Annotated in this window: 56 protein-coding genes and 2 pseudogenes; 32 read left to right on the top strand and 26 right to left on the bottom strand. The window is 59.4% G+C overall.

Annotation, left to right across the window (positions count from 1 at the left end):
* Positions 1–24: 24 nt before the first annotated feature.
* The gene (gene cobT / locus R6X40_RS04640; protein ID WP_318411427.1) at positions 25–1041 is read right to left on the bottom strand and encodes a nicotinate-nucleotide--dimethylbenzimidazole phosphoribosyltransferase; all 1017 of its coding nucleotides are present in this window, start codon (positions 1039–1041) and stop codon (positions 25–27) included.
* A 233-nt stretch (positions 1042–1274) separates the two neighbouring features.
* Between cobT and R6X40_RS04635 the strand changes: the two genes are divergently transcribed.
* The 4 genes from R6X40_RS04635 to R6X40_RS04620 are packed head-to-tail and all read left to right on the top strand — an operon-like array spanning position 1275 to position 3494.
* Entirely contained in the window at positions 1275–2063 is a 789-nt protein-coding gene (locus R6X40_RS04635; protein ID WP_318411425.1) for an adenosylcobinamide-GDP ribazoletransferase, read from the top strand.
* Between the two features lie 48 nt (positions 2064–2111).
* Positions 2112–2336, top strand: a complete 225-nt coding sequence (locus R6X40_RS04630) for a DUF1289 domain-containing protein (protein WP_318411423.1) — start codon at positions 2112–2114, stop codon at positions 2334–2336.
* The gene (locus R6X40_RS04625; RefSeq protein ID WP_318411421.1) at positions 2333–3034 is read left to right on the top strand and encodes a TIGR02281 family clan AA aspartic protease; all 702 of its coding nucleotides are present in this window, start codon (positions 2333–2335) and stop codon (positions 3032–3034) included. The genes R6X40_RS04630 and R6X40_RS04625 overlap by 4 nt, the downstream gene beginning before the upstream one ends.
* A 22-nt stretch (positions 3035–3056) precedes the next feature.
* The gene (locus R6X40_RS04620) at positions 3057–3494 is read left to right on the top strand and encodes a hypothetical protein (protein ID WP_318411419.1); all 438 of its coding nucleotides are present in this window, start codon (positions 3057–3059) and stop codon (positions 3492–3494) included.
* Positions 3495–3507: 13 nt separating this feature from the next.
* Here the strand turns inward: R6X40_RS04620 and R6X40_RS04615 are convergent, their stop codons facing one another.
* Both R6X40_RS04615 and R6X40_RS04610 read right to left on the bottom strand, forming a co-directional pair.
* Positions 3508–4269, bottom strand: a complete 762-nt coding sequence (locus R6X40_RS04615; protein WP_318411417.1) for an ABC transporter permease — start codon at positions 4267–4269, stop codon at positions 3508–3510.
* Positions 4266–5192, bottom strand: coding sequence for an ABC transporter ATP-binding protein (locus tag R6X40_RS04610; protein WP_318411415.1), 927 nt, complete (start codon positions 5190–5192; stop codon positions 4266–4268). Before R6X40_RS04610 ends, R6X40_RS04615 begins: the two co-directional genes overlap by 4 nt.
* Before the next feature lie 211 nt (positions 5193–5403).
* Between R6X40_RS04610 and R6X40_RS04605 the strand changes: the two genes are divergently transcribed.
* On the top strand, positions 5404–6471 hold the full coding sequence (locus tag R6X40_RS04605; protein WP_318411413.1) for a cyclic nucleotide-gated ion channel: 1068 nt from the start codon (positions 5404–5406) through the stop codon (positions 6469–6471).
* A gap of 208 nt (positions 6472–6679) precedes the next feature.
* On the opposite strand, the gene R6X40_RS04600 is transcribed toward R6X40_RS04605, so the two are convergent.
* The 4 genes from R6X40_RS04600 to R6X40_RS04585 form a co-directional block, all read right to left on the bottom strand.
* Positions 6680–7066 (bottom strand): GFA family protein, encoded by a 387-nt coding sequence (locus tag R6X40_RS04600; protein ID WP_318411411.1) that lies wholly within the window; start codon positions 7064–7066, stop codon positions 6680–6682.
* Between the two features lie 94 nt (positions 7067–7160).
* Complete coding sequence (locus tag R6X40_RS04595; RefSeq protein WP_318411409.1) at positions 7161–8453, bottom strand: extensin family protein; 1293 nt, start codon at positions 8451–8453, stop codon at positions 7161–7163.
* 210 nt (positions 8454–8663) lie between these two features.
* Positions 8664–9107 carry a DUF488 domain-containing protein gene (locus tag R6X40_RS04590; protein ID WP_318411407.1) on the bottom strand — a complete coding sequence of 148 codons (444 nt, stop codon included), beginning with the start codon at positions 9105–9107 and terminating at the stop codon, positions 8664–8666.
* Positions 9108–9144: 37 nt separating this feature from the next.
* A complete protein-coding gene (locus tag R6X40_RS04585; protein WP_318411405.1) occupies positions 9145–9447 on the bottom strand; it encodes an antibiotic biosynthesis monooxygenase in 303 nt (100 codons plus the stop codon).
* A gap of 114 nt (positions 9448–9561) precedes the next feature.
* On the opposite strand from R6X40_RS04585, the gene R6X40_RS04580 reads away from it, so the two are divergent.
* Complete coding sequence (locus R6X40_RS04580) at positions 9562–10518, top strand: GlxA family transcriptional regulator (protein WP_318411403.1); 957 nt, start codon at positions 9562–9564, stop codon at positions 10516–10518.
* Positions 10519–10607: 89 nt separating this feature from the next.
* Here the strand turns inward: R6X40_RS04580 and R6X40_RS04575 are convergent, their stop codons facing one another.
* The 4 genes from R6X40_RS04575 to R6X40_RS04560 all read right to left on the bottom strand — a co-directional run bounded on the left by R6X40_RS04575 (position 10608) and on the right by R6X40_RS04560 (position 15105).
* Positions 10608–11015, bottom strand: a complete 408-nt coding sequence (locus R6X40_RS04575; protein WP_318411401.1) for a VOC family protein — start codon at positions 11013–11015, stop codon at positions 10608–10610.
* Between the two features lie 160 nt (positions 11016–11175).
* Complete coding sequence (locus R6X40_RS04570; RefSeq protein WP_318411400.1) at positions 11176–11985, bottom strand: endonuclease/exonuclease/phosphatase family protein; 810 nt, start codon at positions 11983–11985, stop codon at positions 11176–11178.
* A 388-nt stretch (positions 11986–12373) separates the two neighbouring features.
* A complete protein-coding gene (locus R6X40_RS04565; protein ID WP_318411399.1) occupies positions 12374–12967 on the bottom strand; it encodes a Kazal-type serine protease inhibitor domain-containing protein in 594 nt (197 codons plus the stop codon).
* Between the two features lie 323 nt (positions 12968–13290).
* The gene (locus R6X40_RS04560) at positions 13291–15105 is read right to left on the bottom strand and encodes a methyl-accepting chemotaxis protein (protein ID WP_318411398.1); all 1815 of its coding nucleotides are present in this window, start codon (positions 15103–15105) and stop codon (positions 13291–13293) included.
* 210 nt (positions 15106–15315) lie between these two features.
* On the opposite strand from R6X40_RS04560, the gene R6X40_RS04555 reads away from it, so the two are divergent.
* Both R6X40_RS04555 and R6X40_RS04550 read left to right on the top strand, forming a co-directional pair.
* Entirely contained in the window at positions 15316–15696 is a 381-nt protein-coding gene (locus R6X40_RS04555) for an acyl-CoA thioesterase (RefSeq protein WP_318411397.1), read from the top strand.
* A 35-nt stretch (positions 15697–15731) separates the two neighbouring features.
* Entirely contained in the window at positions 15732–16319 is a 588-nt protein-coding gene (locus R6X40_RS04550) for a hypothetical protein (RefSeq protein WP_318411396.1), read from the top strand.
* 27 nt (positions 16320–16346) lie between these two features.
* Here R6X40_RS04550 and R6X40_RS04545 read toward each other — a convergent pair whose 3' ends face one another.
* Together R6X40_RS04545 and R6X40_RS04540 are read right to left on the bottom strand one after the other, a co-directional pair.
* Complete coding sequence (locus R6X40_RS04545) at positions 16347–16844, bottom strand: hypothetical protein (protein ID WP_318411393.1); 498 nt, start codon at positions 16842–16844, stop codon at positions 16347–16349.
* A gap of 215 nt (positions 16845–17059) precedes the next feature.
* Positions 17060–17890: pseudogene (locus R6X40_RS04540) on the bottom strand (SDR family oxidoreductase).
* 89 nt (positions 17891–17979) lie between these two features.
* On the opposite strand from R6X40_RS04540, the gene R6X40_RS04535 reads away from it, so the two are divergent.
* The 4 genes and pseudogenes from R6X40_RS04535 (at position 17980) to R6X40_RS04520 (ending at position 21787) form a co-directional block, all read left to right on the top strand.
* Positions 17980–18891: an AraC family transcriptional regulator gene (locus R6X40_RS04535; RefSeq protein WP_318411391.1), complete on the top strand. Its 912-nt coding sequence runs from the start codon at positions 17980–17982 to the stop codon at positions 18889–18891.
* A 166-nt stretch (positions 18892–19057) separates the two neighbouring features.
* Positions 19058–20025: pseudogene (locus R6X40_RS04530) on the top strand (sulfonate ABC transporter substrate-binding protein).
* A gap of 83 nt (positions 20026–20108) precedes the next feature.
* On the top strand, positions 20109–20888 hold the full coding sequence (locus R6X40_RS04525; protein ID WP_318411389.1) for an ABC transporter permease subunit: 780 nt from the start codon (positions 20109–20111) through the stop codon (positions 20886–20888).
* Positions 20889–20920: 32 nt separating this feature from the next.
* On the top strand, positions 20921–21787 hold the full coding sequence (locus R6X40_RS04520; protein ID WP_318411387.1) for an ATP-binding cassette domain-containing protein: 867 nt from the start codon (positions 20921–20923) through the stop codon (positions 21785–21787).
* A 3-nt stretch (positions 21788–21790) separates the two neighbouring features.
* Here the strand turns inward: R6X40_RS04520 and R6X40_RS04515 are convergent, their stop codons facing one another.
* Positions 21791–22561, bottom strand: coding sequence for a hypothetical protein (locus R6X40_RS04515; RefSeq protein WP_318411385.1), 771 nt, complete (start codon positions 22559–22561; stop codon positions 21791–21793).
* 237 nt (positions 22562–22798) lie between these two features.
* On the opposite strand from R6X40_RS04515, the gene R6X40_RS04510 reads away from it, so the two are divergent.
* The gene (locus tag R6X40_RS04510) at positions 22799–23665 is read left to right on the top strand and encodes an RDD family protein (protein WP_318411384.1); all 867 of its coding nucleotides are present in this window, start codon (positions 22799–22801) and stop codon (positions 23663–23665) included.
* A 31-nt stretch (positions 23666–23696) separates the two neighbouring features.
* On the opposite strand, the gene R6X40_RS04505 is transcribed toward R6X40_RS04510, so the two are convergent.
* Positions 23697–24050 carry a DMT family protein gene (locus R6X40_RS04505; RefSeq protein ID WP_318411382.1) on the bottom strand — a complete coding sequence of 118 codons (354 nt, stop codon included), beginning with the start codon at positions 24048–24050 and terminating at the stop codon, positions 23697–23699.
* A 215-nt stretch (positions 24051–24265) separates the two neighbouring features.
* Between R6X40_RS04505 and uvrB the strand changes: the two genes are divergently transcribed.
* The 5 genes from uvrB to R6X40_RS04480 all read left to right on the top strand — a co-directional run bounded on the left by uvrB (position 24266) and on the right by R6X40_RS04480 (position 32190).
* On the top strand, positions 24266–27379 hold the full coding sequence (uvrB, locus tag R6X40_RS04500) for an excinuclease ABC subunit UvrB (RefSeq protein WP_318411380.1): 3114 nt from the start codon (positions 24266–24268) through the stop codon (positions 27377–27379).
* Positions 27380–27927: 548 nt separating this feature from the next.
* The gene (locus tag R6X40_RS04495; protein WP_318412347.1) at positions 27928–28389 is read left to right on the top strand and encodes a DUF3828 domain-containing protein; all 462 of its coding nucleotides are present in this window, start codon (positions 27928–27930) and stop codon (positions 28387–28389) included.
* Between the two features lie 267 nt (positions 28390–28656).
* Positions 28657–29073: a nucleotide-binding protein gene (locus R6X40_RS04490; RefSeq protein ID WP_318411378.1), complete on the top strand. Its 417-nt coding sequence runs from the start codon at positions 28657–28659 to the stop codon at positions 29071–29073.
* 52 nt (positions 29074–29125) lie between these two features.
* Positions 29126–30595 (top strand): hypothetical protein, encoded by a 1470-nt coding sequence (locus R6X40_RS04485; RefSeq protein ID WP_318411377.1) that lies wholly within the window; start codon positions 29126–29128, stop codon positions 30593–30595.
* A 1202-nt stretch (positions 30596–31797) separates the two neighbouring features.
* A complete protein-coding gene (locus R6X40_RS04480) occupies positions 31798–32190 on the top strand; it encodes a hypothetical protein (protein ID WP_318411375.1) in 393 nt (130 codons plus the stop codon).
* Between the two features lie 280 nt (positions 32191–32470).
* On the opposite strand, the gene R6X40_RS04475 is transcribed toward R6X40_RS04480, so the two are convergent.
* Positions 32471–33055 (bottom strand): J domain-containing protein, encoded by a 585-nt coding sequence (locus R6X40_RS04475; RefSeq protein WP_318411373.1) that lies wholly within the window; start codon positions 33053–33055, stop codon positions 32471–32473.
* A gap of 495 nt (positions 33056–33550) precedes the next feature.
* Here R6X40_RS04475 and R6X40_RS04470 point away from each other — a divergent pair, with 495 nt between their 5' ends.
* Entirely contained in the window at positions 33551–33763 is a 213-nt protein-coding gene (locus R6X40_RS04470; protein WP_037095903.1) for a cold-shock protein, read from the top strand.
* A 140-nt stretch (positions 33764–33903) separates the two neighbouring features.
* Here R6X40_RS04470 and dusA read toward each other — a convergent pair whose 3' ends face one another.
* From dusA to R6X40_RS04455, 3 genes are all read right to left on the bottom strand, one after another.
* Entirely contained in the window at positions 33904–35010 is a 1107-nt protein-coding gene (dusA, locus tag R6X40_RS04465) for a tRNA dihydrouridine(20/20a) synthase DusA (RefSeq protein WP_318411368.1), read from the bottom strand.
* 339 nt (positions 35011–35349) lie between these two features.
* Positions 35350–35592, bottom strand: coding sequence for a DUF982 domain-containing protein (locus R6X40_RS04460; protein ID WP_318411367.1), 243 nt, complete (start codon positions 35590–35592; stop codon positions 35350–35352).
* A 252-nt stretch (positions 35593–35844) separates the two neighbouring features.
* The gene (locus R6X40_RS04455; protein WP_318411365.1) at positions 35845–36093 is read right to left on the bottom strand and encodes a hypothetical protein; all 249 of its coding nucleotides are present in this window, start codon (positions 36091–36093) and stop codon (positions 35845–35847) included.
* A gap of 285 nt (positions 36094–36378) precedes the next feature.
* On the opposite strand from R6X40_RS04455, the gene R6X40_RS04450 reads away from it, so the two are divergent.
* The 3 genes from R6X40_RS04450 (at position 36379) to R6X40_RS04440 (ending at position 37874) form a co-directional block, all read left to right on the top strand.
* Positions 36379–36582 (top strand): hypothetical protein, encoded by a 204-nt coding sequence (locus R6X40_RS04450; protein WP_318411363.1) that lies wholly within the window; start codon positions 36379–36381, stop codon positions 36580–36582.
* Between the two features lie 67 nt (positions 36583–36649).
* Positions 36650–37333, top strand: coding sequence for a fumarylacetoacetate hydrolase family protein (locus R6X40_RS04445; protein WP_412178327.1), 684 nt, complete (start codon positions 36650–36652; stop codon positions 37331–37333).
* Between the two features lie 10 nt (positions 37334–37343).
* Positions 37344–37874, top strand: a complete 531-nt coding sequence (locus R6X40_RS04440; RefSeq protein ID WP_318411361.1) for a gamma carbonic anhydrase family protein — start codon at positions 37344–37346, stop codon at positions 37872–37874.
* A gap of 77 nt (positions 37875–37951) precedes the next feature.
* On the opposite strand, the gene R6X40_RS04435 is transcribed toward R6X40_RS04440, so the two are convergent.
* Genes R6X40_RS04435 through R6X40_RS04425 form a run of 3 tightly spaced genes read right to left on the bottom strand, consistent with a single transcriptional unit; the run spans position 37952 to position 40105 of the window.
* Positions 37952–38356: a Fur family transcriptional regulator gene (locus tag R6X40_RS04435; protein ID WP_318411359.1), complete on the bottom strand. Its 405-nt coding sequence runs from the start codon at positions 38354–38356 to the stop codon at positions 37952–37954.
* Entirely contained in the window at positions 38356–39189 is an 834-nt protein-coding gene (gene znuB, locus R6X40_RS04430; protein WP_318411358.1) for a zinc ABC transporter permease subunit ZnuB, read from the bottom strand. Before znuB ends, R6X40_RS04435 begins: the two co-directional genes overlap by 1 nt.
* Positions 39182–40105, bottom strand: a complete 924-nt coding sequence (locus tag R6X40_RS04425) for a metal ABC transporter ATP-binding protein (protein WP_318411356.1) — start codon at positions 40103–40105, stop codon at positions 39182–39184. Before R6X40_RS04425 ends, znuB begins: the two co-directional genes overlap by 8 nt.
* Positions 40106–40209: 104 nt before the next feature.
* Here R6X40_RS04425 and znuA point away from each other — a divergent pair, with 104 nt between their 5' ends.
* Positions 40210–41205, top strand: coding sequence for a zinc ABC transporter substrate-binding protein ZnuA (gene znuA, locus R6X40_RS04420; RefSeq protein ID WP_318411353.1), 996 nt, complete (start codon positions 40210–40212; stop codon positions 41203–41205).
* Positions 41206–41297: 92 nt separating this feature from the next.
* A complete protein-coding gene (zigA, locus tag R6X40_RS04415) occupies positions 41298–42503 on the top strand; it encodes a zinc metallochaperone GTPase ZigA (RefSeq protein ID WP_318411351.1) in 1206 nt (401 codons plus the stop codon).
* A gap of 85 nt (positions 42504–42588) precedes the next feature.
* Here zigA and R6X40_RS04410 read toward each other — a convergent pair whose 3' ends face one another.
* Positions 42589–42942 (bottom strand): RcnB family protein, encoded by a 354-nt coding sequence (locus R6X40_RS04410; protein ID WP_318411350.1) that lies wholly within the window; start codon positions 42940–42942, stop codon positions 42589–42591.
* A gap of 142 nt (positions 42943–43084) precedes the next feature.
* Positions 43085–44695 (bottom strand): glycoside hydrolase family 43 protein, encoded by a 1611-nt coding sequence (locus R6X40_RS04405; RefSeq protein WP_318412346.1) that lies wholly within the window; start codon positions 44693–44695, stop codon positions 43085–43087.
* Positions 44696–45053: 358 nt separating this feature from the next.
* On the opposite strand from R6X40_RS04405, the gene R6X40_RS04400 reads away from it, so the two are divergent.
* From R6X40_RS04400 to R6X40_RS04365, 8 genes are all read left to right on the top strand, one after another.
* Entirely contained in the window at positions 45054–45629 is a 576-nt protein-coding gene (locus tag R6X40_RS04400) for a TRAP transporter small permease subunit (RefSeq protein ID WP_318411348.1), read from the top strand.
* Positions 45626–47404: a TRAP transporter large permease subunit gene (locus tag R6X40_RS04395; protein ID WP_318411346.1), complete on the top strand. Its 1779-nt coding sequence runs from the start codon at positions 45626–45628 to the stop codon at positions 47402–47404. The genes R6X40_RS04400 and R6X40_RS04395 overlap by 4 nt, the downstream gene beginning before the upstream one ends.
* An 835-nt stretch (positions 47405–48239) precedes the next feature.
* Positions 48240–50207, top strand: a complete 1968-nt coding sequence (locus R6X40_RS04390) for a bifunctional DNA primase/polymerase (protein WP_318411345.1) — start codon at positions 48240–48242, stop codon at positions 50205–50207.
* Positions 50208–50397: 190 nt separating this feature from the next.
* On the top strand, positions 50398–50766 hold the full coding sequence (locus R6X40_RS04385; RefSeq protein WP_318411343.1) for a hypothetical protein: 369 nt from the start codon (positions 50398–50400) through the stop codon (positions 50764–50766).
* Positions 50763–51059: a hypothetical protein gene (locus tag R6X40_RS04380; RefSeq protein WP_318411341.1), complete on the top strand. Its 297-nt coding sequence runs from the start codon at positions 50763–50765 to the stop codon at positions 51057–51059. The genes R6X40_RS04385 and R6X40_RS04380 overlap by 4 nt, the downstream gene beginning before the upstream one ends.
* A gap of 438 nt (positions 51060–51497) precedes the next feature.
* Positions 51498–51995 (top strand): HK97-gp10 family putative phage morphogenesis protein, encoded by a 498-nt coding sequence (locus R6X40_RS04375; protein WP_318411340.1) that lies wholly within the window; start codon positions 51498–51500, stop codon positions 51993–51995.
* Positions 51996–52708: 713 nt separating this feature from the next.
* Positions 52709–53854 (top strand): phage major capsid protein, encoded by a 1146-nt coding sequence (locus R6X40_RS04370; RefSeq protein ID WP_318411338.1) that lies wholly within the window; start codon positions 52709–52711, stop codon positions 53852–53854.
* Between the two features lie 2 nt (positions 53855–53856).
* Positions 53857–54984: a hypothetical protein gene (locus R6X40_RS04365; protein WP_318411336.1), complete on the top strand. Its 1128-nt coding sequence runs from the start codon at positions 53857–53859 to the stop codon at positions 54982–54984.
* Positions 54985–55125: 141 nt separating this feature from the next.
* Here the strand turns inward: R6X40_RS04365 and R6X40_RS04360 are convergent, their stop codons facing one another.
* Together R6X40_RS04360 and R6X40_RS04355 are read right to left on the bottom strand one after the other, a co-directional pair.
* Positions 55126–55335: a helix-turn-helix transcriptional regulator gene (locus tag R6X40_RS04360; RefSeq protein ID WP_318411334.1), complete on the bottom strand. Its 210-nt coding sequence runs from the start codon at positions 55333–55335 to the stop codon at positions 55126–55128.
* The coding region (locus R6X40_RS04355; RefSeq protein WP_318411332.1) for a hypothetical protein at positions 55332–55795 on the bottom strand (464 nt) is incomplete at its 5' end. The genes R6X40_RS04360 and R6X40_RS04355, both read right to left, overlap by 4 nt.

Raw genomic sequence — 55795 nt, 5'->3', positions numbered from 1 at the left:
TTCGACGTTTCTAAAAGGCCGCCGTCAGCTCTTGTTGCTGACCCCGGCCTGCGCAAACGTCGCCATGCCCGAATGGCACGCAGCAGCGGCCTTGACGATGCCAGCGGCAAGGGCTGCCCCGGTGCCTTCACCAAGCCGCATGCCAAGCGCCAGAAGTGGCGTCTTGCCGAGCATCTCGATCGCCTTCATATGGCCGGGCTCTGCCGAGACATGGCCGATCAGGCAGTGATCGAGCGCTGCCGGATTGGCAGCCTTGAGGATTGCCGCTGCGGATGTCGCAACGTAACCGTCGATGATAACGGGGATCTTCTGCATGCGTGCGGCAAGGATCGCACCGGCCATCGCCGCGATCTCGCGGCCACCGAGGCGGCGCAGCACTTCGAACGGGTCAGACAGATGGTCGCTATGCAGCGTCACAGCCTTTTCGACCGCCGCAATCTTGCGGGCTAGAACGTCGCCCTGCGCGCCGGTACCGGGACCTACCCACTCTTCAGCAGTGCCGCCATAGAGCGCCAGATTGATCGCCGCTGCGATTGTCGTATTGCCGATTCCCATCTCGCCGATGCAGAGCAGATCAGTCCCACCGGCAACCGCTTCCATGCCGAAGGCCATGGTGGCAGCGCAATCGCGCTCGGAGAGGGCTGCCTCTTCGGTGATATCCCCGGTCGGATATTCCAGTGCCAGGTCGAACACCTTCAAGCCAAGATCGTGGCTGACACAGATCTGGTTGATGGCAGCGCCACCAGCCGCGAAATTCTCGACCATCTGTGCGGTGACCGATGGCGGAAACGGTGTGACGCCCTGCCGGGTCACGCCGTGGTTACCGGCAAAGATCGCCACCAGCGGCCGGTTGACCGCAGGCGCCCTGCCCGTCCATGCCGCCAGCCAGAAGGCGATTTCCTCAAGCCGTCCAAGCGCGCCCGGCGGCTTCGTCAACTGTGCATCGCGCTCGCGCGCCTTCACCAGCGCCGCACTGTCCGGGCCTGGAAGGTTACGCAGCAATTCACGGAAATCGTCGAATGGCAGGCCGCTGGCACTCATGATGCAAATCCTTGTATCGTCTCGTCGTCAGCGAAGCATCGCTCCGCTACTGCATGAAATGTTACAGCGACCTTGCGCGCCATGAAGGACATGCGGTGCTGCTGTAGGGTGCTCCCTCATAAAGCGCGGCGATGAATCCGGCAACGGCATTTGCGCCGGTTCGTGTCGCCGTCGCATGATCGGTTTGAAAACACCGATTCGCTGGGGGCGGATCGGCTTGGGGGAAATCTTTCATGTTCGATATCCGCGACTTTATGGACGACGTGGCGCGCTCGGTGGCGTTCCTTAGCCGTATCCACATGCCGCAGCGTCATTTCGTCAATTTCGATGGCCGCCTCAGCCGCGCCGTGCGGGCCTTTCCACTCGCTGGGCTGCTGATCGTTCTGCCGGCGGCCGCCATCGTTTCGGTCTTCAGCGCCCTGCAAGTCTCGCCGCTGTTTACTGCCTTTGTCGCGGTAGCTGTCCAGGCCATGATCACCGGCGCCCTTCATGAAGATGGCCTCTGCGATACGGCCGATGGCCTTGGTGGCGGCAAAACCAAGGAAAAGGCGCTTGTCATCATGAAGGACAGCCGCATCGGCTCCTATGGCGCCGTTGCGCTCATCCTGTCGTTTGGACTCAGAGTTTCGGCGCTGGCTGCGGTCATGCCGCTGGTATCGCCGACAGGCGCAGGATTGCTGGTGCTTGCGGTGGCCGCGCTCAGCCGTACCGCCATGGTCTGGCACTGGTCGAAATTGCCGCCTGCTCGCCAGGATGGCGTTGCTGCTTCGGCAGGCGAGCCGCAGGCTTCAGCCGTCACCTTTGCGCTGATTTTCGGTATCGTGTCGGCGGCGGTGTTGCTGCTTGTGTCCGGCGCTTCGCTGCTGGCTGCGGTCCTGGCAATAGGAGCCTTTGCCGCCACGGTTCCTGCCTTCAGCGAAATCGTCAACGGCAAGATCGGTGGCCATACCGGCGACACAATCGGTGCCACACAACAATTGACCGAAATCGCTGTTTTCGCTGCTCTTGCGCTGGCAATTTGAAACGACGATATAAGCCTGAAGCATTTTTATCCGGATAGTCGCGCCCTTATGGAAACACCCTGTATTCTCATGTGTTCGATCGATATGAAAACCGGATTTTGCTTCGGTTGCGGCCGCACGCGCGACGAGGTTGGCGCCTGGTCGCTGTATACACCTGAGGAACGCCGCGACATCATGGACAGCCTGGCGGCCAGACTGAAAACGATGGAACGCAAGCCGCGCCGCGAAACACGCCGCACCCGCATGGCCCGCGAAAACGTGAGCGGCGAATGACCAGACTGACCATTCTTCTGGGCATCCTTGCCGTCGGCCTTGTCTTTCTGATCCTCAACCATGACAGCGGCCGCACCTTCGGCATCATGAACGACGATTTCGGCCGCCTGGTCACGCTCGGAGCCATCGCTGCGATGTTCGCCGCCGGCATCGTGCAAAGCCGCCGCCACATCGGCCAGAGCCTGCGCCAGTTCGGCATCTGGGTGCTGATCATCCTCATTCTTGTTTCAGGCTATCTCTACCGCAACGATCTGGAGTCTTTCGGCAACCGGCTGGTCGCGGGCCTCATTCCCGGCCGCGCAGCCGTGTTCACCGACAATGAAGGCATTCAGGAAGTCGTGTTGCACAAGGTGCTGAACGGCCATTTCGAAACGCCGGTCACCATCAACGGTGCCACCGTCCAGATGCTGGTCGATACCGGTGCCAGCCGCGTGGCGTTGTCTTATGAGGACGCCGAAACGCTAGGCCTTGACCCCGCCAATCTCGCCTATACCCAGACGGTATCGACCGCCAATGGCGAAGCCCATGCAGCACCCGTGACGCTCAAGGAAGTGGCGATCGGTCCGATTGTTCGCAATGATATCAAGGCCATGGTCACGGAGAAAGGGAAACTCGACCAGAGCTTGCTCGGCATGAGCTTCCTGTCGACACTGGATTTCCTGCAGATGCAGACAGATGAACTACGGTTGAGGGACTAACGAAACCGGCGGGAGGCCATGCATGAACCGGCTGTTGAAATCATTTCTTGTCGTTGTTGCCCTGCTGCTGCCATCTCCCGCCGCCTTCGCGGACGAACACGTTTTCTCCGGACAATGGCAACAGGTGAGTTCAAATGCAGGCCATTGCGGATCCTGTACAATCACCATCATGCGCCACGGATCAGTTCTGACCGTTACGGCAAACAATGGCTGGACCGCTGCCGTGCAGACTGACATGCCGGGCAATGCCCTGTGGGCAGTCGGGAGCGGCCGTTGGAAAAAAGGAAAAGGCAGCGTTTACGCCAACACCGCCTTCGACATTGTCATCGCACTGAGAGATGAGCAGTTGCAGATGTTGATGCTGACCAAGACCGGCAACAGCCGCGGCGGTACGATCAAGGCTGTTTTCAAAAAACAATCGGCAGAGGCCCCCCCTGACGAAGATGTAGCGCTCAGCTAAATCCGAAATCCCGTCAGTTCCTCAACCGGTAACCCGTCTTGAAGATCCACGTCAGCAATCCCATCAGCACCGCCAGAAATCCGACGATGATGGCAAAGCTGACCACCGGGTTGACATCGGCGATCTCGAAGAAGCTCCAGCGGAAACCGCTGATCAGGTAGAGCACCGGGTTGAAATGGCTGACCGCCTGCCAGAACGGCGGCAGCATGTTGACCGAGTAGAAGCTACCGCCAAGAAAGACCAGCGGCGGGATGACCAGCATCGGTATCAGGTTCAACTGCTCGAAATCCTTGGCCCAGATGCCGATGATGAAACCGAACAGGCTGAAGGTAACGGCCGTCAAGACGAAGAACAGCAGCATCACGAAGGGATGGGCGATCGAGAGATCGACGAACAGCGAGGCTGTCCCCAATATGATGATGCCGATCATCATCCCCTTGGTCGCCGCCGCACCAACATAGCCGAGCACGATTTCCGTCATCGACACTGGCGAGGACAGAAGCTCATAGATCGTGCCGGTGAATTTCGGAAAGTAGATGCCGAAGGAACCGTTGCCGATACACTGCGTCAGAAGCGTCAGCATGATCAGCCCAGGCGTGATGAAGGCGCCGTAGGAAATCCCGTCGATCTCCTGGATGCGCGATCCGACGGCAGCGCCGAAAACGATGAAATAGAGCGAGGTGGAGATAACTGGCGAGACGACGCTCTGCAAAAGCGTGCGGCGCGTGCGCGCCATCTCGAAGAAATAGATCGATTTGACCGCTTCGAGGTTCATGCCTTTGCTCCCACCAGTTCGACGAAAATGTCCTCGAGCGAACTCTGCCGCGTCGAGATGTCCTTGAGCCTGACACCCGCTTCCGCAAGCGCGGTCAGCAGCGTCGTGATACCGGTACGCTCGCCGGATGTATCATAGTCATAGATCAGGCTCTGACCGCCGTCCTCGATCTTGAGGTCGTAGGACGCGAGCGCCTCTGGGATAGCCGAGAGCGGCTCCTGCAGATCGACCCGCAACTGCTTGCGGCCGAGCGTCTTCATCAGGTCTTTTTTTTGTTCGATCAACAGGATCTTGCCGCCATTGATCACGCCGACGCGGTCGGCGATTTCCTCGGCTTCTTCAATATAGTGGGTGGTCAGGATGATCGTAACGCCGGTTTCCCGCAGTTTCTCGACCACCTTCCACATATCCTTGCGCAGGTTGACGTCGACACCCGCCGTCGGCTCGTCGAGGAAGAGCACGCGGGGCTCATGGGAAAGCGCCTTGGCGATCAGCACCCGGCGCTTCATGCCGCCGGAAAGCTCCCGCAGCATGTTGTCCTTCTTGTCGTAGAGCGACAGGTCCTTCAGCACCTTCTCGATATGCGCGGGGTTCGGCTTCTTGCCGTGCAGCCCGCGCGAAAAAGACACCGTGTTCCACACCGTTTCGAACTGGTCGGTCGTCAACTCCTGCGGCACCAGCCCGATGATCGAGCGGGTAGCGCGAAAATCCTTGACGACATCGTGTCCACCGACCAGCACCGTGCCACTGGTCGGATTGACGATACCGCAGATGATCGAGATCAGCGTCGTCTTGCCGGCGCCGTTCGGCCCGAGTAGCGCAAGAATTTCGCCTTCCTCAATATCGAGACTGACATCTTTCAGCGCCTGAAAGCCGGACGCATAGGTTTTCACCAGATTGGAAACGGAAACGATGGGCGCCATGAAATATGTTCCGGGGAATATGAGGCGGAAGGAGATGCCTTATATGGGATGTTCTTTCGAAAATTTCAGCTGCAAAATCGAGAAAAGACGAAAACAGATCGCCATGCGGTGTCAGCCGCTCCGGATTGGCTGCTGCCCCTGTCCCCCTTTGCGCTTCCGGCAAAGGCATTCTATTCTCCCTTCGGGGGTGACGGAGCGCTCGGGGGATTGAATGCCGGCCATGCTTGTCTCGAAGATTTCGGCGCCGCTCAACGCGCTTCTGGCGATAACCGGCCTCATGGCGGTCGCAGCACTCACCACGCCTGATATCACCGCGCCTGTCCGCTTTGCGCTGGAGATGTTGCTGGCCGGGATCTGGGCGGTCTACGGTCTACAACTGATCGGAACGATCATCCTGCGGCAGATGAACGGCGTTCACGACGCAATACCGGCAATCATCATCGACGTTCTGGCCGTGCTGCTGCCGCTGCTGGCGTTTCTGGCCATCAGTCGCCGCGACCAGAGCCTCTATTGCGCCATCTGGCTGTTGAAGCCGCTGCGCCAATCCAGTTTTTTCCGGATGATGGGCAAGGTCATCTCCAACGAGACGCGAAACCTGATCGGCGTAACGTCGGTTTTCGGCATCCTGCTGTTTGCCGCATCGCTCGCAGCCTACCTGATCGAACGCGACGTGCAGCCAGACAGGTTCGGCAGCATCCCCCAGGCAATGTGGTGGGCGGTGGCGACACTCTCGACCACCGGCTATGGCGACGAAATTCCGCAAAGCCTTGCCGGGCGCATCCTTGGCGGTCTGGTGATGATGAGCGGCATCGGCGTTTTCGCACTCTGGGCCGGCATCCTCGCCACCGGCTTTTACGAAGAAGTCCGCCGTCAGGATTTCGTACGCAACTGGCAGATGGTGGCTGCGGTACCGCTGTTCCAGAAACTCAGCCCCGCGGCCCTGATCGAGGTCGTGCGCTCGCTGCGGCCGCGTACCGTGCCCGCGGGTGCCGTCATCTGCCGAAAGGGCGACAGGGGCGACCAGATGTATTTCATCGTCGAGGGAAGCGTTGTCGTCGCATTACCGAGCCCAGTGAGAATCGATTCCGGCAGCTTCTTTGGCGAGATGGCCCTGATCACCGGCGAACCGCGTTCGGCCACAGTCACCGCCGCCACTGAAGTCTCGTTGCTCTCGCTCTATTCAGTGGACTTCCAGATATTGTCGGGCAGCAGCCCCGAGATCGCCGAAATCATCCGCAAGACGGCCCTTGAACGCCGCCAAGCAGTCCCAGACGCCTGACCCGATACAACGCCGCAACTGCCGTTGGCGTTTTCCCCGCCCTGTCATGAAACCGTGATGGTCCTCGGTCATGTTCGCGGCCGGGACATAGACGACTCCAGTGATTTGCAAGAACCCGCCGGCAGTCCCCCTTCGGTCAGGTTCATTTTAGGCCGGTTCCCACCGGCCCTTTTTTTTCCCGCCACAGATCGAAATGACGCAGCCCGGTTTACCCTGCAGCCGGGATCGTCCACCAGGTTGGGCATGCGTCCTCGAACGAATGGGAGACCGGGCGCAATTCCTCGACATCCTGTGTATCGAAGCTACCAGTGACCAGCGCAATCACCGGTGCGTCATCGACAGCACCCAGTGTACTGCCGCATTTCGGGCAGAAGGAACGGCTGGAGTAATCGGACGAACGATAGACGGAAGGCAGTCCGCCCTCGCCGGTCCATTCGACAGCCTCGCGCGGAAACTCTACCCAGCAGAGCGTCTGCGCGCCGGAATGCCGCCTGCAATTTTCGCAGGAGCAGGTGTGCGGATTGCCGGGCGCACCTACTGCGCTGAAGCGGATATTTCCGCACAGGCAGCCGCCGAGATATGTCCTGGTTTCCATTGCGAATCCTCCGTTTTCACGCAAGGCCGCGATAGCATTCTTTCAATCCATTTTGGCAGCTAAAGAATGAGGCTGGCATACCGCGCGCCTCGGCTCAATCGCAGTGCCGGTAGCCGGACTTGCGTTCTCTGAGGTCAAAGTGGAAATGATCCTTGTGCTGCGGATCGCTGCCGGGGCCGAGCACAGTGTTGAAGTATTTGCAGCTGTCGCTGCGCACCGCCTTCAGCAGCCCCTTTTCCCGGAAGGCGAAGAAGCCGGGCTTGCGCACATCGATCTCCTTGCCGGAGTTCAAGACGAACTTGCCGACATCGATGGCATTGCCGTGAGCGTGCTCCGACATCGGATTGCCGCGCTTGGAATTCATTGTCCGGCAGGAATAGCCGCCAAGTGGCTTGATCGTCTTGATACCGGAGAGATAGCGGTAACGCGCAGACGGGGCGAGTTCGTTCTTCACCCATTTGGCAAAGGCTTCCGTCACCTCGCAGTTGAGCTTGACGGCGGGTTTGATATCGATGCCGCCGGAAAGGCCGGTCAGCTGGATCGGATAGTCGATGCCGCATGCCTTGCCGTTGGAAATACGCGGAATATCGGTGAATTCGACCCGCAACTTCTTCAGCCGCTGGCGGCAGGCCACTTCGGCTGCGGGCATCCGCCCGGTGAAATCGGGCTCGGATTCAGACAGAGGATTTCCGGCGCGCGGCAGGAAGGCCACCTGCTGTTCCTCCTGAGCCTGGCTCTTGCGCAGCATCACCCGCTGCTGCTGGTCGAGGAACTGCGCCTTGCGTGCGTCTTCTGCAGCCTGTTTTTCCGCGTTGAGCGGCGGCAGGTCCGGATCATAGCCGGGGTCGGCAGCCGTGGCCGACATGGCCTGTGGTCCGCCAAGCTGCTGCACGCTGTCGCCGCCGATACCGCCCACCACAGGCTGGCTGGCGTTGCCCTCGGCGATCTCGTTACCCCGGCCATAATCGCGGCTCTGCTCCTCCGCCAGACCGACAACCGGCGTCGAGCCGGTTTCGACCCCCATCATCGCGTCCATGTTGACGCCTTCCGTGGGCACTGTCATTGGCTGAGCGCTGGCAACGGCAAGCGGTTGCTGCGTTGGCTCGCTGTCGATCATCGGCAGCCGCTGGTTAGAAGCCTGCAGGCGCGGATCGGCTGGAACGGCATCGTCGGAATTTTCAGAAAAAGTGCTGACCGGTGTATTGGCTGCAGGATATGGATTTTCCCGTGAGCCGCGCGCATGACGGTTTACCGGCTCGATGGCGCTCACCCGCGCGGAAGAATCGATCCGGCCCGGCGGCGTAAGATCATCCGTTGAACAGGCAGCCAGCGACAAGGACAGCGCGAATACCGCCACCGGCCGCCGGAAAAGGGAAACATACGCCATACTCACTTGCCGCCTCTACCGATGACGATGCCTCGAAACGCACCATCTGCACCCGCCCGGTCCCTCATAAAAACCTGCGGCCTCCCTGTGTCGAAAGCCGGGCGCAGCATGGGAAAGACCGAAACTGAAGCGGATTTTATGCAAACAGGGTAAACGAAGCCTTTCGAAGCCGTCACCGGATATAGGCTGCCGCAGTGGCAACCAGGCTCTTCAGAGATGGCGGACAGTCAGCTTACCACCCCATTTTCCATCGAGATACTCGCAGACAAGCTGGCGATGGCATTGATGCGGCAACGCTTCCGAGCAAAGCAGGCAGCTGCCGGCAAATGAGGAAGGTTCCAGCCGCGTCTCGATCTGCCGCTCCGCCATCAGGCTCATGAACCGGCTGCGCAAAGTGTTCCAGTCACCCTTCTCCTTCTTGAAGGATGCCAGGATGTCCTCGGTTGGCGCCAGCAGCGGCTGATGCACATAATCGGCGCCGCAGAGTTCCTTCAGGAAAAACGGCAGATCGACGGCTTTGGCGAATCCGGCAAGCTGCGATGTGTTGTGGAGCCGGATATCGATAACCCGCTTCACCCCCGCCTGCCGGATGCGGCCGAAAAAATCCGCCGCCGTGCTCTGGGTAAAGCCGATCGTCGTCATCTCGATTTGCATCTGCAGCGCTCCCCATCGCAGTCTTGCCGTCTTCGTCTTAGGCGGCGTTCTTCAACCCAAGCACATCGACCTGTTCGATGGTAGGCGGTTGCGAAAACAGCACTGGCGCCTGTGCCATCAGCGCCTGCGCGATCGGGCCGCTCAGATGCGCCTTACGGCCGGCCTCGTCATGGAAGGCGTCGAAGACGCCGAAGGTGGATGGACCGAGCCGGAGCGCAAACCAGATCGGCGTCGTTTCCTCCTGCTCGGCCAGTCCCAGGCCGGTTTTCAAGAATGCCTCGACATCGGCTTCCTTGCCGGGCTTGGCCTCAAGGCGAACGAACAATGCGAGCTTGATCATAAAAATCTCCCTTTGAGCGGACACAGCGGCGAAAGGCCGGTGTGTCATCAGTGTGCGCGAAAGGGAGCATTCCTGCCTATTGTCATTATAGACATCTTTGATAGCATTCTTGCCATGAAAATCCAGGTCCTCGCCCTTGATGGCGTCTTCGACACCGGACTGGCAACGGTGCTCGACGTCTTCACCACCGCCAACGAGCTGTCAGCCATGCTGTCACTCGGCATTGCACCTTTCGACGTCAGGATCGTCGGCCTGCGGCGAAAAGTGCGGACATCGCAGGGTCTTGCCGTGCCAGTGTCGGCAAAGCTCGATCCATCCACGGCCGATTGGCTGGTCATCCCGGCGATCGGATACAAAACGCCCGAGCTTCTGATTCCGGCCCTGGAGCGCCCGGACGTCCGCGACGCAGCCAAAGCCCTTGCCGAAGTTGCTCCCGGCACGAAAGTCGCGGCCGCCTGCATCGGAACCTTCGTGCTGGCGCAATCCGGCCTGCTCGACCGGCAAACGGCAACGACCACCTGGTGGCTGGCGCCGCTCTTTCGCCAGCGTTATCCGGCGGTGCAGTTGGACGACGCCCATATGCTGATCAAATCGGGGTCCTTTGTCACGGCGGGCGCCGCCCTTGGCCATATCGACATGGCGCTCTGGCTGGTCCGGCAGGTCAGCCCTGAACTCGCAGGCCTGGTGGCGCGCTATCTGATCGTCGATTCCCGCCCGGCCCAGTCGGCCTATGTCATCAGCGATCACCTCGCCCATGCCGATCCGCTGGTCGAACGTTTCGAACGCTGGGCACGGGCAAGCCTGGCCTCCGGTTTTTCGCTGGATATCGCGGCCGATGCCGCCGGCACAAGCAAACGCACGCTCGCCCGTCGCATGCAGCAGGTCTTGGGAAAAACCCCGCTGTCCTATTTCCAGGATCTGCGCGTCGAACGTGCCGTGCACTTGATGAAGACCAGCGGCAAGAGCCTCGAACAGATCGCAGCCCTCGTCGGTTATGCCGATGGCGTCACCCTGCGCGCCCTGCTCCGCCAGCGCCTTGGCCGCGGCGTTCGCGATGTGCGCATGAATTGACGGCAGCATTAATGCGATGGCCAGCCACTGTGGCCGTCCATCACAATGTTCAAGGCGTGGTCGCTAGGGATGAACCGGATGTTTCCCCGTTATGCAGGCATGCTGCTCATATCCATCCACATGAACTCAAGCACATGGCCATCGGTATCTTCGACGGCACGGCTATACATGAACCCCATATCCTGCCGTTCGCGGATGTCGGCCCTGCCGCCAGCGGCAGCCACGGCTTCGGCAACGGTGTCCACATCGGCGCGGCTATCGAAGGAGAGCGCAAGCAGAACCTCGGTCACGCCACGCGCATCGGCAACCGGCTTCGGCGTGTAGGCCGCGAAAGACCCGGTTACCAGCAGCTGGAACGTGATCGTTTCCGACCAGACCATGCTGGCCGAATTTTGGTCGCTGAACTGTTCGTTCTTTTCGCAACCGATCGCCTGATAGAAACGAGTGGCAGCGGCTACATCAGCGACTGGTAGGTTCACAAAAATCATCTTGGGCATTGCGGGTCTCCTTGAAGGTCCATTCATCGTGCGGGCTCACCGCCCGTACCAACACGACGAACGACCCCGGCTGCGATCGACACGCAACATGAAAAAAAATGAACGGCACAACATTTTTCCGTCTGGCAGATTAAACGGCGCCATTGAGGAGAGACCGCCCCTAGCGCATCTCCAGCAGCAACGCCCGATGATCGGAAACCTCCGGCTCACCAACAGCGTCGAACGTCACAACCTCGACATCCGGCGTCACCAGCATGTAGTCGGCAAAACGCCCGGCTTTTTCATAGTGGGATGTCCGGGTATCGGTATGCCCGCGCGATGTGACCAGATCGGTCAAGCCAAGCGCGGCAAGTGCACCGAACATGCGATTGTCCGGAAGGACATTGAAATCGCCGCAGACAACCAAGCGCTCGTCTCCTGGCCACAGCCGTTCAATGAGATTGATCAAGGCCTTGGTCTGCGCATCGCGCACCGGCAGATCCCCCTTGCCGGCAATATCCCGCAAGCCATGCATCTGCGCAACTGTGAATGAAAAACCATATTCGTAGCTGAAAAGCCGGAGGCAATGGGCGTTGCGCGGGCGCGGATGCGGCCCCCACCCATCCGGCGAAAACGTGCCATGCACAAAATCCTGCGCCTGACCGATCACCGCCAGCGACTTGCGCACAAAGGTCGCAAGGCCAAATTCGGAGGTAACGATGCTGCCGTCATGAAACAGCTCTCCCCGCGCCGTCGGGGCAAAGAAAGCATCATGCCCGGGCAAGGCGGCGCCGATCTCCTCGAACATATTGGCGCGTTGCCAGAGTTCGACAGCCTGATCACGATACTGCAGCCAATCGGCAGGAGATGTCTGCGTGCGCACCACCTCCTGCAGGCAGAGCACATCCGCGTCGACATCGACGACATACCGCATCAACGGCTCATGAAGCTGCCCGCCCCAGGCATTCAACGAAACAACGCGCAGCACCATGGATCAGCTCCCGGCCTCTTCCTGACATAAAAACCGCCACTGTGGGGTGGCGGCTGACGAATCCGAAACACATGGGCGCGAAGGCTTGTGGCACGCCTCTCGTCGCTTTGGACGCCCAAACTCTCCTGCGTGATTTCGGGCGCCCAAACTCGCCATCACCTTGCTTCAAGCGCCCAGACTTTTCTCCGTCATCCTCGCCCTTGTGGCGGGGATCCAGTGCGTTCAAGCCCTTGAACGTCAAAGACTCTTTTCGCGGCGCAGTCTCATCGTGGCTGGATCCCCGGGACAAGCCCGGGGATGACGGAAGATATGCGACACCAAACAGATCACAGATGTCGGTAACCGCCAACGAGCACAAAGCCCCCGGCAGCACTCACGTCACCCGAGCCTACCGGCACTCACCATCGCCGATCACCCGGAACCCTTGTCCCTGCGCGGTGCAGGCGTTCGGGAATGTTTGCTCGCGGCGTCCCTGACGCGCGCAGACCGGCGCGTATTCCTGCGAGCACATCTGCGGTTCACGCGGCGGACGCATGCCGGCGTCATCGTCCGGCCAATCGCCTCCGCGGCGGCATTCGCCACGGCTTACCACGCGGAAACCGTCAGCTTCGGCCATGCAGGCATTCGAGAATGTCTGCTCCCGCCGTCCCTGGCGCGCGCAAACGGGTGAATATTCGCGGGTGCAGATCTGCGGACGGTCACCGCCGGAATCAGGCCGTTCTGGGCGGCACTCACCGCGTCCGGTGATCCGGTATCCATCCGCCCGCGCCTGGCAGGCATTGGAAAACGTGCGGCGATTGTTGCCGCGCTCACCACAGACCGGGTCATATTGCATCGTGCACATTTGCGGGTTCGACGGCTCAGGCCGGGGGTATGGCCGCCCGCCGGGCTCGTCGACGACGACCGTGCAGGCGGTCAGTGCCCCCAGCGACAGCGCGGCAAACGCCGCGATACGGATCATAACGCGTTGAAACGGCGTCATTCGCAGTCCTTCTCCCTTAAACATCGAACACCATCGGCACCAGATATAACATCTTGAATCACCTCGCCATTCTGGTTGCAATTAGCCCCCGGTCAACCCGGGTTGCACACCCTTACACCCAAACAACGATGGAAACATTACGCCAGGACAATGCCCGCCTGACGTGCATCACTCAACCACCTATCACGGATTTCATTCATGTCAATTTCACCGATCAGCATACAAAACAGCGCGAGGCCGACCGGTAAAAAACAATCCCCACAAGAAAAAGCCCGCGTCCTTTCGAACGCGGGCAATCGGCATTTCTGTCTTTTTGGAAAGGCTCAGGCAGCGCGGCTGTAGCCGCTCTGCCTGTTGTCGGCGGAAAGACGGAAGGTCTGCAGCAGGCTCTTCAGCTCTCGGCTTTCCTGCGCCAATGTCTGGCTGGCCGCCGTGGTCTCCTCGACCATGGCTGCGTTCTGCTGGGTCATCTGGTCCATGCTATTGACGGCTGTGTTGACCTCGGCAAGCCCGGTTGCCTGCTCGCGGGCAGCTGTGGCGATCGAGGCCACATGCTCGTTCACCCGGTTGACCAGACTTTCGATTTCCGTCAGCGCATCGCCGGTCGAGCGCACCAGCGTCACGCCGGTCTCGACTTCGGTGGCGGAGTTGCGGATCAGCTCCTTGATCTCCTTGGCGGCACCGGCCGAACGCTGCGCCAATTCACGGACTTCCTGCGCGACAACGGCGAAACCGCGGCCGGCTTCGCCGGCCCGCGCTGCCTCGACGCCGGCATTGAGCGCCAGAAGGTTGGTCTGGAAGGCAATCTCGTCGATGACGCCGATGATCTGGCTGATCTTGGTGGACGAACCTTCGATCCGGGTCATCGCAGCGATTGCGTTGCGGACGATGTCGCCGGACTTGGCAGCGCTGCCCTTGGTCTCGTTGACCATTTCACGAGCCTCAGCAGCGCGGTCCGACGCGCTCTTGACCGTCGAGGTAATCTCATCCAGAGCCGCCGCCGTTTCTTCAAGCGCCGCAGCCTGCTGTTCGGTCCGGCGTGACAGGTTGTTGGCGGCTTCGGAGATATCCCCGGCGCTGCCATAGACCACCTCGGTCGAGTGCGCGATCGATTGGATGACTCCGCGCAGTGCTGTAACCGCCGTGTTGAAATCATCGCGCAGCTTGGAATATTCCGGCGCGATCCGGACGATTTCCGCAGTCAGGTCACCGCCCGCCAGTTTTTCCAGCGCACTGCCAATTGCCCCCATGGCATCGGCCTGCGTCTGCGCGTCGGACTGGGCGCGAAACTCGTTGCTGCGCCGCTCGTCGTCGAGCTGACTTTGCTGTTCGGCTTCGCGCTGCCGCAGACCGATGCGTTCCTTGACGGAATCGCGCAGCACCGACAACACGCCGGCCATCTGGCCGATCTCGTCCTTGCGGTCGGTTTCCGGAATGGCAGACGACACGTCTTCGTCGGCAATAGCCCGCATCGACGTCTTCAGCCGCTCGATCGGACCGACAACGCTGCGAACGATGGAGAAGGCAGCGAGCAGAATGACCAGCGCCGCCAGACCGCAGATCACGGCGACCTGGATCAAACCTTCCTTGAACATGGCCGCAAGATCGTCGGCGTAGACGCCGGTGCCGACGATCCAGCCCCAGGGCGCGAAACCGGCCACATGCGAATATTTCAGCACCGGTTCTTCGGCACCGGGCTTCGGCCAGTAATAATCGACAAAACCCTTGCCCTCGGCAGCGACCTTCTTGGCAAACTCGACGAAGATGTGTTTGCCGGTCGGGTCCTTGTTGTCAGTCTGGTCGGTACCATTCAGCGCCGGCTTGATCGGGTGCATGATCATCATGCTCTTCATGTCGGTGATGAAGAAATAACCGTTGCCCTGATAGCGCATCGCCTGGATCGCCTCGATGGCGCGCGCCTGTGCGTCCTTCTGCGACAGCGTGCCGGCCTCTTCCTGCTTATGGTAGGCTTCGAACACGGTGACCGCGTTCTCGTTCATCGCCTCAAGCATGGCCTTGCGCTGTGCCACCAGCTTGTCCTGCTCCTGGAACAGGCCAAGCGTCATCACAGCCGCCATGGTCAAGAGCGCCAGCCCCACCAGCGCATACAGACGCACCGAAATTCGAAAATGTTTCATGCAGCCCAATCCCCTCAGATTTTTATGGCCGCACGATATCCTTCCGAATTTTCGAACTTCCTAACAAGATACCGCTAAAATTGATAAGCCTGAATTTACGCTTTGTTCATACGACGCATGTTGAGGCGCTGTCCGTCGGGATATTTCCGCAAGGGGTCTTTTCCGATTGCGCCGCATCAGGTTACATCGGACCAAACGGAGAATGACGTCATGGCGAAACCGAACGGCGACCTCACCCTGCGCACCTTGGCCATGCCGGCAGATGCCAATGCCGCTGGCGATATTTTTGGCGGCTGGGTCATGGCGCAGATGGACCTGTCCTGCGGCATCCGCGCCGCCGAGCGCGCTCGCGGCCGCGTCGTCACCGCCGCCGTCAAGGAAATGGCCTTCGAAATGCCGGTCAAGATCGGCGATACGCTCTGCATCTATACCGATGTCGTCAAGGTTGGCCGCACCTCGATGACGCTGAAGGTCGAGGTCTGGGCGCAGCGCTATCTGTCGGACCGCATGGACAAGGTGACCGACGCACTGTTCGTCATGGTGGCGCTTGATGAGACCGGTCATCCAAAGCCGGTGCCACCGGAAGTCTGACGCAAAAGGCACGACAACCATGAAGGCCTAAAACCATGGACCAGCCCGTCGATCCGCAGATTTTCTCGCATATCCGCGTGATCATGGGCATGGTCATAAGCCTGTCGATGGCGCGGCTGCTGACGGGCCTCGCACTGTTCGTCCAGCATCCCGGCAAGACCAGGATCTACTGGCTGCACCTCGGCTGGGTGCTCTTCATGTTCCTGTTCCTGATCTATTTCTGGTGGTGGGAATACCGGCTGCATTCCGTGCCGGTGATCGATTTCAGCGTCTATCTCTTCGTCATTTCCTATTGCTGCATCTTCTTCTTCCTCTGCGTCCTCCTGTTCCCCACCTCGATGGAGGACTACAGCGGCTATGAGCACTATTTCATGTCGCGCCGTGCCTGGTTTTTCGGCTTCCTGGCGCTAGCCTACGCCGTCGATCTCGTCGACACCGCCGTCAAGGGCAAGCAGTACTTCCTCGCCTATGGGCTGGAATACCCGCTGCGAAACGCTGTTTACATCGCCCTTTGCATCATCGCCGCCATCACTCCCAACCGCCGTTTCCACGCGGTCTTCCTGATTGCCGGGCTGGCCTATCAAGTCATCTGGATTTTTCGCGCCTTTGATCTGCTGGAATGATCGGTGGGAGCACGCGACCGCGTGTTCTTAGCCAGCTTGCGCCTCAAAGAGAACGAAGGACAATTCGTTGTCCGGGTCGAACGTTTTCGCGTTCTCGATTGCCTCTTTGAGAGGCTTCCCACGTTGAAGGAGCTCATAGAAGAGGCCGTGCAGGAACAAAGGAACCGCAGACCCGTCCGGAAATTCTGAGGGCGCAAGATAGGCGTGTGCTCCGCCAGCAAGAAAGGCTTGGCCGAAAGCCTCCGTTCCGGTCATGCAGGCGGTACTGATGACCGTTTTTGCCGGAAGTCTGATTTCACTCACGAGAGCGCTTGCAGGCAGACTTCCGTCAACGAGTGACCGGGTGTCGATTTCCGCAATAAACTCGCCAAGCACGAAGCCGTTCTCATCGCCATGACCGGAGAGGACAATGTACTCGGGATCATTTTGGTCCCGGCGCAGGCATTTGAGAAAATCTCCGGGCGTTCCGGGAAGATGCAGAAGCACCGCCGCCCCGAGGCTTTCAAGGATGGAGCGGATCAGCAACGCCTCCCCGGTATCTCCAAGGGCAATGATGACAACGGGCTTGCGGGGATAGAAAAAACCTTCGTCAATCACGCGAACAATACTCCCCGACAAATCGATAAATCCTGCAATCGATATGTCAGATTCGACACGAGGAGAAAATTCCGCAACCGCACATTGTCCGCCTCTGGGCCAAACACAGCTTTGCTAGCTGCATCTGGCCCAGCACGGCCAGCCTAAGCCGGCATTTCCGGCCGGAACATCTCGCGCATACGGCTGAGATAGTGTTCTTCCGAGGTCGACCAGCGCAACTGTGCCAGCATTTTGCTATCGGCACCGGCCGGATAACGGATCGCATCGCCCTCGTCCGTTGCCGCTGCAAACGTCGCCTCGGCGACCTCGGCCTCGGTGCAATAAGGCGTCGGATAATTGGCCATGATGCCGAAATAGGCCTGCGCAAAGGCGCCGTAATCATCCGGGATCAGCCCCTGCATGCGCGGTCCGCCATTGGCCGCAAAGCCGGTGGTCGGTCCAAGACCCGGTTCCACCAGCCGCGCCTTGATGTTGAACAGCTCCAGTTCGTAGGACAGAGATTCGGTATAACCTTCGACGGCACATTTGCTGGCGGCGTAGATCGCCACCAGCGGCATCACGCCAAGGGTGACGCTCGATGTCACGTTGACGATGGTCCCATGCCCCTGCCGGCGCATCTGCGGAATGATGGCGCGGCAGGTTGCAAACACACCAAACGTGTTGGTCTGGAAAATCTCCTGGATCGTGCTGTCCGGCGTCGCTTCAACGGCCGAGGCCATGCCGATACCGGCATTGTTGACCAGCACGTCGATCGCCCCGAAGGCGGCAACGCCGTCGGCGATGGCCTTGTCGATGGTTTCCGCTCTGGTCACGTCCAGCGGCAGAACCAGCAGGCGCTAGGACGCCGTTGCAAAGATGCTGGCATCGGGCCGCCGCATGGTAGCGATGACGTTCCAGCCGCGCGCCAGAAAGAGTTCGGCAATCGCCTTGCCGTAGCCGGACGAGGTGCCGGTGATGAGGATGGTCTTGGTCATTCAGGTCTCCATAATCTGTGCCCTCAGCATAGACAAAATGGACAGACGATCTATAATCATAAATCCATATATCATTACGGATCGTCCAGATGGACCCTTTCAGCGACGTTATCACCTTGCTTCGTCCGCATGCAGTCTTCTCCAAGCCGATCACCGGCAAGGGAGAATGGGGCGTGCGCTATCCGGCCTATGGCGCACCGGGTTTCGCAATCGTGCTGACCGGCCAGTGCTGGCTTTCGGTGGAAGAGGATGCACCGGTGAAGCTTGCCCGCGGCGATTTTGTGCTGCTACCATCCTCGCCTGCCTTCGACATGCTGAGCCGCCCCCGCGCCCGCTGCGTCCCCGGCCAGCCAAACGCCACCGACATCCGCCATGGCGATCCCGAGGGCGAACCCGATTTTCGCATGCTGGGCGGCAGCTTCCGGCTCAATCCGGTCAATGCGCCGCTGCTGGTGTCCCTGCTGCCGAAGATGATCCATATCAGTGCAGCCGGTGGCAATACCGGGCGCCTCGCCAGTGTCATCGATCTGATCATGGAAGAATGCGCGACTGAGAGACCCGGCCGGGACATGATCGTGGAACGGCTGCTCGAGATACTGTTGATGGAGTGTCTACGCTGGCCGGGCGCCGGAACCGCCCCCTTGCCGGCCGGTCTGCTGGCCGGAATGCAGGATGCCGCCCTTGGCCGCGTGCTGAGCGCCATGCATGCCGATATCCGTGCCGGATGGACCGTTGCCGATCTTGCGAAACTGGCCGGCATGTCGCGATCCGCCTTCGCGGCCCGTTTCAGTGGGGTGATCGGCTGCGCTCCGATGGAATATCTGGCGCGCTGGCGCATGACGCTCGCCAAGGACGCGCTCAGCCGCGGCGGCACACCGCTCGATCGCTTGGCCGAGGAGATCGGCTACGAATCCGCCAGCGCCTTCAGCACCGCTTTTCGCCGCCGTGTCGGCTGCGCGCCTGGCGCGTTCCGCTCCCGTGTTGATGCCCCGCAAGCCTGACGACACCTGTCAGCGAAAAAATCCGTCCGATTGCTCTGCCTGAGCGAAAAAGCGTTTCCCAAAAGCCCTGAACTACAAAACAAACAAACTCTATAATCTTAATAGATTTAACTAGCATGATCCCACGTCAAGCGGAGATAGCATCCGCCAACCATAAGAGGGATCGATGTTCACACTCACAAGACGCCTATTCGGCGCTGGCCTGTTGGCCACCAGCCTGTTTGCCTCAACTGGCCTATCGACGACCGGAGTGTCTGCCGCAGAATTGACCGAGTTCAAGATCGGCTATCAGAAGACTGGCCTGCCGGTCATCGCCCGGCAGCAGCAAATCATCGAGAAGGCACTGGCGCCAAAAGGCATCACTGTCTCCTGGGTCGAGTTCACCGCAGGCCCGCCGCTTGTCGAAGCGCTGAATGTCGGCTCGATCAATGTCGGCTGGACCGGCGATGCGCCGCCGATCTTCGGACAGGCCGCAGGCTCCGCGATCACCTATGTCGCCGCCCTTCCCTCCAACGGCGCCGGCGAGGCGATCTTCGTCAAACCGGACTCGCCAATCCAGTCGCTGGCCGATCTCAAGGGCAAGACCATCGGCGTCGGCAAGGGCACGTCAGCTCACAATCTCGTCGTCGCCGCACTGGAAAAGGCCGGTATCGACTTCAAAGACATCACCCCGGTCTATCTGAGCCCTGCCGATGCGGCCGCCGCCTTTGCCAGCGACAAGATCGATGCCTGGGCCGTCTGGGATCCCTTCTTCGCCATCGCTGAAACCCGCTACAAGCCGCGCATCCTGACAACCTCGGCCGAAACACTGAACGTCAAAACCTATTTCCTGGCCAATCGCGACTTCGCGAAGGATCATCCGGAAACGGTAACGGCGACCATCGCCGCCCTGAAGGACGCTGCAGCCTGGGCTGACGCCAACCGTGGCAAGGTGGCCGAAGCACTGCATGAAGTGACCGGTGTACCGCTGGAAGCCCAGACCATTGCCGCCAACCGCAGCACGTTCGGCATCGAGCCGATCACGCCGGAAATCGTCGCCAGCCAACAGCAGACCGCCGACCGTTTCTTCAAGCTCGGCCTGATCCCAAACAGATCACCATTGCCGATGCCATTTGGACGGCACCGTCGAACTGATTTCCTCCCAGGAAAACGCAGGCGTGCCGGTCAGTCAGGACCGGCACGCGAAACAGGCTGGCAGATAAACGGAAGGGCAGATCATGAAATCCACCGCTCAATCGATCCTGCGAAGCGGCACGGGCTGGCTTCTACCCGCCCTCATCGTGCTCGCCTGGGAAATCGCTGCCCGCACCGGGCTGATCTCGCCGAATGTCATGGCGGCCCCATCCGCCGTCGCCGAAGCCTTCTGGCGCCTGCTGCTCTCGGGTGAGCTTGTCCGCAATATCGGCGTCAGCACCGCCCGTGCCTTATCGGGCTTCGTCATTGGCGGATCGATCGGCCTGATCTTCGGCCTTGCCAATGGACTGTCCGGCCTGTCGCGCAATCTCACCGATACGACGCTGCAGATGGTCCGCAACATTCCGCATCTGGCGCTGATCCCGCTGGTCATCCTCTGGTTCGGCATTGACGAAGAGGCAAAGCTCTTCCTTGTGGCGCTCGGCGTTTTCTTCCCGATCTACGTCAACACGCTGCTCGGCATCCAGAGCGTCGATCCGCAGCTGGTCGAGATGGGCCGCGTCTATGGCATGTCGCGCACCACGCTGTTCTTCCGCGTTATCCTGCCCGGTGCCTTGCCCGCCATTTTTGTCGGCCTGCGTTACGCACTGGGCATCATGTGGCTGACGCTGATCGTCGCCGAAACCATCGCCGCCTCCTCGGGCCTCGGCTACATGGCCATGCAGGCCCGCGAATTCCTGCTCATCGATGTCGTCGTGCTGTCGATCCTGATCTACGCCCTGCTCGGCAAGCTCGCCGACAGTTTTGCCCGGCTGCTCGAGCGTCTGACGCTGCAATGGCATCCGGCCTTCCAGACTGCCTGATTTCTCGCGAAACGAAACACGGAGTACCGGAAATGTCCGTCATCGCCCTCGATCCGAAAAACAAAGCCACCCGTATGGTGAAGGAAACAAACGAATCCCGCGCCTTGCGAGAAACGCCTCCCGGCCAGTGGTTTCCTTATGCCGCTCCCCAGCCACGCGAGCGCGACAACCGCGACATCGCCTTTTCCTTCCGGGGCATCAGCCGCAAGTTTGGCGACAAGACCGTCCTCGACAATATCGATCTCGACGTGCCCGCCGGTCAGTTCATCGCCGTTATCGGCAAGAGCGGCTGCGGCAAGAGCACGCTGCTGCGGCTGCTGACCGGCCTCGACAAGCCGACCTCCGGCACGCTGACGGTCAACAAGGGCACGGACAACGAAAACCGCACTCGCATCATGTTTCAGGAACCGCGCCTTCTGCCTTGGGCAAAGATCGCGAAAAATGTCGAAGTCGGCCTGACCGGTCTTGCCAAGGGGGCGGACGCCCGCGAAAAATCGCTCGCCATTCTCGACGAGGTCGGCCTTGCCGACCGTGCGGAAGAATGGCCGTCCGTCTTGTCCGGCGGCCAGCGCCAGCGCGTCGCCCTCGCCCGCGCACTTGTCGCCCATCCGTACATTTTGGCACTCGACGAACCGCTCGGCGCACTCGATGCGCTGACCCGCATCGAGATGCAGCACTTGCTCGAGAGCATCTGGCAGCAGCAGGCATTCACCGCCGTGCTGGTCACCCATGATGTCGCCGAAGCCGTGGCACTGGCCGATCGCGTCATCGTCATTGACCACGGCAGGATTGCACTCGATCTCGATATCCCGCTCGAACGCCCGCGCCGCCACGGCTCGCCGGAACTGGCGCGGCTCGAAGGCAAGATTCTCGATACGCTGTTTGGCGGAACCGATTGATCTCTAAGCTCTGACCCGGCGCAATGCGGCGGCAATTTGCCTGCTCGCCCACTGAACACAGACGGACACGACGGAGGAGACCAGAAACGCGATCTCGGCATTCTGTCTTGGCAGAATCCAGATCAGGCACAGGCAAAAGGCCGCAAACGAAAAGCGTCCCAGCACCATGCCGCGCAGCAGCCGGACAACGAAGTCGGGCCCATAGGCCCGCTGCGACGATACCGAGAGGATCAATCCCAGCAGCGGGAACACCGTCAGCACACCGCTCCATTGCGCGCCAAGCGAAGCCGACAGCATCGTCACGGCCAGCGTCAGAACCGCACCGGCAACCATGCGCATGAACAGGTCCGTCCGGGTGATAGAAATCACCTTGCTCGCTGCATTGGTCCGCGGCAAAAATGTCTGCGCCGACACAACGCCCAGCAGCGCGACACCGAGCGCAACGACGGGTGTTCCCGGTAAATTCGTCAGGCCAATGGCCGCGATAAACCAAGCGGCAAGCCCCATCACGGCCGCGATGCAATAGTGATACCAGCGGCTGGTCCAGGCATAGGCGAGGTTGAAGGCTTCCGAGGCAAAGATCGCCGACAGGGTCGCAGCAGCTGCGCCAACGCCAAACACGGCCCCCTGTTCCAGAACAAGAAGATAGAGGATAGGCCCTGCCACGATCGGCAAGCCCGCAAGCCAACCGGCCACCCCCGGCCCCCAACGCACGGCCGCCATCGAAACGGCAAAGAGAAAGAAAGGAACCAAAGTCAGTTTCAAGAGAAGCATGCCGGTCCCGTTCATTCCTGTCCGCAGACGCCCGATGCCTTTCACCGGGTTTAGTCAAAGCCGTCCAAGCCGTTCCGTCATAAGGACAACAGCGTCAGGCCAGACCCGCGCAATGCCGCCACGCCAGGAAAATGTCAATCCGCGAAAAACCACGCCTGAACACCCATCCTGCCCATTGCCGGTCCGGACAGGACACCCTATGCCCCGTGCAATGAGGAACCGTTGAAGGGGGATTCGATGACCGCTGTTACGTCCATGGCAATGACACCGCCGCCACGCCTTTTCTGGCGGCGTGCCGTCGCATTCTTTGTCGATACGGTGGTCTTCTACAGTATTCTGATGCTGCTCGCCCTGCCGCTGCAGGCGGTCACCGGCTGGAACCTCGGCTTTTACATCGGCCAATCGACCACCTGCGAGGCTACGACGGACAGCCCGCTGATCCGTGAGGTTGAAACCGAATGGCCACTGGCGGATGGCGAAACCCGCATAAACCAGATCTGCATCAATGCCAGCATCGGCATGCAGCAGCGCTTCTTCATATCGACGGTGACGAAAATCTCGGATGGAACCACTTCCAACCGCTCCGTTTCGATTGGCATCGATCAGGACGGAAAGGCCATCCCCCTGGATATTTCCGCCACCAGCACGGCATCAAACATCCTCCTCCAGCTGCTCTTTCTCGCCCTGTTCGTCCTTGCATCCGCCAAGATAACGGCGATGGGCCGCAGGACACCCGGAAAGGCTCTTCTGTTCCTGCGCATCACCAATGCTGCGGGGACAATGCCGTCGCTCAAACAATGCCTGGCGCGGGAATTCTGGAAGTTTCTGCCATCCTGCCTTCTCGGCATCGCCGTCACCGTCCACGCCGCCCAAAACCTGCCGGGTCTGTCGACGCTGGCATCCGGTGAATTCGCCGACGTCATCCGCGCCGCCCGCGACATGCAGGTGCCGGACTTCAGCACATTGCTGACCGTCGATGTCGTCGCCTCGCTCCTCGGCGCCCTCTGGTGGTTCGGCCCATTCATCGTCTGGCGCGGCCAGACCATCTACGACCGCCTCGCCGGCTGCATCGTGGTGCGGTCGAACGAGGGCGTGACATGGTGAGGCCGCTGGCAAATTGGCGGCCTGAACAAACTCACCCCTTGAACACGAACGCTGCGCCACCGGCGATCATGCAGAAGCCGATCGCATGGTTCCAGGTCAGCGATTCCTTCAGCCAGAACACCGAGAAACCGGCAAACACCACCAGCGTGATCACCTCCTGCATCGTCTTCAACTGTGCCGCCGAATAGACCTCATGGCCGATCCGGTTGGCCGGAACCGCCAGGCAATATTCGAAGAAGGCGATGCCCCAGCTGACAATGATCGCCATGTAAAGCGGTGAAGACGTGTATTTCAGATGCCCGTACCAGGCAAAAGTCATGAAGACGTTTGACAGGACAAGCAAAAGGATCGGCAGCACGGCGGCCGTATTGAGCGAAAAAGGCATCAGCGAATCCTTGGGAAGCCAGAATGGCAAGACGCCAAGCATGTACCGCCAATCCGCTGCTGTTCAAGCCGGATGCCCTGCCGCGTGAAAAGAAAAACGGCCTGATCGTGCATCCGCAACACAGTGTCAGAAACTGGCAGTAGCCCGCCACCCCGTTGCCTTTTTGTACTCATCGCCCCCTTCACATTTCGCCGGACTCTCTCCATATTCCCCGCATGTCGAAAGCACCGAAAAAATCCTCCCATCCTGACCTTGGCGGCTTCGAGGAAGCTCCGCAGGCCTCGTTCGAAGGCGCTCCTCTGTCGTCCAACGTCGCCGACTGGGCTGAAGAGCTGCAGCGCATGGCCGAGGCCGAGACGATCGAGACCCGCCACGACGTCGCCTCCAAGGCTGGCAAACACCGCAAGAAGGTCGAGATCGCGGCGCAGAAGGCTCGTGACGCCGAAGGTGCACAAAAGAAAAAGACCACCGACAAGTCCAAGGATGGTGTGGGCGCCAGCCGCAGTGCACGTGGTACCTCCATGGGCGGCACGTCCGATCCGAAAGCCCGCGCCGCCGCCGGCCTCAATCCCGTGGCCGGCATGGATACAGCACTCGAGGATGCGCTCGCGCCCTCCGCCGTCACTGCGACGGTCGAAGCCCTGTCGGCGCTGATCGAGAGCGGCAATCCGCTGTTCAAGGATGGCAAGCTCTGGACGCCGCACCGGCCGGCCCGCCCGGAAAAGTCCGAAGGCGGGCTCGAGATCGTTATGAAGTCGGACTTCGAGCCGGCTGGCGACCAGCCAACGGCGATCAAGGACCTGGTCGAGGGCCTGTCGAACGGCGACCGGTCCCAGGTGCTGCTCGGCGTCACCGGCTCGGGCAAGACGTTCACCATGGCCAAGGTGATCGAGGCCACCCAGCGCCCCGCCCTGATCCTGGCACCCAACAAGACGCTGGCCGCCCAGCTCTATTCCGAGTTCAAGAACTTCTTCCCGGATAACGCGGTCGAATATTTCGTCTCCTACTACGATTATTACCAACCGGAAGCCTATGTGCCGCGCTCGGATACCTTCATCGAGAAGGAATCGTCGATCAACGAGCAGATCGACCGCATGCGCCACTCCGCCACCCGCTCGCTGATCGAGCGCGACGACGTCATCATCGTTGCCTCCGTCTCCTGCATCTACGGTATCGGCTCGGTCGAGACCTACACCGCCATGACCTTCCAGATGACGGTCGGCGATACGCTTGACCAACGCCAGCTGCTCGCCGACCTCGTCGCCCAGCAATACAAGCGCCGCGACATGGATTTTCAGCGCGGCTCGTTTCGCGTCCGGGGCGACACGATCGAAATCTTCCCCGCCCACCTGGAAGATGCCGCCTGGCGCATTTCGATGTTCGGCGACGAGATCGATAGCATCACCGAGTTCGATCCGCTCACCGGCCAGAAGACCGACGACCTGAAATCGGTGAAAATCTACGCCAATTCCCACTATGTCACCCCGCGCCCGACGCTCAACCAGGCGATCAAGTCGATCAAGGAGGAGCTGAAACTGCGCCTCGCCGAGCTGGAAAAAGGCGGCCGTCTGCTCGAAGCCCAACGGCTGGAGCAGCGCACCCGTTACGATATCGAGATGCTCGAAGCCACCGGCTCCTGCGCCGGCATCGAGAACTATTCGCGCTACCTCACCGGCCGCCAGCCCGGCGAGCCGCCACCGACCCTGTTCGAATATATCCCCGACAACGCCCTTTTGTTCATCGACGAAAGCCACGTCTCCGTCAGCCAGATCGGCGGCATGTACCGCGGCGACTTTCGGCGCAAGGCGACGCTCGCCGAATACGGCTTCCGCCTGCCGTCCTGCATGGACAACCGGCCGCTGCGGTTCGAGGAATGGGACGCCATGCGCCCCGACACCATCGCCGTCTCGGCGACGCCGGCCGCGTGGGAAATGGAACAGGCCGGCGGCGTTTTCGCCGAACAGGTCATTCGCCCCACAGGCCTGATCGATCCGCCGGTCGAGGTCCGCTCGGCCAAAACCCAGGTCGACGACGTCCTGGGCGAAATCCGCGAGACGGCGCAGGCCGGTTACCGCACCCTCGTCACCGTGCTCACCAAGCGCATGGCCGAGGACCTCACCGAGTACCTGCACGAGCAGGGCATTCGCGTCCGCTACATGCACTCGGATATCGACACGCTGGAGCGCATCGAGATCATCCGCGATCTGCGCCTCGGCGCCTTCGACGTGCTGGTCGGCATCAACCTGTTGCGCGAAGGCCTCGACATCCCCGAATGCGGCTTCGTCGCCATTCTCGACGCCGACAAGGAAGGCTTTTTGCGCTCGGAAACGTCCCTCGTTCAGACCATCGGCCGCGCCGCGCGTAACGTCGATGGCAAGGTCATTCTCTACGCCGACAACATCACCGGTTCGATGAAGCGCGCCATGGAGGAAACCTCCCGCCGCCGCGAAAAGCAGGTGGCCTATAACGAAGCCAACGGCATCACCCCGGAATCGGTCAAGGCCAGGATTTCCGACATTCTCGACTCGGTCTACGAAAAGGACCATGTGCGCGCCGATATCGGCATCAAGGGCGTCAAGGGCGGCATTACCAGCCTGGTCGGCAACAATCTCGCCGCCCATCTCGAAGCGCTCGAAAAACAGATGCGCAACGCCGCCGCCGACCTCGATTTCGAAACCGCCGCCCGCCTGCGCGACGAAATCAAACGCCTCAAAGCCGCCGAACTCGCCGTCATGGACGACCCGATGACCCGCCAGGAAGCCCGGGCGATGGAAGGCGGTGGAAAGAAAAGCGGCAAGGCCAACCGCGAGTCCCTTCTCCCCGCCAGCGGGGAGAAGGTGCCCGACAGGGCGGATGAGGGGCAAGCCAAATCGCTCTTCACCAAACCCACGCTGGACGACATGGGCCCAGGCACCGACATGACCCGCCCGGCCCGCAAGGCATCGCCGGACGACGAGACGCAATCCGGCTTCCGCAAACCCACGCTCGAAGACATCGGTCACAACATCGCCGTCCCTGCCCGTGGGGAAACCAGCCTGTTCCGCAAGAACAGCCTCGACGAAATGACCGTCGGCCGCACCGAAAAGCCGCTCAACACGACGGGCAAACTGCCGGAAAAACCGTTGCTGCAGGGCCAATCGGAAAAACGCGACCCCGCCGACTCTCCGTCATCCTCCTCTCCGTCATCCCCGGGCCTGACCCGAGGATCCAGCGCCGACGACGCCAAACCCTTCATCCGCGCCAAATCCGGCGCCGGCTCCTACGAGGATGCCGGCGACGCCAAGCGCCAGAAAAGGACCAAGGGCAAGACCGGCCGCCCGGGCCAATAACCCTCCCCTTGAGGGGGAGGGTCGGCGCACAGCGCCGGGGTGGAGTGACCACCACACCCACGCACCCAATCTCCCCGCACGAGGAGAGAACAATAGCAGAGGCCCCCTCAGACTGCTGACAAACTCATTGTCTCACCACTCGGCGGTTCACGTGGGAAAGGATGCGATTGCCAAATCCTCCGTCATCTCTGTGCGTGTCACAGAGATCCAGCCAGCCCAAGTCCTTGCGCTAAAAGGTTTTTTGACCCGGCAGACGCCGGGCCGCTAAATCCCGCCACAACGACGAGGATGACGGAGAGTGGGGTGCCGCTCTCGCCAGATCATCGTTTTAGGGATTGTCAGCAGTCTGAGGGGCCGAAGGCACCCTTTCTGGCTCGGCCGCCCCCCTCGTCGCCTCGCTCTACTCGGCACCTCTCCCCACAGCGGAGACGTGGGAGACCGCTGCCGCACAGGCAATTGCCACCCCACATCCCCAAAAATGCAGCATGGCCAGACCACCGCGCATCGTCTACGCATGGCGATCACCTCATCCTGCGGAGAAGCCTTTCATGCGCCTGCCCACCCTCGCCTTCGCACTCGCCGCCCTCTTCGCCCTGCCCGCGGCCGCGCAAACCTACAAGAGCCCGGAGGCGCTGCTACAGGCGCTCTACAGCTACGACACGTCAGAGACCAGCGCCAATGCCCCCTCGCTCTATTCCCCGTTCTTCTCCGACCAGCTGAACGCCCGCTACCAGGAAGACGCCGACAACACCCAGGCCGGCGACGGCGGCACTATCGATTTCGACCCGGTGATCTCAGGCCAGGACGGTCAAGCCACCAATGTCGAAGTCGGGGAAGCCATCGTCATCGACGATACCGCCGAGGTCGAAGTCACCTTCAAGAATTTCGAGCCGGTGACGCTCTACTACACCCTGGTCAGGGAACACGGCGGCTGGAAAGTCGACGACATCGCCAACCAGCAGGGAGAATATCCGTGGAGCCTGAGTGCGTTGTTTGATGGGGCGCGGTAGGTGGCACGCGCAATAAAACTAGCTTCCCGGCGTAGAACTTACCTCGGTCTAGATTGTTGCATCTCGCTCGAAGGGCGTCGAAAAGTCCCGGACCAATGCCAAACCGGAGCTGTATTCGGTAACTAACATTTGCTGCGCCTCATAAGAGGAAATCTCTCTAATCGTCGAGGAGTCGTATTGTCATGATCAAGGGGATAGCGATTGCTGCTCCTATCATACCAATGCAATAAGTAGATTTGGCCCATATGTCAGGACAACGGTATCTGAATGAGCAAACTCCACCTCTTTATTGGTTCCTCAGTAGAAAACATAGAATTGGCGAGGGCTGTACAATCCTCGTTGGATTACGACGCCGCGCCGATAGTTTGGACATCCACCTTCCCGCCCTCGCACTTCCCTTTAGAGGCTCTTGAGGATTCGTTGGATTGGGCTGACTTCGCAGTTTTCATCTGCGCTCCTGATGACATCACTGACATTCGAGGAGAAAAGCTCAAGACAGTTCGTGATAACGTTATTTTTGAGCTCGGTTTGTTTATGGGCAGGCTGGGTCGCAAAAGGACCTTCTTGATAAGCCCTAGAGGAATAGACATCCACCTTCCGACGGACTTGAACGGAATATACCCGGAGCTGTTTGATCCTAGCCACCTTGAAAACTCTGAGGCGGCATTGGGCCCAGCCTGTTAAAATTCGCAAAGCTATGCGGAAGTTAGGACCTCTCCATAGATCTGTTCGCGATTTGCAGGAAGGAGAAGGTGATGATCCGACGAATCTTCTCTCTCCCGAGAAACCCACGTCACCCGCACCCGATTGGTCACTTGAAGACTATCAACGCGCGCATTTCATTGCAGCCTTGAGAAAGGACGTGGATGCCGCTTCCAACATTGACAAGGCATTTCGTAACTCCTCATTTGCCCCCTCCGAGGAAGTAATCGCAGAATGGGAAGGATGGCGTGAGCTTGCCTACATTCCTGCTGGAAGCTCGGTCAATTTAAAAATATTAAGGGACAGAACTGAAAAGTACCCAGATAATGCTCAGTTAAAAGAGCTTCTCGGCAGAGGCTTGGCTCACTACGGTGACGAAAAAGGCGCCGCAGAAGCTTACTACGATGCGGCACAGCTTGCGAAGGCAATGAAAATTGCCGCAAGAACCGTCAAACGAATACTTGAATCTGAAAAAACACCAACGGATTTTCCTTCCTCTACACGTTTTATACTGCTTCTTCACCGACTACCGCAGGAGACACACGAGGACAAACTCAGTTTTGTCGACGCGATGCAATCAATATCCCAAACGGGGAAACTTACGGAGGTGTCAAAGGCAATCGCCGAGGTGGGCTTATCTCTGGCCCCAGAGGACATATCCGCGCGTTTTCAACTTGCGCGCCGCTACGCTGATGATGAACAGCACAACCTTTCCTTGCTGCACTACCAGAATATTCCGCGAGACGAACGAAGTGGAATGGCCTGGAATAACCTCGGCGTAAGTTATGCAAAATTAAACATCATTGGCTTGGCGGCAAAATCATATGAAACTGCAGCTAAATTTGGTGAAACTATCGCCGATGGAAACTTAGCGCAGATATTGTCGAGTATCGGCCTCTTCGACGATGCACAGCAGCGTGTCGAAAAAGCCATTTCTATTCCGGAGCACCATGACAGCTTGGTCGGCGTCCTTTCCTCGATAAAGGAAGCGCGAGATATAGAAGAGGTACACCATCTTGACCAAGTGTCAAAAGCCAAGGAACAACAGGTCAGCCGAATCTCTCTCGGGAGAGCCGCTTTAGACTATGTGGGGGCCGAAATTGAAGGTAAATGGATAACACCGGCTGGGCTAATAGAACTATCGTGCGACGAAGATGGTCGATACTCTGGAGTCGGACAGATAGTTCGAGAAGTCAAACAAGGTGGTCTTTTCGGGTTAGCCTCTGCGACTTCAATGCGTTTCCATGCTTCCGCGATCAAAATTAAACTGGCTCGTATAGGAAATGCGCTTGAGGGAACTTTGACGGTGGTGGGATCACCGGAGCCGCTAAGCCTCCTTGGTGCATTCGATTTTGAGAAGCGATTAGTGTTTCAGGTTTCCGAAGATGGCACCACATTAGACGGGCTTGAGATTGGGTACGATGAAAAGCGTGTTTTCTGGCGTCGGGCTGACTCACTTGCTATCATCGCAAATTCGATGGTGCCCAACTCAAATGCACACTAACAAATCTTCTATTCGGATGACGCGAAGTAAGTCTGGTAGGCTAGATGCAGGGATCACGGGCCAAGAGTACCTATGACCTCAACAGGAAGAAGGGGATTTTTTTCGTTGTAAGCGACATGCCAAATATCTCCCATAGTTGTATAAAAGCTTTTTTACAATACATTGAGAGAATTACCTTCCTTAGAAATTGCGATTGTGGCCGATCGGCAATTGCCTTATTCACCCCTCAAAATCCCGCACCCAAAACCACGCCATACTTCTCCCGTCCCACCACGGATACACTGCCAGCCGCCACAGCGAGGTGGGACCGGCGCCGGCTTTGAGGGAAAGACGGAAATCTCCCATCCGGGGTTCGCGGAAAATGGTCTCCCTCCGGCGAGGGCTCCGTCATTCCTGTGCCCGTCACAGGAATCCAGTGCGCCGTGCCCACGTCGCGCAAGGCTCATCGTTCAGGCAAAAGGTCTTTCACAGCGCGGACGCGCTGTGGCCCCGGAACAAGGCCGGGGAAGACGGAGGAAAGGAGAGTGCCCCATCAGGAACCATACCGGGGACGTCAGGTCACCGCCAAGCGTCCCGCACGCCACCTCTCCGCCAGTGACAGAACCCACAAAATCAACATTTTAGCCGCAAACCCAGTTGCTCAATCCCGTTCGTGAGCCCCTCCCCACTTTCCCCCAAAATCCCCGCACCCAAAACCCATGCCATACTTCTCCCGTTCCGCCACGGATACACTGCCAGCCGTGGCAGCGAGGCGGGACCGGCGCCGGGTTTGAGGAAAAGACGGAAGTCCTCTCATCCGGGGTTCGCGGAAAATGGTCTCCCTCCGGCGACACGGGGAGAGACGAGGGTTTTCGCCCTTGTCTCTTGAAGCCCGAAAGCGCGCGCCGGGCGTGCCTGTGCGGCACACAGGGTGGTTGAACGGATGGTTTCGCCGAACGTCAAAATCCGGCGGCGGCCAGGTAGATCGTTGCCGGGTTCGGCCGGGTCCACAGGGTCAGACGAACACCGTCCGAATTGATCACCTCAGAGAGACCCAAGTCGCGGGCAAAAACCGCCGAACGGGGCGCTGAAAGGTGTCATTTTTTACCATTTTACGCGGCAGCTTTCAGCGCCCCGTCCGAATGGCTCTCACACCACGGCGAGATTTTCGCGCGTGACCGAAAACGCATGCCCGGCAACAGAGAAACGCCACGGAGAGAGACATGCCCCTTCCCGTCTACACCAGGCTGATGGCCCGCACCGCCGAGATGCTGGCCATGCCGCATCTGGCCTGCCACCACCGCGACTGCCGCCGCAAGAACGCCTGCCGCTGGTATTTCGAGACGAGCGGCAAACCGAGCTGCCTGCGGAACCTGAGCGCGGAGCAACGGCAGATTTTCGATGAATTCTACGCTCAAACCCTGATCATTATCGAGCATGGCGGCCATCACGGCCTGACATATGCCTGGGGCGATACCGATCAGCGGGCCCTTTTCGACGCCTGCGTCGAGATCGCCCGCACCGCCATTCCGCCGCCGGACAAACGCCGTTTCGACGCCTTCCGACGCGACAGGGAGAAGATCCCCACGTCGCCGGTGGCGCAGCAAACGAAATGAACGCGGATGGAAGACAGTCGCTGCGAGCATCGCGGGCTCACGAGTACGCCGCGCAGGGGGCCCACTCTCCGTCATTCCTGTGCCTGTCACAGGAATCCAGCCACGGCGCGTCTGCGCCGTGAGAAAACCCTTCCACCCGAAGACCCAAGGAGTCTTGCGCGCCGCAGACGCGTCGCACTGGATTCCTGTGACAAGCACAGGAATGACAGAGGAAGGGGGAGGTACCGGAGACACAACGGCAAACAGCATAATGCGCTGCCACCCAAAATCCCAACCCGCCCTATTCCGCCGCCTTCACCTCTTCGAGAAATTCCAGCTCGTACGAATAGCCTTCGAGGATCGTATAGGCCTGCTCGGTCGCCTCGATCTGCGCCTCGGCGCTGCGGATGGCATCGGCGATCGATTGCGAGCGGGTGCGCAGCATCGAGCCAAGGATATCGGCGGACGGGCGGCGGCCGAGGCGGTCGAGATGCTGGCGGACCCGGGCGCGGTGGCGCTCCAGTTCGAGAATGTGGAATCGGCTCTTGACGATATCGTCGGACAGTTTGCGGCGCATGGCGGCCACCGGATCGAAACTGCCCGGTTCGCGCTCGTCGAGGATGAAGTCGTTGACCAGCGTTTCGAGCTTCAAAATGCCCTGCAGGTCACGCGGGTCGGCAAGCTGCGGGTCGTAGCCGGTATTGTCGTAGACTTTCCGGCGCACCGGGTCCTTCAGCAGGTCATAGCAGGCCTGCAGCCGGCCAAACGCCTCGGTATCGCCGCCGCTGTCGGGATGAGCGGCCTTCACCACCTTGCGATAGGCCGCCTTGACCGCCTGCTCGTCGGCGCCACGGTCAATTCCAAGCGTTTCATAGGGGTCGATCACAACGCCACCTCTTCCGTCCCAACATTCGTCCTGTCCGCCCCTGACCTAACCGTTCGCCCGGCCCGCATCAACCCACAAGCGGGCATCGGCCGGGTGCTCTTCTTCGGCCATGGTCGGGACCAAATTGCGGCGGGATCGGGACCGCGCGCGGTTTTCCCCGGCGACGACCGTGGCGGCAGGCAAAAACACGCCGCTGTACCGTCGTGGTGCACTGCCTCGCCAGTACCGACAGCCGGTTGAGTTAGAAGGATTAAACGCTTGCTATTTTCTTTTTTTGCTGCAAATATTTCCGCGTTCGGGCGTTAGCATCCCGGAGACTGGACTGGCTGTATGGTCCCGGAAAAATCCGGGCGTGCCGAAAGGCACTGTAGACGTTCTTTCCCCGTTATCGACTTCTCCGACTGGCTTTCCGGAATAAAGACAAAACCGGAAAGAAAAACGTCTCCACCCTGGCAGGGGTGAGGACACATCATTAAGGGAAAAAGGACTTCTCCCATGGCCACCAAGGGCACCGTAAAATTCTTCAACCAGGACAAGGGTTTTGGTTTCATCACGCCGGAAGGCGGCGCAAAGGACGTGTTCGTTCACATCTCCGCGCTGCAGGCCGCTGGTCTCCAGACCCTGAAGGACGGCCAGCAGGTCACCTTCGACACAGAGCCGGATCGCATGGGCAAGGGCCCGAAGGCTGTCAACATCCAGGCTGACTAAGCCTCGATCTGACTGCTTGCGAAGACTGATTGAACGGCGTTCCTCGGGACGCCGTTTTTTTTGTGGCCGCGATCTGCCCCGTGCTAAAAAACCGTGCGATGATCCACGGGATCGATCGGCACTGGGGTAAGCCGGTTTTTTTATTCCGCCGCCTGCTTTGCTTCGGCGGCAACAAAGATGGCGTCGAATGCGGCCGCGATCACCTCCGGCCCGGCCCCGGCCCGCGTCGCATCGGCCGACAGTATCTGCCGGAACCGCCGTGCGCCCGGCCAGCCCTGAAACAGGCCGACCATGTGGCGGGTAACGTGGATAAGGCGTCCGCCCGAGGCGATATGCCCAGCCGCATAGCCCATCATCGCATCACGCACGCCGGCCCAAAACTCCAGCGACTGCCGGTGACCATGGGCGGTAAAGGCTTCGCCGGCAAAATCGACGGCAGCCGCGCCCGTCAGCGGATGCGGAAAATATCCGTCCACGGCCGTCAGCATGGCGCTATCATGATAAGGTGCCCGCCCCAGCATGACCCCATCCAGCACCGCCTCCTGATTCAGTTCGTCAACAGCCTGATTCAAACTGCCAAGACCACCGTTGATGCCAATGAAAAGATTGGGATTTTCTGCCTTGAGACGATGCACCAGCTCATAATCCAACGGCGGAATATCGCGGTTCTCCTTCGGCGAAAGCCCCTGCAGCCAGGCCTTTCGCGCATGCACCCAGACGGCGTCCGTGCCGGCTTGCACCACCCGCGTTACAAGATCGCGCAGCGCGACTTCCGGATCCTGATCGTCGACACCGATCCGGCACTTGACCGTGACGGGAATGGACACCGCCGCCTTCATCGCCGAAACGCAATCCGCCACAACGGAAGGCTCGCGCATCAGGCAGGCGCCGAACGTGCCCGACTGCACCCGGTCCGACGGACAGCCAACATTGATATTGATCTCGGCATAACCGAACTGCTCGCCGATGCGCGCGGCGTCCGCCATCTTGCGCGGATCACTTCCGCCAAGCTGCAACGCCACCGGCTGCTCGATCGCATCGAACCCCAACAGCCGGTCCCGGTCCCCCCGCAGGATTGCCTCCGAGACGATCATCTCGGTATAGAGCAACGCATGCTTGGAAAGCTGCCGGGCAAGAAAACGGTAGTGCCTGTCCGTCCAGTCGATCATAGGCGCAACGGCAAAAACCGGCTCTCCGAAATATGTCGAAGCGGTGCCGCCCGATGCCGAAATCGCTGCATTGCCCATCAAAAAATACTTTCATCCCCGCCCCGCTCGAGGGCAGTACACTGTGGTGGAGAAACAGGCGGGCAAGCGGAGAAAGATATCTCGCGGCTCAAACGGCCTAACCAATCGCCGCCTTATACAGCGGCGCGGTTTTGAAAGCGAGATGGAAGTTTGGAAGGGCGGTGGGCGGCACTTTCACGAAGGAAACGCCGAAAGGCTCAGCATGCAAAAGGGAATCCAAAAACAAACCACAACGTTTAACGGCTACATGAGGCAGCGATCTCACAAAGAGACTACCAACATATAGCAGCCACCACTGCGTCAGACGCGCAGCTGGTCAGTTTATCTCTGCCTAGCGCGTCAGTGCGCGTGCAGCTTGGCCTCTTGTGCGGCCGCGATGAAGACTTCCCTTGCCTCCTCCGGCGACTTGCGGCCATCAATGGCGGCGCGGCAGAAACTTCTGGCCGCGACGTAGCGCGGACCGCGAAGATCCGGCCAGGTGTCCATCAGGCAAATAAGGGCATCGAACGGTCCCAGAACGACCTGAGAACCTTTATGCTCGAACCCCACCTCCACAGGATTGGACCATTTGGCATTTGGCATGAGCGTCTCCTCCGAATGTCTTGCCAGACCACAACGGCACAATAGCCGATTTGGTTCCCGTTGGGCAGAGCGCAAAACGAAAAAAGCCTGCCGCGGGAGGAGGTGCGGCAGGCTTCTGAAAATGACCCACGGTCGGGAGGAGGTGACCGCTGGTCGATCGCAGCTTTTCGGGAGGAGGTGAATCGCTGCGATAAAGATGACGATAATGCTGCGATGCACAAAAATCAAATAAAATCTGATGCACCGCAACCGTTACCAGTAACTTCTTCGTGTTGGCTGATCGCTTGACGCGCTACCGATCAGATAACCTGCAACGAAGGCGGCTGCACCGAATACCAGCAAGGCAGTACTGGTCGCCGAGGGATGATCCTGTGCGCTTTGCGCCACTGCAGTCGCCTCATCTCGGACATAGCTGGCCGCCTGCTTGGCTTTGGCAGCCACACCGCCGGTTTCCTCGAGTTCTCCGGTAAAGCCGGTCCGCAAATTCTTGATATTCGCCATCTCGCGCTCCTTTTCTGTTCGTGAACACAACACCCGAACATGGGGATTGTTCCAATTCAACAAGGCTGGCAATGAGCCGGTACCGGATGCGCGCGTCGTAAAGGCCAGCCGAGGTTCTCCATATTGTGCGTCCCATTCCGGCACACATTAAAGCATCTGCTAAAAAATCACTGTTGCGATTTCTTCATGTGTGGCATGCTAATAGATGATGTGCCTCATAAAAACCAATTTCGGAGTAGCTACTGCAGCCCAGAATCAGAAAAATAAAGAGACGGGAGAGAACAAATGGTAGAGGAAAATCTGTATCGCATCGTTGAAGTCAGCCTGAAGCGCGGCAGCGACCGCCGGGACGTCGGCATCATGACCGTACGTCAGGCGCTGGAACTTCCAGATGTCCCGAGCCTGGAATATACCCATCCGGAATACAACTCCCGGGCGGACAACGAGTTTCTGACACGCGACCAGCTTCAGGCCTACGTCTGCAGCTGAAGGCACTTTCCCCGCCCCGCAATGGGGTGCTATCGTCCGGCATTCGCAATCGAATGTCTGGATGTCGATGACAACTGTAATCCCCCTTCCCGCGCCGGTGCTTTTGCCGGTGTTGAATTCCGAGCAAACCTTTCCAGTCCGCCGGGTCTACTGCGTCGGGCGCAATTATGCCGCCCACGCCATCGAGATGGGCCATGATCCGGACCGGGAACCGCCCTTCTTCTTCCAGAAGAATCCGGACAATCTTGTCCATGCGGCTGAATTCCCCTACCCGCCGCTTTCGACCGATGTGCACCACGAAGTCGAGCTGGTTATCGCGCTGAAACGCGGTGGCAATGCTATTGACGCTGCAGATGCGCTCGATTGTGTCTATGGCTACGCTGTCGGCATCGACTTCACCCGCCGCGACCTGCAGGCGCAGGCAAAATCCTCAGGCAAACCCTGGGCGGCGGCAAAGGCCTTCGAACATTCCGCGCCGGTGTCGCAGATCGTTCCGGCGCAAGCGATCGGACATCCCGCGGACGGCAATATCTGGTTGAAGATCAACGGCGAAACCAAACAGCAAGGCGACCTCAACCAGATGATCTGGAAAACACCGGAAATCATCGCCGAGCTGTCGAAGCTGTTTACGCTCGCCGCCGGAGACATCATCATGACCGGCACACCATCGGGCGTCGGGCCTGTGTCGCGCGGTGACACGGTGTCATGCGGCATCGATGGCGTCGCGACAATGACCGTTACGGTTGTTTGAGGGGGGAACCATGCCGCTCTATGCTCTTGGCCCCACCCGGCCCACAGTGCCGCCGGAAGGCCGCTATTGGGTTGCGCCCGACGCCCACGTCATTGGTCAAATCGAACTGGGTGAGGATGTCGGTATCTGGTTCGGCGCCGTGCTGCGCGGCGACAACGAACCGATCCGCATCGGTGCCCGTACCAATATCCAGGAGGGTGTAGTCATTCATGTCGACCCCGGCCTACCCGTCACCATCGGAGAAGGCTGCACCATCGGCCACCGCGCCATCGTGCACGGCTGCACGATCGGCAACAATTCGCTTATCGGCATGGGCGCAACCGTGCTGAACGGCGCTGTGATCGGCAACAATTGCCTGGTGGGCGCCAATGCGCTGGTCACGGAAGGCAAGGTCTTCCCGGACAATTCATTGATCGTCGGCGCACCGGCCAAGGCCATCCGGTTGCTGGATGAGGCGGCCGTTGCCGGGTTGAGGAAATCGGCTGATGGTTACGTCAAAAAATGGCAGCTGTTCGCGACCAGCCTTTCCGTCATCGGATAGGCGAAGCCGCAGCTGAACAGTATGCGGTCTGGATGCCTCGCCAATGGCGGGGCCTCCAGCTTCAACCAAGCCCTCACTTATTCAGCGGTGCAATTCTGGCAATGGCCGCGAATCTCGATCGTGGTCTTCTCCGTCTTGAAATGCTGCTTACCCGCCAGCACCGACAGGCGCTCCTCCATCGCGGTATCGTGCATCTCGGTCACCTGGCCGCAGTCCTCGCAGATCGCAAAAGCCGTCACGCCGTGATCATGATGATGGTGATGATCAGGATGGGCGCAGGCGACGAAGGAATTCATGCTTTCAAGCCGGTGGATCAGGCCAAACTCCAGCAGCTTGTCGAGCGCCCGGTAAACCTGCAGCGGTGCACGAAACCCGTGATCGCGCAGCTTGTCGAGGATTGTATAGGCGCTGAGTGGACCTTCCGCATGGCTGAGCGCGTCGAGGACCAGCGACTGGTTCCTGGTGAGCTGCTGTGTCGCCATCAATGTTGTCCTCCATGCGTCGAGTGTATTGCCGTCTCTGCCTGCCTGTTGCGGCCGAACGGCAGGAGACTGAGCACGAAAAGCCCCATTGCCGCAACCACGATCGACGGGCCGGACGGCGTATCGAAATGCAGCGAGCCGAACAGGCCGCCAGTGACCGCAAGCGCACCAATGACAGAGGCGAGCACCGCCATGATCTCGGGCGATGTGGCAAAGCGCCGGGCGGTGGCTGCCGGTATGATCAGGAGCGAGGTGATCAGGAGGATGCCGACGATCTTCATGGCGATGGCGATCACCAGTGCCATCAAGAGCATAAAGTACAGACGTGCCCGCTCCGGCTGCAACCCTTCGGCCTCCGCCAGTTCCGGATTGACGGTGGAGGCAAGCAGCGGCCGCCAGAGATAGACGATCGCCGCCAGAACAAGGATGCCACCGCCCCAGACCAGATCGATATCGGCCTCGGACACGGCAAGGATATCACCGAACAAGAAGCCGACGAGATCGATCCGCACCCAGGTCATGAAAGCGACCATGACGAGGCCGATCGACAGCGCCGAATGCGAGAGAATCCCGAGCAGCGCATCGGTGGACAGCGCACCGCGCTTCTGCAGCAGCAGAAGCAGCAGCGACACGGCGGCGGCGACAATGAAGACGCTGACCATCAGGTTGAGATCGAACAGCAGCGACAACGCCACGCCGAGCAGGGCCGAATGCGCCATGGTATCGCCGAAATAGGCCATGCGCCGCCAGATGACGAAGCAGCCGAGCGGTCCGACCGTGATAGCAAGGCCGATGCCGGCGATAAGGGCGCGGGTGAAGAAATCGTCAAACACGGCCGCTCTCCTTGTTATCGAAACCCTGCAGGCGGCTCTTGTAGCCACAGCCGCAATCCGGGCCATGCTCATGCGAACCATGATCGTGCCCGCTATTTGCATCGTCGCCATGGTGATGGCCGTCATCGGGGTGGCAATGTTCGGTAATGCTGCCGTCGGTGTGCAGCACCCGCCCGTCCGGGAGATGGGTATGATCGTGATCGTGGCTATAGACGGCAAGCGACTTGGCCGCGCGGCTGCCGAATAGCTTTAGATATTCCGGGCTCTGACTGACCATCTGCGGCGTGCCACGGCAGCAAACATGGCCGTTGAGGCAGATCACCGTATCGGTCTCGGCCATCACCACATGCAGATCGTGGGAGATCAGCAGGATACCGCAGCCGGTACTGTTGCGGATCGATTTGATCAGGTCGTAAAGCGCGATCTCGCCGGAAAAATCGACGCCCTGTACCGGTTCGTCGAGCACCAGCAGATCCGGTTTGCGAGCAACGGCGCGGGCGAGCAAGGCGCGCTGGAATTCGCCACCGGAGAGATGCTGCACCTCGGCACGCGCAAGATGGGCAATACCGGTCGAATGTAGCGCTTCCTCGACCTCACGTCCCTTGAGTGGTCCGGTCAGCGTCATCAGCCGCTCAACGGTCAAAGGTAGCGTCCAGTCGATCGCCAGCTTCTGCGGCACATAACCGACCTTCAGCCCCGGCAGTTTCTCGACCCAGCCCTCGTCCGGCTTCAGCACACCGATCGCGGCCTTTGCCGTCGTCGACTTGCCGGAGCCATTGGGGCCGATCAGCGTAACGATCTCGCCGCGGCTGATCGAAAACTCGACGCCGCGCACCAGCCAGCGGCCATTGCGGCGGATGCCGGCATTGTTCAGGGAGACAAGTGGTGCCTGTTCAGGCTTGCGGACATTCAGCATCAAAAAAATCCGGATGGGGTGTTGCCAGCCGCTATGCCACACGTTATAGCATAACGCAATTGATGTAATAACATTACATTGATTTACAAGACAGGAGTTCCCGCATGAGCCTGAAAAATTCCCTCCTTTTGACATCCGCGCTGTTTTTTGCCCCCACCGTGCTTCTCGCGGCGGGCAGCGCCCATGCCGAAGTTCCCAATGTCGTCGTCTCGATCAAGCCGATCCATTCCCTGGTCGCCTCGATCATGCAGGGTGTCGGCGAACCCGCGCTGATCGTTGAGGGTGCCGCCTCCCCGCACACCTACAGCATGAAGCCCTCCAATGCGTCGGCGCTGGAAAAAGCCAATGTCATCTTCTGGGTTGGCCACGGGATGGAAGCCTTCCTTGAAAAGCCACTGGAATCGCTCGGCAGTAAAGCCAAGATCGTCGAACTCGACGATGCGCCAGGCCTCGAAAAGCTGAAATTCCGTGAAGGCGGCGCCTTCGAAGCACATGATCACGGTGATGAGCATGAAGCAGAGGCTGAAGGTGCCGAGGGCCACTCCCATGAGGAGGCCGGTCACCATCACGATGAAGGTGAGTTCGACCTGCATCTCTGGCTCGATCCGGCCAATGCCAAGGCAATGGCAGCCGAAATCGAAAAGACACTGGCCACGGCAGATCCGGCCAATGCCGCTGCCTACAAGACCAATCTCGACGCCCTGAACACGCGGCTGGAGGCCCTCGACAAGAAGCTCTCCGAGACCGTCGCGCCGATCAAGGACAAGCCATTCATCGTCTTTCACGATGCCTATCAGTATTTCGAACACCGCTATCATGTGAAAGTGGCTGGCTCGATCACCGTCAGCCCAGAGACACTGCCCGGCGCCGCGCGTCTGAAGCAGATCCACGAAAAGATCGTCGAACTCGGCGCCACCTGCGTCTTTGCCGAACCGCAGTTCGAACCCAAACTGGTCAATGTCGTGCTTGAAGGTACATCGGCGAAATCCGGCACGCTGGATCCGGAAGCGGCCACGCTTGAAGCTGGCCCCGATCTCTACTTCCAGCTGATGGACGGTATCGGCACATCGCTGAAGACCTGCCTATCCTCTGCCAGCTAACATGTTCCTCCCGAGCGACTGAACGAGGCGGGCCACTGGTCCGCCTTTTTCAGATAACGATGCGTAATAGTATAACATTAAGGATGAATAACATGTCCGACAAACTTCCGGTCACTGTGTTGTCCGGCTTCCTGGGGGCTGGAAAGACCACGGTGCTCAATCACATCCTCAACAATCGCGACGGACTGCGGGTGGCCGTCATCGTCAACGACATGAGCGAGGTGAATATCGATGCGGCATTGGTGCGCGATGGCGGCGCCAACCTGTCGCGAACGGAGGAACAGCTGGTCGAGATGACCAACGGCTGCATCTGCTGCACCCTGCGCGACGATCTCTTGAACGAGGTGCGCAAACTCGCCGAGCAAGACAGGTTCGACTACCTGCTGATCGAATCGACCGGGATCGCCGAGCCCCTGCCCGTTGCGACCACATTTGAATTCCGCGACGAGGCTGGCCACAGCCTCGCCGACGTTGCGCGGCTTGATACGATGGTCACCGTGGTCGATGCCGTCAGCCTGCTGGGCGATTATTCCTCTGCCGATTTTCTCGCCGATCGAGGCGACACCGCTGGCGAAGATGACAATCGCACGCTTGTCGATCTCCTGGTCGAACAGATCGAATTTGCCGATGTCGTCATTCTCAACAAGACGGGAAGTGCGACACCCGGACAGCGGGACGCCGCGCGGAAAATTATCACCGGGTTGAATGCCGATGCGCGGCTGATCGAGACGGATTTTGGCAAGGTGGCGCTACGCGACGTTCTCGGCACCGGCCTGTTCGACATGCTCAAGGCCGAGCAGCATCCGCTCTGGTACAAGGAGTTGCACGGCTTCAAGGACCATGTGCCGGAAACCGAGGAATACGGCATCCGCTCCTTCGTCTACCGGGCGAAAAGGCCGTTCGATCCCGCGCGGTTTCACGACTTCGTCCATCGGCCATGGCCGGGCGTCGTGCGGGCAAAAGGCTTTTTCTGGCTGGCAACCCGCCCCCATCATGCCGGCGAACTCAGCCAGGCCGGGCCGATGGTGCGCACCTCGAAAATGGGGCTGTGGTGGTCGGCGGTTCCGAAAACCCAATGGCCGGATGATCCCGGCTTCCCCGCCATGATGAAGCCGTACCTCGATCCCATCTGGGGCGACCGGCGCCAGGAGATCGTCTTCATCGGTGCTGATCCGATGGATCAGCAGGCATTGGAAGCGGAACTCGACGAGTGTCTGGTCGATGCCAAGACGTTCACCCCGGATCGCTGGAAGGCGTTGCCGGACCCGTTTACCGAATGGTCTGCAAGAGCAAGTTAGGCCGCCGCACCAGCGGCTGCCCCGCGATCATTATTCTATAAAAGGGCGGCGCATGCCGCCCTTTTGGCCATCCTGTTCAGCCTGATCAGCGTGTCGCCAGATTGACGATCACGCCGGTAGCGACACTGATCAGCAGGAAGTCGTTATCGACCCGAACCCATTGTTGGCCACGCGGCGGCGCGCGGAGCTTGTAGCGGCGATAGTCGTTCACGGCAGCGATCCGGCGGCGTTCGGCTGGCGAGAGGCGGTGGCCACGCGCCCAGCGTTTCTTGACGACCACATTCTTCTCGACAATCTTGGTGTTGCCGTGCCTGTAAACACGTTTCTCGACATGACGCTCCTTCATCTGGGTGGCTTCATACGAGCGGGCGGGCTGGGCAAAAGCCATCGGCGCCGTCAGGAAGGAGCTTGCGACCAGCGCAATCAACAGACGTTTCATCGGGGTGTCCTTTCGTTTTTTGACACTCCGAAACTACGACCGCAAAGATGAACGGAAACTGAAACAGCAAATTACAAAATTGTAATGATATCAGTTAATTATAAGGATTAACTGATACAGTGAACAAACTTGCAACCAGCGATTACAGGCTCTCATAGGAAAATCGGTCGAAATCCGCGACCTGCGCCCGGCCCGATGTATCGAAGGCAAAGACACCCGCGAAGGCGCCGGTAAAGGAGCCGTGTTCCCCGCGACCGCCTTCGTCAGAAACGACGCCTGCATCGAGCAAAGGCCCGAGTTTCCGCCATGTGCGATAGCCATCCGGGTGCCAGAAGAACTGCAGATCGTTGTCTCTGACCTCCATGGCCAAATGCACCCGGCCGAACGGCACCGCGACGCCGCTTTCGACCGGAAATGTCATGCGGCTGTGCGGAAAATCGCCGTTACAGGAAAAGATCGTCACCACCCGGCCGAGTTGTTCATGGAGCGTGACGGCGAGTGCATGAAACTTGTGGCGATTGTAATAATGCGTCAGTCCCGCCGCCTGCTGGTAGGTATCGGGCTCGAACTCGACAACCGTTTCGACGCGGAAAGAATGATGTTCCTGGCGCCTGGCCACCAGCGCCTGCTCGAACCAGCTGCCGATGCTTTCGCGGCCGAAAAGCCGAAGATGGCCCGGTCTCTCGGTGAGCGAGAAAATCCGCTCCGGCACCGGCGTGCGTAGCCACTGGAATTCCATCGGCAGCTTCGAACCGTCGAATTCGGTTTCGACGCGCGCCGGTTTCTCGGTGATGACAGCCTCTCCCGGCGCAAGCACCTCGACATCCGGCACGACACCGCCTTGTGCGAGATAGAGCCAGCCATCGTCACCCCAGATGCATTTCTGCAGCGCCGTCTCACGCCCGAGCGTACAGCGGCGTTGCGGCGCCAGAGGCCGGCCGGTCAGGTGGGTGTGATAGGCCTGCCCATCCGGCGTTTCGACATACTGGCCGTGCCCTGCCCTTTGCAGCACGGCATCGGGATGATCCTTGGATGTGATCAGATGCGTCTGTGGATGCATCTCGTAGGGGCCTTCGATGGTTCTGGCCCGCGCCATGGTCACCACGTGATCGTAACCGGTGCCGCCCTCCGCAGTCGTCAGATAGTACCAGCCGTTGCGTTTGAACACATGCGGTCCCTCTACCAGCCCCTGCGCACTGCCAGCGAAGATATTGCGGATCGGGCCTGTCAGCGTTTTCGTCGCCGGGTCCCATTCCTGCATCAGGATGCCGTCGAAGGCCGGTGATTTCGGAGCACCGCCAAAGCTCTCGGTCCGGTGGTTCCATTGCATGTTGAGAAACCATTTGCGGCCGTCGTCATCGTGGAACAGCGAGGGATCGAAGCCGGAGGAGTTGACATAGATAGGATCCGACCACTCGCCTTCGATCGTCGGTGACGTGACGATGTAGTTGTGGGCGTCCTTGAAGTTGCCGTCGAAGCGCTTGACGTCCGTGTAGACCAGAAAGAATTGGCCATCGGCATGCGACAGGCACGGCGCCCAGACGCCGCAGCTGTCGGGATTGCCGCGCATGTCGAGCTGGCTTGCCCGCTCCAGCGGCCGGCGCACCAGCGTCCAGTTCACGAGGTCCCGCGAGTGATGGATCTGCACACCCGGGTACCACTCGAAGGTCGAAGTGGCGATATAATAGTCATCGCCGACACGGCAGATCGACGGATCAGGATTAAAGCCCGGCAGGATGGGATTGCGGATCATCGCGGTCATGACGAACGTACCTCACGGATTGTTAGAACGCCATACGGCCTTAAACCAGGCGACGTTTCAAGCCCTATCGTGACTTCAGAGCGACATTCTTTGCGAGCCCGCCGACTCGGTTGTTTCGCTTCCTCGCGAGCGTCATCGCGCCTTCAGGTTATCCCACTACCGTTCAGGTTTCCCACAGTTCTTGCCTAAGCTTTAGGCAAACCCGAACCTGTCTATATGCGACTTTGGTATGACGTTGCCGGACTATGCCGGAAAATCCCGGAGCGCACTTGAAACGGGGCTTGAAATCGGCACTGTGACTGTGCTTGGCAAAAAAAATCAAAATCAGCTTAGCGGGGAGGAATACACAATGACCGCACTGCTCGGTATCAGCAGGCTCATCGACCGCATTACGGAAATCATCGGCAAATCAGTCTCATGGCTGATCCTGGTGGCCGTTCTGGTCAGTGCCGGCAATGCCATCATCCGAAAAATATTCAACATGTCGTCGAACGCCTGGCTCGAGGCGCAGTGGTACCTGTTCGGGGCCGCCTTCATGCTGGCGGCAGCCTATACGCTCAGCCAGAACGAACATATCCGCATCGATGTGGTCTACGGCAAGTTTTCGCGCCGGACCCAACACTGGATCGACCTGTTCGGCCACGTCTTCTTCCTGATGCCGTTCGTCCTTTTGATGACATACTATCTCGTCCCCTATGTGTTGATGTCGGTTCGCTCGCAGGAAGGCTCCTCCAGCGCCGGCGGCCTGATCGTCTGGCCAGCCAAGGCGATCCTGCTGTTCGGCTTTGTCCTGCTGGCGCTCCAGGGCGTCTCCGAGATCATCAAGAAAGTTGCGATTATGAACGGCCAGATGGACGATCCAACGCCCTATGTGCCCACGCATGCGCCGCTGGACGCCACCACCACACCGGAGGTGCGCCCATGATGGAGTTCATTGCCGTCAATCTCGCACCGATCATGTTCGTATCCTTGATCGTCTTCCTCCTGCTGGGCTACCCCGTCGCGTTTTCGCTCGCCGCCAATGGCTTGCTGTTCTTCATCATCGGTGTGGAGCTCGCGCCTCTGTCCGGCGGGTCCATCAACCTCTCATGGCCGCTCCTCAATGCGATGCCGGAACGGTTCTGGGGGGTGATGTCGAACGACACATTGCTCGCCATCCCCTTCTTTACCTTCATGGGGATCGTGCTCGAACGATCGGGAATGGCCGAAGACCTGCTCGACACCATCGGCCAGCTGTTTGGCCCGATCCGCGGCGGTCTCGCCTATGCGGTCATCTTCGTCGGCGCGCTTCTGGCTGCAACCACGGGCGTGGTAGCGGCTTCGGTCATCGCCATGGGCCTGATCTCGCTGCCGATCATGCTGCGCTACGGTTATGACCGGCGTGTCGCATCCGGCGTCATCGCTGCATCCGGCACCCTTGCGCAGATCATCCCGCCATCGCTCGTCCTGATCGTCCTTGCCGACCAGCTTGGCCGCTCCGTCGGCGACATGTATGCCGGCGCGCTCATTCCGGGTCTCATTCTGACCGGGCTCTACATGGGCTACATCCTGCTGATGAGCTTCTTCAAGCGTGATTCCATGCCAGCCTTGCCGCCAGAGGCCCGCACGCTGGGATCGGGCGTCACATCGCTGTTCATTGCGCTGATCGTCGCCGGTGCCATCGCCTATGCTGCTCACGTCTACCTCTATCCGACACATGGAGAGAATGCAGACATTCTCGGCGCAACGGTTGGCGTGGCCTTCATCTACATCGTCGCCCTCATCGACAAGGGCATGAAGGTCAATGCGATGTCCCGGCTTGCCCAGCAGGTGATCATTGTCCTCATCCCGCCGCTGGCCCTGATCTTCCTCGTCCTCGGCACCATCTTCCTCGGCATTGCCACACCGACCGAAGGTGGCGCAATGGGTGCCGTCGGGGCGCTGATCATGGCGGCCGCCAAGGGCCGTCTCAACATGGACGTGATCAGGGGCGCGCTGGCCTCGACGACACGTCTTTCCGCTTTCGTGCTGTTCATCCTGATCGGCGCCCGCGTCTTCTCGTTGACTTTCTACGGCGTCAACGGGCACATCTGGGTCGAGCATCTGCTGACGGCGACACCGGGTGGCGAAACGGGCTTCCTGATCACGGTCAACCTGCTCGTCTTCTTCCTAGCGTTCTTCCTCGACTTCTTCGAGCTCGCCTTCATCATCGTGCCGCTGCTCGCACCGGCTGCCGACAAGCTCGGTATCGACCTGATCTGGTTCGGCGTCTTGCTTGGCATCAACATGCAGACGAGCTTCATGCATCCGCCGTTCGGCTTTGCGCTTTTCTACCTGCGCTCGGTCGCGGCCAAGGTGCCGTATCTCGACAAGGTGACCGGAAAAGTGACGCAACCGGTCACCACCGGGCAGATCTACTGGGGCGCAGTTCCGTTTGTCTGCATTCAGGTCATCATGGTCGGCCTGACCATCGCATTCCCGCAGATGGTCATGCACTACAAGGGAGAGGGAACGGGCATCGATCCCAATACCATAAAGATCGAAGTGCCCGGCTTTGGAGCCGGTGGTGGCGGGCTAACCCTGCCCGACAATGGCGGCGGGCTTGGACTACCGGGCGGCTTGCAGCTACCGGGTGGCAATCCGCTCGATGGCGGCAGCCAGAAGCCGGCGGATCAACAGAAGCCTGCCAATGATCTGAGTGCTCCGCCCTCATTCAACTAAGCGTTACAAGGGCCGGTCTTCTGACCGGCCCTCACACTGCTGACAAATTCATTTTCTCACCATTCGGCAGGTCACTTGAGAAATTATGCTATTGCCACATCCTCCGTCATCTCTGTGCTTGTCACAGAGATTGTACATAGTTATTCGTCAATGAAATCAACGAATATAGACTGAAATTTGAATTTGGGGGAAGCCATGGGGGAAGCCGTGATCGCGCTAGGGATCGAGTCGGCGGCGGGGTAACGGCGACTTAGCGATCTCAGCCGCGAAGTTTCCGGCGCGTCGGATGGTTTTCTCGGAGACGCCGTATTCAGCCGCTAGCGTTTCGGATGTTTTGGGGTGGTCATTTTGACCACCCGAAAAATCGCGGTCACTCCGTCCACCGACCGCCCTTTTCACCCGATTATAAACGCGGCCTAACACGAGGCGGAATGCGTCCGCTGTCAGATTGCGTCTTCATTATCAATCAAATCAACAATGAACGGCTTGCCATTCAATCGATCAATGCTCAAGCATCAATCGATAACAGTCGGCAACGGTTGCCGCGCGTCCAGTTTTTTGATGGTTGACGCTGCCTGTACAGCGTCCATCATTGTTTTTCTGGTCATACGGATCACGCGAAAACGCGGGCTAATTTCCAGACATGCTTTGTCCAATCCGAAAAAAGGCCGGTGATCTCTCACCGGCCAATTCTCAACCCGTTCTAACCGGGGAGCATTCCTGTGGCCTGTGACTAGCAGGCGCGACAGGAGAAGCGGCCAGTATAGCTGCTTTTCTCCCGGTTTGACAAAAGCTGTGTGAAGAGGAAGTTGCCGTGGCTGGTGGCAATCTCACAATGGAATTCGCGTTATTCTATGCATCGATAGGCTGGAAGGTCATACCCTGCAAACAGGATAAGACACCGGCCGTCAAAGGCGGTTTCAAAGCTGCATCCACCGATCCCGAACAAATCAGATCGTGGTTCAACAAGAACAGCATGATGATCGGCATCAATACCGGCGACAGCGATATTCTGGTTGTTGATATCGACATGAAAGGCGGACTCGACGGCGAGGGTTCGTGGAATGCCTTGATGGCAGAGCATGGCGGATATGAGCCTGTCACCTACATGGTCGCCACACCGTCAGGCGGTCGGCACCTTTATTTCAAGGGACATCGCGGCATCCGCAATTCGGCCAGCAAGCTTGGTCCCGGTCTCGATGTCAGGGCGGCCGGTGGCTACATCATCGCGGCCGGATCGGTCAACGGCGCTGGCACCTATGAAAATCTCTTCCCGGAACGCGGGCTGGCACCGCTACCCGACTGGCTGGCAACGGTGCTGATGAGCAAGCCGAAACCGAAAGAGAAATTACCAGCGCAAATCCAGGACGAAGACGACGCCAAATTTAACCGGCGCTATGCCCGCGCTGCCATTGATAGAACCTGCGACGTCATCCGCTCCGTACCTGAAGGTGCGCGCAATGCCGAACTTTACATGGGTGCCATCAGGATGCTCGGCTTTGCCAAGAGCGGCTTGCTTGGCGAAACCGAAGTGCGTGGTGCCTTGGCGGACGCCGCGCGTCACATCGGTTTGGGTGATGAGGAAATCGATGCCACGTTGAACAGTGCATGGCAGACAGCAGAGAAACGAGAAGGTCCAACCGGAAAAACCGCCAAGGATTCTTCCGTCATGGTTTCTGCCAAGGCAGAAGCACCACCAAAACCGGAGCCGCTCGCCGTCGTCAAGGCATCGGACTATGCCGGGAAGCCGGTTCCAGAACCGCGTTATCTCGACGGGCGCGGCTTCATTCCGCGCGGTTGCGTCGCACTCCTGTCCGGGTCGGGTGGCGTCGGAAAGACATTGCTGGCGCTGCAACTGATGGCCGGGACCGCGATCAAGGGACGCTGGCTTGGCAAGCCGGTCAATGAAGACGGACGCGGTTCGGTGCTGTTCTACTCGGCTGAAGAACCGGATCACATCATTCATCGCAGGCTGGCCGATATCGCCGCGCAGGAAGGTTTTGATCTCGCCGATCTCGCCGGTCTGAACATCCACTATGCCCATGATGAACCGGCCTTGTTCGTGCAAGGCAACCACGGCCACGTGATCGAAGCGCGCCGGATCGCCGATCTCGACCTGACGATGACGACACTGAAGCCGGACTTGCTGGTGATCGACAATCGCGGACAGGTGGTCATGGCTGAAGAGAACTCACGCATGGTCGCACATGAGACCATGACATCGCTCGGCAGACTAGCCAGACGCCACGACACAGCAATCCTGTTGCTCACTCATCCGTCACTGGCTGGCCTGAACACCAACACCGGCAATTCAGGATCAACCGGCTGGATCAATGGGGCACGCGCGCAACTCGACATGACACGACCGAAACCGGCTGAAGGCGACGACGACATGCCGGATGAGGGCAAGCGGATTTTGACGGTTCGCAAGATGAACGACGGGGCAACCGGCCAGACAATCGACATGACATGGGAAATGGGATGCTTCCGGGCCACCGATGAAAATCTAAGGTCCGGGCATGACATCGGACAGGCCGACAGGGCAGAGCGCGTCTTCCTGTACTTGTTGCGCCAGCACGCCGCCAGACTGACGCCGGTTTCACCACATCCAACCGCCCGGAACTATGCACCGCGCGTATTTTCAGCCGATCCAGAAGCGGAGAAATGCAATCTCTTCATGTTCCAGAAGGCGATGAAAAGCCTGTTCCGGCAAGAGGCAATCGAGGCTGTCAAATACGGTCCACCGTCGCGTTCTTTCGTCAAAATACAGGTCGTAAAAATGAAACTGGAGGTGGTGAAATGAAACTTCTAGTACCCTTCTTACCCAGCTACTTCTCAGCTGTTCTCAGCTACCCGCTTCGTGAATGAAATCAAACACATAACCAACTGCTCTTACTCACCCCATGTATTACATACATATAGGCTGGGTAAGTAACCCCAGCCTAATTGTAAAAAAACAAGACACAACCAAACCCGAAAATATGGAGCGTGAAATGACCGATAGTTCGAAACCATCCACCACCATGCTGTGCGGCCATGTCGATGTCGAACTGCCGGACGGAACAGTGATCAAAGGTAACTGGGAAACCGAAGATGCGCCGCTGCTGAAATATCTGGTGGCAATACCGATGGCCGATGGCCGCTATGTCGCTTGGGATGAATTCCCGGTGATCGCCACTTTCCAGCCGGATGATGGATCGCACTTTCTGCCGGTCACCACGGAACACGGCATCATCTTCGAAATGCCGATGCATTGCGCCTTGCAATCAGATGATCTGGAAACCTATCACCCGGCCATCGGCGTCGGCTTTGACACGGCGCAAGGTTGGATCGATGATCTCGACAGGAGAAGCCAGCCATGACTGAGAAGAAAGATTTTGTCCGCGAAACCTTTGCCGGGACATCGGTATCGGTTCGATCCGCGCTGTTGTTGCGCGACAATCCGAGACTGTTCGAAGCGGTGATGAACAGCGACGGCGATCACGACGTGTTCTTCGAGCGGCTACGGCATTTCGCGGTCGGGCTCGGCAAGGCGGCGTTCTGGCTGTCGCAAGGTGGCGGCGAGAAGCGGATCGTCAAGGACATCGATGTGGTCACCAAGCGGATCGCCTACATGTGGTTTGCGACGACACGGCCAAGCAGCGGCAGTGCGTAACCGGGGTTTCAGATACCCCGGTATTAATCGGGTTATTTGAAAACCCGATATTAGCGGCAGTGCGTAATCGGAACCATTCCGGTTTTGCATTGATGGGGTTTGCCGTACCCCATCTAATCGGGGTATCTGAAACCCCGATATTGCATCGGGTTATTTGGAAACCCGATCTTAACGGTGGGTTATTTTTTAACCCACTGCTCTTGGCGGCAGGCGTTCCGCTCTGGAACAGCTGTGATATCCTGTCCCGGCTGATCAAGGCCGGACGTGTGAGCTTCAGGATCGGAGCCTGTAAACGCGATCTTTGCGTGCCAGCGACAGCACGGTTTGAGCGCAGGAGATGGTGCACGTCGTCTCTTGCGCTCGCCAACGAAAGTTCGTGTCAACACGATGTTGTTGGCGAAATTCGCCAACAAAACGTACCGACATCGGAAGGTTCACATGGCACTGAAGGCGAAATTCATCGGACGGGATCAGCTGTTGCGGCGGATGGATGCGATCTCGCCAGCCATCCAGCGGAACCTGGCTGACATGCAGATGAAGGTCGCGCAGGAAGTGGCTGAGAAGATACGCGCCTATGCGCCGGTTGATCGTGGTGATTACAGACGATCGATCCATGCCGACAGGCTGTCGAACAGGCCGGACGCCAATTTGCGCGGCATTGAGAAAACCACCGATCCGAATGCAACAGGCGTGTTTGCCGCGTGGTACTGGCACTTCATCGAGTTCGGGACAAGAGCGCACACCATCACGGCCAAGAGCGCGCCGATGCTGGTCTATGACAGTGGCGGCCAGATGCGTGCCGCTCGCTCGGTCAACCATCCCGGAACAGCGCCGCAACCGCATATCTTCCCGGCCTACCGGATGATGAAGAAGAACATCAAGCGACGGCTGGCGCGTGTGGTCAATGCGTCGGTAAAGAAGGCGATGGGATCGTGACTTCCCCGTTTATGGGGAAGTTCAGGATAGATCAAATTGATCTATCCCTTTTGGCTTCTGGTCATTTTGTCCACAAGTCACCATTTGTGGTGGTTTTGGCAAAGGATCATTTTGATCTCTTGCCACCGGGGCCATGCCGGGGGGGACGTCTCGAAATCTGGAACCTACCCCATATGCACCGACGGCCACCAAGAGCGCCTTTTATCGGGGAATAGGAATTTGAGACGGCGCAACAAACTTGCGCCACCCCGCAACAATCTTGCGCGTCCTGCCGGTGATCGCCGCTAACCCGGTGCCAACTTGGCATAGGGTCCAGCCAAGTTGGCTGAACCGGGGTATTTGAAACCCCAGTTCCTAACTTGGTGCCAACTTGGCACTAGGTCTGCCAACTTGGCAGGGCTGGCTACTTTAAAACCCAGTTCCTAACTTCCCGCCAACTTGGCGCAATGTCCTGTCCATCAGGCGGTTCCAGAGCGGGACTGCCTGATGGAAGTTTTCTTGGCGGTTCCAAAGCCGTACCGCCAAGAAGGACGTCTCTCGGCGGTTCCAAAGCCGTACCACCGAGAAAACCGGTTCTCGGGCGGTCCCAGAACGATACCACCCGAGAACTTACCCAAAAGGTAACAAGCTTTCAATGACTTAGCCTGTTATTCTGACGTCAACCGTGGAAGACGCGCCGGTTCGCGACACAACCCTTCCACATAGGAGGGGTCATGGATGTCGCTCAAGAAATTCAATCATTGAAGGGTTTGATGGTTTCCGTCGAGCGGTCCTTGCGCAAATCGCGGCAGCAATCGCCAGCGCAGGCGGCACGGCACGCTCTGATCAAGGGCATCGTCGTCACCTTCGTCAAGGTCGCACGTGGCAACAGGGGCGGAACCGTCTTCGATGTTGCTCGCAGCCTTTATCCCGGCAATGCCGTCCTAGCCAAATCCTTCGGCGATAACGGCCAGTATCGCGCCGCTGTCGATCCGGCCATGACATCGGTTCCGGCATGGGGTGGCGAACTCATCGGCGAAACCGTCGTGTCCAATCTGTTGCTGCTGACACCGATCAGTGTCGCGGCCAAATTGGCGGCACGTGGTCTTCAGTTGCCGGAAAACGGCCGGATCATCCTGCCGACATCGAAGCCATCGGACATTCCACCGGCCGTGTTTGGCGTCGAGGGCGCGGCGATCCCGGCACGGAAATCGATCCTAAGCAGCCTGTCGCTAACCCCGAAACGCGCCGGTCTTTTGGCCGTGTTCACAAACGAACTATCGCGGCGAAGCACGCCTGCCATCGAAGCCATCATCGGCCAGATGCTTGCCGTCGATCTGGCGCGTGGCATCGACGCGGTTCTGCTGGATGCTTCACCGGCAACCGCTTGGCGTCCGGCTGGCCTTTTGAACGGCGCGACGGAAGTCTCGGCCAGTGACAACACCGATCCGGCCGCCGCGATGGTCGAGGATATTTCAAATCTAGTCGCGGCCATTGCCGTTCCGGGCGGTCCTGTCGATCCGGTCGTGATCGTCAACAGCAAGCAGGCGGCGAGCGCCAGCCTGTACTATCCGGGCGGCGCGTCGGTGATCTCTAGCGATCTTCTCGCAGTCGGAACCGTGATCGCCCTGGATGCGTCCAGTTTCATCCTAGCCGGTTCACCGGAATCGTTCTCGGTCGAAGGCAGTTCACACGCGCTTAACCGGCGCGTCCTCGACGAACACCGCTCGATGCTCGAAAGCTTTGCGCAGCGAACCGTTTCCTATGCGCGGCAGGACGACACGATGACGCTTGCCGCGATGTCTCGCCGTCTCGACGCCATGGCGATGCAGGTAGCCAAGCTTCAGTTGGACATCGACGAACTGAAACAAGGACGCTGATCATGAACCGCACCACCATTGCAGCAATTCCGACAGAGACAGGCGGCATGCGCCACGACATCCCGGTTCATGCGGGCAAGCCGGGTGAGCCGCTGGTCGTTCTGGTGAACGCTGGCATCGCCATGATCATCAGTCAGGACGCGGACGGCCACATGGGCGATGCGGTCGCGGCGAACCAGCGCATCCTTGGCGGCAATGCCACCCGCGAAAGCGTGCTGGCCTACGCGCAAAGCCGGACACGCACGCAAGGAAACCGGGAAGAAAAGCAGTCTCTGGAAGACTTGCTGATCACCGAAAAGGAACGCCGCGATCTTCAGGCTGAGATCAACACGATCAATGCCAATGCGTCGCTGACGGAAGAACAGCGGCTTTACCAGATCGATCAGTTGACGAAGGCCACCGAATTGCTGTCGGCGGCCAAAAAGCAAGAGATCGAACTGACACCGGCCGCCATTGCCGCGATCAATGCCGAAGCCACGGCACACGCCAATCTGGAAGCGCAGAAGCGGCAGATCACCAATGCCAGCCGGTCGCGCGAACTGGAACGCAAGGAAGTCGAACAGCTGGCGCAGGCCTACACCAACCTTGCCAAGAATGCCGTGTCCGGCTTTGTCAGCGATCTCAGGAATGGCGTTTCGGCGGCCGAAGCATTCAACAATATGCTCGGCCGGGTGGTCGATACGATCATCGACATGGCAATCCAGAGCATCTTTGCCAAGAATGCGCTTGGCGGGGTGATCTCGAATTTCTTCGGCGGGTTTGCGGGTGGCGGCGTTGGCGTTGGCGTCAAACACCATGGCACCAAGACAGGCGGTTCGAACGCGGTCCGCAATGTCTCGCCTGCGATCTTTGCCAATGCGCCGAAGCTGCACAACGGTCTGCTACCGGGTGAATTCCCGGCCATCCTTCAGCGCGGCGAGCAAGTGATACCGAAAGGCACCGCGCGTGCCGGTGGCGGCGGCAACAGCGGCAACACCTACCTTGGCGACGTGGCGATCGATGTCTCGACGGGCATGGTGACGGCATCGAACGACGATGCTCGAACCCTTGGCAGGCGGATCGATACGGCTGTTCAGGCGGTTCTGGTGCGGGAAAGTCGGCCGGGTGGACTGTTGCGTCGGCCGGGTTAAGCGGTTGCAATCAGTCGCGGCACGGTTGCGTCGTCGAGGCGGGTGAGTTCAAAAACAGCAGTGAAATCAATAGGCATTACTCTCGCATGCGAGAGTAAAATCGACTGAAATGCTGAAGCATGCTTCAGCAAAATCGGGCGATCACTTGACGATCTTGCCGTGAAGCTGTTCCACCTTGCGCACCGAGTCATAGGCGGGATCGCGCGCTTCACCTTGCGCCAGCCGCCATAGTGTCGTGCGCGACAGATGGCATCGCTCGGCGATCTCATTGGCGGACAGGCCGGACTGCCTGAGATCGTGGATCATCAAGGCAATATGGTCTGGAACGGGAAAGTCCGGGACGCGCTTCATCTGCTGATGTCCACATTGCGCACCCAGTTGATCAACTTCAGGCGGCGGATCGGATTGGAAACCACGCTGTCGATGGTCGCGCTACTGTCGGCAAGGCCTAGGCGGCGGCGGATGGTTATCGCTTCGACGCCATGCTTGCGCAGCGTCTCATAAGCCGCGCGGGCTTCATCGATCGATGGCGTGTGATACGACGTGTCCATGGCGGCAGTATAGACGCGATCCGGGGCTTCAGAAAAGGGTGCCGCGATTTGGGTTTGCCCGACATTTCGCCAAAGGCCACGTGCACGCCGCTCTGATAGCGAATTTCGAGGAATGAGGCCTTTTGCGCCATTTGGCGCATTTTCCAGAGCGGACAAGAAAAAGGGCTTGCGGCTGACGAAACCCACAAACCCTTTTTCCCAACATCCAAAGACAAGGTGGGCAATCAACCCGGCATCAGTATAGCGCTGATCGGGGGGAT

Source organism: Rhizobium sp. PL01 (assembly GCF_033447125.1).
Lineage (GTDB): Bacteria > Pseudomonadota > Alphaproteobacteria > Rhizobiales > Rhizobiaceae > Pararhizobium.
The sequence above is the reverse complement of the archived record's forward strand: the minus strand, read 5'-3'. Positions and strand labels throughout refer to the sequence as shown.

Coding starts and splice junctions, on each gene's coding strand:
- cobT (WP_318411427.1), bottom strand. CDS start 1,041: ATGAGTGCCAGCGGCCTGCCATTCGACGATTTCCGTGAATTGCTGCGT.
- R6X40_RS04635 (WP_318411425.1), top strand. CDS start 1,275: ATGTTCGATATCCGCGACTTTATGGACGACGTGGCGCGCTCGGTGGCG.
- R6X40_RS04630 (WP_318411423.1), top strand. CDS start 2,112: ATGGAAACACCCTGTATTCTCATGTGTTCGATCGATATGAAAACCGGA.
- R6X40_RS04625 (WP_318411421.1), top strand. CDS start 2,333: ATGACCAGACTGACCATTCTTCTGGGCATCCTTGCCGTCGGCCTTGTC.
- R6X40_RS04620 (WP_318411419.1), top strand. CDS start 3,057: ATGAACCGGCTGTTGAAATCATTTCTTGTCGTTGTTGCCCTGCTGCTG.
- R6X40_RS04615 (WP_318411417.1), bottom strand. CDS start 4,269: ATGAACCTCGAAGCGGTCAAATCGATCTATTTCTTCGAGATGGCGCGC.
- R6X40_RS04610 (WP_318411415.1), bottom strand. CDS start 5,192: ATGGCGCCCATCGTTTCCGTTTCCAATCTGGTGAAAACCTATGCGTCC.
- R6X40_RS04605 (WP_318411413.1), top strand. CDS start 5,404: ATGCCGGCCATGCTTGTCTCGAAGATTTCGGCGCCGCTCAACGCGCTT.
- R6X40_RS04600 (WP_318411411.1), bottom strand. CDS start 7,066: ATGGAAACCAGGACATATCTCGGCGGCTGCCTGTGCGGAAATATCCGC.
- R6X40_RS04595 (WP_318411409.1), bottom strand. CDS start 8,453: ATGGCGTATGTTTCCCTTTTCCGGCGGCCGGTGGCGGTATTCGCGCTG.
- R6X40_RS04590 (WP_318411407.1), bottom strand. CDS start 9,107: ATGCAAATCGAGATGACGACGATCGGCTTTACCCAGAGCACGGCGGCG.
- R6X40_RS04585 (WP_318411405.1), bottom strand. CDS start 9,447: ATGATCAAGCTCGCATTGTTCGTTCGCCTTGAGGCCAAGCCCGGCAAG.
- R6X40_RS04580 (WP_318411403.1), top strand. CDS start 9,562: ATGAAAATCCAGGTCCTCGCCCTTGATGGCGTCTTCGACACCGGACTG.
- R6X40_RS04575 (WP_318411401.1), bottom strand. CDS start 11,015: ATGCCCAAGATGATTTTTGTGAACCTACCAGTCGCTGATGTAGCCGCT.
- R6X40_RS04570 (WP_318411400.1), bottom strand. CDS start 11,985: ATGGTGCTGCGCGTTGTTTCGTTGAATGCCTGGGGCGGGCAGCTTCAT.
- R6X40_RS04565 (WP_318411399.1), bottom strand. CDS start 12,967: ATGACGCCGTTTCAACGCGTTATGATCCGTATCGCGGCGTTTGCCGCG.
- R6X40_RS04560 (WP_318411398.1), bottom strand. CDS start 15,105: ATGAAACATTTTCGAATTTCGGTGCGTCTGTATGCGCTGGTGGGGCTG.
- R6X40_RS04555 (WP_318411397.1), top strand. CDS start 15,316: ATGGCGAAACCGAACGGCGACCTCACCCTGCGCACCTTGGCCATGCCG.
- R6X40_RS04550 (WP_318411396.1), top strand. CDS start 15,732: ATGGACCAGCCCGTCGATCCGCAGATTTTCTCGCATATCCGCGTGATC.
- R6X40_RS04535 (WP_318411391.1), top strand. CDS start 17,980: ATGGACCCTTTCAGCGACGTTATCACCTTGCTTCGTCCGCATGCAGTC.
- R6X40_RS04525 (WP_318411389.1), top strand. CDS start 20,109: ATGAAATCCACCGCTCAATCGATCCTGCGAAGCGGCACGGGCTGGCTT.
- R6X40_RS04520 (WP_318411387.1), top strand. CDS start 20,921: ATGTCCGTCATCGCCCTCGATCCGAAAAACAAAGCCACCCGTATGGTG.
- R6X40_RS04515 (WP_318411385.1), bottom strand. CDS start 22,561: ATGCTTCTCTTGAAACTGACTTTGGTTCCTTTCTTTCTCTTTGCCGTT.
- R6X40_RS04510 (WP_318411384.1), top strand. CDS start 22,799: ATGACCGCTGTTACGTCCATGGCAATGACACCGCCGCCACGCCTTTTC.
- R6X40_RS04505 (WP_318411382.1), bottom strand. CDS start 24,050: ATGCCTTTTTCGCTCAATACGGCCGCCGTGCTGCCGATCCTTTTGCTT.
- uvrB (WP_318411380.1), top strand. CDS start 24,266: ATGTCGAAAGCACCGAAAAAATCCTCCCATCCTGACCTTGGCGGCTTC.
- R6X40_RS04495 (WP_318412347.1), top strand. CDS start 27,928: ATGCGCCTGCCCACCCTCGCCTTCGCACTCGCCGCCCTCTTCGCCCTG.
- R6X40_RS04490 (WP_318411378.1), top strand. CDS start 28,657: ATGAGCAAACTCCACCTCTTTATTGGTTCCTCAGTAGAAAACATAGAA.
- R6X40_RS04480 (WP_318411375.1), top strand. CDS start 31,798: ATGCCCCTTCCCGTCTACACCAGGCTGATGGCCCGCACCGCCGAGATG.
- R6X40_RS04470 (WP_037095903.1), top strand. CDS start 33,551: ATGGCCACCAAGGGCACCGTAAAATTCTTCAACCAGGACAAGGGTTTT.
- dusA (WP_318411368.1), bottom strand. CDS start 35,010: ATGGGCAATGCAGCGATTTCGGCATCGGGCGGCACCGCTTCGACATAT.
- R6X40_RS04460 (WP_318411367.1), bottom strand. CDS start 35,592: ATGCCAAATGCCAAATGGTCCAATCCTGTGGAGGTGGGGTTCGAGCAT.
- R6X40_RS04455 (WP_318411365.1), bottom strand. CDS start 36,093: ATGGCGAATATCAAGAATTTGCGGACCGGCTTTACCGGAGAACTCGAG.
- R6X40_RS04450 (WP_318411363.1), top strand. CDS start 36,379: ATGGTAGAGGAAAATCTGTATCGCATCGTTGAAGTCAGCCTGAAGCGC.
- R6X40_RS04445 (WP_412178327.1), top strand. CDS start 36,650: ATGACAACTGTAATCCCCCTTCCCGCGCCGGTGCTTTTGCCGGTGTTG.
- R6X40_RS04440 (WP_318411361.1), top strand. CDS start 37,344: ATGCCGCTCTATGCTCTTGGCCCCACCCGGCCCACAGTGCCGCCGGAA.
- R6X40_RS04435 (WP_318411359.1), bottom strand. CDS start 38,356: ATGGCGACACAGCAGCTCACCAGGAACCAGTCGCTGGTCCTCGACGCG.
- R6X40_RS04425 (WP_318411356.1), bottom strand. CDS start 40,105: ATGCTGAATGTCCGCAAGCCTGAACAGGCACCACTTGTCTCCCTGAAC.
- znuA (WP_318411353.1), top strand. CDS start 40,210: ATGAGCCTGAAAAATTCCCTCCTTTTGACATCCGCGCTGTTTTTTGCC.
- zigA (WP_318411351.1), top strand. CDS start 41,298: ATGTCCGACAAACTTCCGGTCACTGTGTTGTCCGGCTTCCTGGGGGCT.
- R6X40_RS04410 (WP_318411350.1), bottom strand. CDS start 42,942: ATGAAACGTCTGTTGATTGCGCTGGTCGCAAGCTCCTTCCTGACGGCG.
- R6X40_RS04405 (WP_318412346.1), bottom strand. CDS start 44,695: ATGATCCGCAATCCCATCCTGCCGGGCTTTAATCCTGATCCGTCGATC.
- R6X40_RS04400 (WP_318411348.1), top strand. CDS start 45,054: ATGACCGCACTGCTCGGTATCAGCAGGCTCATCGACCGCATTACGGAA.
- R6X40_RS04395 (WP_318411346.1), top strand. CDS start 45,626: ATGATGGAGTTCATTGCCGTCAATCTCGCACCGATCATGTTCGTATCC.
- R6X40_RS04390 (WP_318411345.1), top strand. CDS start 48,240: ATGGAATTCGCGTTATTCTATGCATCGATAGGCTGGAAGGTCATACCC.
- R6X40_RS04385 (WP_318411343.1), top strand. CDS start 50,398: ATGACCGATAGTTCGAAACCATCCACCACCATGCTGTGCGGCCATGTC.
- R6X40_RS04380 (WP_318411341.1), top strand. CDS start 50,763: ATGACTGAGAAGAAAGATTTTGTCCGCGAAACCTTTGCCGGGACATCG.
- R6X40_RS04375 (WP_318411340.1), top strand. CDS start 51,498: ATGGCACTGAAGGCGAAATTCATCGGACGGGATCAGCTGTTGCGGCGG.
- R6X40_RS04370 (WP_318411338.1), top strand. CDS start 52,709: ATGGATGTCGCTCAAGAAATTCAATCATTGAAGGGTTTGATGGTTTCC.
- R6X40_RS04365 (WP_318411336.1), top strand. CDS start 53,857: ATGAACCGCACCACCATTGCAGCAATTCCGACAGAGACAGGCGGCATG.
- R6X40_RS04360 (WP_318411334.1), bottom strand. CDS start 55,335: ATGAAGCGCGTCCCGGACTTTCCCGTTCCAGACCATATTGCCTTGATG.